The sequence below is a fragment of the Candidatus Microthrix subdominans genome (assembly GCA_016719385.1).
In the GTDB taxonomy this organism is placed as follows: Bacteria; Actinomycetota; Acidimicrobiia; order Acidimicrobiales; family Microtrichaceae; genus Microthrix; species Microthrix subdominans.
This window is the reverse complement of record JADJZA010000010.1, coordinates 57,672-115,342: the sequence shown is the minus strand read 5'-3', so window position 1 is coordinate 115,342 and position 57,671 is coordinate 57,672. Positions and strand designations below refer to the sequence as shown.

The following is a 57,671-nucleotide window of genomic DNA, read 5'->3' as shown; positions in this document are numbered from 1 at the left end:
ACACCGACACGATGTGCAGCATCGCGTTGCGAAGCACCGCTTCGCTGGCCGCGTGGCGCAACGGGCCGGGCGCCGGGGCGCCACTGTCCAACCCAACCACGACGCGGCCCCGCTGCCCGGACGCGGTCACTGGGCGGGGACGACGGTCGTCGGGCAGAAGATGTGATTGAGGGTGTGGCTGGTCACCGAGCCGAGCAGCAGGCCCATGAAGCCGCCGCGACCGCGTGATCCCAACACCAGCATCGAGGCGCCATCGGCGGCTTCGCGCAGCACCGAGGCCGGCGCTCCTTCGCCGAGTACCAGTTCTGGCTCCAGGCCTTCGGGGAGGCCCGCCTCATCGATCACCTCGCCCAGCATCTCTCTCGCCTGTTGTTCCAGGTCCTCGAACGAGGGCCACGAGGTCTGCACTTCGGTTCCGGCCAGCCAACCTGCGGCCTCACCACGCCAGGCCATGACCACCCGAAGGCCCAAGCCGGTGCGGGCGGCGCGCTCAGCCGCCCAGCGCAGGGCGGTCTGGGCGTTCGATGAGCCATCGACCCCGACGACGATGGGCCCGTCAGCGGCGCCGGCGGCACCGTTGCTCGCCGGCACCACGGTGAGAGGGCATGGCGTGTGGTTGGCCAGCTGGTGGCTGACCGACCCCATGATCACACCGGCCAAGCCGCCGTGGCCTCGGGTGCCGACGATCAGCGTGTCGGCGTCCTCGGCCTCCTCCAACAGCGCTGCCGCCGCCGACCCGGAAGCTGGGGCCCGCTTCACCGCTGACCCGTCCTCGCCGAGCACCTCAGCGATGAATCCTTCCATCCAGGGATCCATTGCGCCGTCGACCTCCTCGGTGGTGATGTAGGCCGCCGCCATGACGGGGACCTCCCACACGGTGACGGCCACCAGCTCGGCGCCCGAGGACACCGCCTCGCCATGGGCGTAGCGCAGGGCGTCTGATGACGCCTCCGACCCGTCGATGCCGACCACAATTTTCATCGCTCACTCCTCATGTTCCGTTTGGTCCCGTTGGTACGTTTTTCGGGTTCACCGGCGCCGCCACAGCGGCCCACTCCGACCTTGAACCTAGGCCCCCGGCGCTCCGGATGCGCGACCGTGGCGTCGGCCCCACCTGGGGCCGACGGTAGTTCGGTCAACGTGATCAGGGGCGTTCATCGGACAGCACCACTCCACAGGCCTGGCCCAACACCGTCGCCTTCGTCCCGCCGGTATCGACCCCGGTGGCGCTGACCCATGGGTCCCTCAGCGCACCCAGGTGGTCGACGGTCTCGGCGGTGGCATCGGAGTTGGTCGTCGCCTCCTCGCGGCGGCGGGCGATCCGCTCCTTGGCGACCGATGGGTCGAGGCGACACTCGATCTCCACCAGCTCGGCGTAGGTCTCCTCGGCCAGGTCGGTGCCCAGACGCCGATGGTGTGCACCCGTCCAGGACGCATCGAGCACCACGCTCTCGCCGCCGGACAACAAGATCCTGGCCTGGCGAATCAGCTCGTCGTAGACCGCATCGCGGTGCGCATCGTCGTAGATGCCCTCGCCCGGCGCTGCGGCGCCGACTTCCTCGCCGGCCGATGCGGCGACGCCCCGGCGGATGTCGTCGGTGTGCAGCACCGCCCACCCCAGCGAGTCCCCCAGCCCGTTGGACAGCACGGTCTTGCCCGTCCCGGGGCCGCCGCCGACCAGGACCAGCCGCACCCGGCCGTGCTCGAGGTGATGAAGTGCCAGGTCGTGGTACTCCTTGGCCAGCGCTGCGCTGGGGGCGTCGCCCTGCTGCCAGCGCAGACAGGCGACCTTGGCCCGCACGTGGGCCCGATAGGCCACGTAGTGGTGGGCGAGCGACGAGGGGTGGCATTCGCCGGAGAACCCCTGGTACCACCCGAGCAGCCTCAGGGCCGCAGCCGGCCCGGCCACCCGGTGGACATCCATCACCAGGAACGCGATATCCAGCAGTACGTCGCCGATGCGCCAGTCATCGTTGAAGGCAAGGCAGTCGATGATCTGGGGGCCGTCGTCGACGAGGCAGAACACGTCGTCGGCGATCAGGTCGCCGTGACCGTCCCGGACGAAGCCGTCGGCGATCCGTTCGTCGAACAACGGGCGCCGGCCCCGCAGATAGGTCTGCGTCAGCGTCTTCACCCGGTCCAGGTCGACAGCATCCACCCCGGCATCGACCAAGGCGTCGGTGACGGCGAAGTTGTCGGCCCAGTTCTCGCCGAGTGCGTCCGCCCCCGCCGCTCGCGGGTTGATCACCGGTTCCTCGGCCGCATGAAAGCTGGCGACCACCCGGGCCACCTCGCGCAGGCACCCGTCGAACTCGGGCGAACCGGCCAGCTGCGACAGTCGCCGCTCGGCGGGCAGGCGCCGCATGACGATCATCTTGTCGACGAGCGCGCCGCGCTCGTGCACGTCTGCCAGGCCCAGGTAGACGTCGGGCGCGATGCGGGCATTCAGCACGACCTCCCGCTCGGCCGCAGCAATACGGGCTGCGGACTCGGAGTGGTCGAGAAAGGGCAGGCTGACCGGCTTGGGCAGCTTGTAGGCCCGGTCCCCGGCCATGAACACCCACGACATGTGGGTCTCGACCACCTGTGGCCCCTCGGTGAGCGGTGGCGTCTCGGAGGCCGGAACCTCACGCATCTGCGGTCCTCTCGTCGGCTCGTCGGCTCGTCGGCTCGTCGGCTCGTCGGCACAGTGGCCAGAACGGCTCGGCCAACACGTGTTCTTGAAATGTAGGCCACGAAGCGATCGACGACGGCAGATGGCCACGCTGCCCGGCACACACCTGGTTAACTCGGAGCATGCTGGGCCATGCGCTTCCTTCGCCGTACCCACTCGGCGTAGCGTGAACGCTTCCCTGGAGGCAGCTGCAGCACGTCGCACCCTGATCCTTGGCAGCGGCGGCCCCGCACCTGCATTCGACCCCGACACGCTGGCCGGCCTCCCGGCCCCCGCCGAGCGCATGCTGCGACGAGCGCTCCCGGCCGGCACGCCCCTCGGATCGGCCGTCGAGCTGACGATGCGCGGACGGCTGAGGCTCGGCCCGCGTTGGCTGTCGTTCCGCGCCGACCAGATCCTCGTAGCCGGTCGAGGCTTCGTGTGGCGGGCGATCGTCGGGCAACGCCTCGTGAGGTTTTCGGGAGCAGACGTGATGACACCAGAGGGCGCCAGCATGCACTTCCGGCTGCACGGGTTGATCCCGGTGGTGCATTCCAGCGGCCCGGACATCGCCCGTAGCGGCGCCGGGCGCCTGGCCGCCGAGACGGTTGCGTGGCTCCCCCAGGCGCTCGTTCCCCAGTCCGGGGCGCAGTGGACCCCCATCGATCAGCACCGCGCCATCGTCACCCTTGCCCACCCCGGGGGTACGTCGAACGTCGAGGTCACCGTCGACGATCAAGGTCGCCTGAGGTCAGCCGGCCTCGATCGCTGGAACGGCTCGACCAAGCCGCCCCGGCTGGAGCCGTTCGGCGGCGAGTTCGACGACGAGTTCGTGACCCCCGACGGTGTTCGGCTCGCCGACCGATGCCGGGTGGGCTGGGGATGGAACACCGACGGCTGGGCCACCGGGCAGTTCTTCACCGCCCGATTGGACTCGGCGCTCTCACCTTGAGCGCGCCCAGCACCCTCCTCGTCCGCGGCGCCCCAGCGCTGTGAGCACCCCGGGCGCCGGGCGACCGTCCCTCCGGTCAGGAACTCCAGCCGAAGTCGGCCAGCGTGGCCGCCACCTGCTCGTGCACCCCCGGATGGCAGATCAGCAGGTCGGGCAGCCACGGGTCGGGGCGGTTGTAGCGCAGCGGTGAACCGTCGAGCCGGGAACACCACAGGCCGGCCGCCCGGGCGACCGCAACCGGAGCGCAGCTGTCCCACTCGTACTGACCGCCGGCGTGTGGGTAGCAGTCGACCAGGCCGGTGGCGACCGCCATCGACTTGGCCCCAGCCGATCCCATCGGCATCAGGTCGGCGTCGAGTTCATCGGCCAACGCCATCGCTTCGAGCAACGGACGGCTGCGCGACACGGCCAGACGGGGTGGCCGATTGGGTTCGGCCAGGATCTGTGGGGGTTGAGCGGTCGAGTGGGTCACGCCGACGGCGGGCAGCGCCACCGCCCCAGCGGTCGGCTGGCCGTCCTCTACCAGCGCCACATGAACAGCCCAGTCAATCCTCGGCACCTCGGAGAACTCGCGGGTGCCGTCGAGCGGGTCGATGATCCACACTCGGTCGGCGTCCAATCGGCCCAGGTTGTCCCGACCCTCCTCGGACAGCACGGCGTCGTCGGGCCGCGCTTCGGCGAGGGCCTCCATCAGCATCAGATGGGCGGAGCGGTCCCCGGCGGCCTTCAGGCCGGCCGGCGTCGCCCCCTCCTCGGTGAGCTGGCATCGAAGGTCAACCAGCATGGCACCGGCCTCGGTCGCCAGCCGGTGGGCCAGCTCATGATCATCGCTCTCGGCCATCGGTTCCTCCTGAGGAACGCACTGTAGAGGCCCGCCTCGCCACCCACCCCCGGCGCGGGGGATCATGGGTCATGGTCAGCCCCGCCCACGCGCCCCAAAACTCCGATGTGACGCCCCATGACGGCAACGAGCCCCTCACCCCCGAGCTGGCCCGCTACGCCTTCACCGAGTCCGGACCATGGGTGATCGACCGGGACGAGCTCGACTGGGACGTCGGCCTCGGCGTCATCCGCACCGCGCTCGCCCGCGAGGTGCCCCGCCTCACCACGCCCAAACGCATCCCCCCGCTCGGGCGGCTCGTCACGGTGGGCAGCCGCATCGCCTGGGCGCTGGCCGGCTGGGTGGTGCACGAACGCCGTGCCAAGGACCGCGGGCCGCGGATGGAGGGCCTGTCCCGCCGTCTGCGCCAGGCCGCCGAGGACCTCGGCCCCACCTACATCAAGCTCGGGCAGATCATCTCCTCGGGGGCCGGCATCTTCCCCGACGAGCTCGTCGCCCAGTTCGCCCTGCTGCGCGACAAGGTGCCCGCCGAAGACTTCGACGTCGTGCGCCAGGTGGTCGAGACCGACCTGGGCCGTCCCCTCGAGGAGGTGTTCGCCCGCTTCGAGCGCACCCCGTTGGCGGCGGCGTCGATCGCCCAGGTGCACGTGGCCACCCTGCTCACCGGTGAGGAGGTGGTGGTCAAGGTGCAGCGGCCCACCATCCGCACCGCGGTGTACCGCGACCTCGAGGTCATGGCCTGGCTGGCGCCATTCCTCATCGGCCGGATCCCCGTGTCGGCGCTGGCCAACCCCCCGGCTCTGGTCGAGCTGTTCACCGAGACGATCACCGAGGAACTCGACTTTCGTCTTGAGGCCGAGAACATGCTGGACGTGGCCGAGGTGTTCGCCCACCTCGACCAGCGGGGCTTCGTCGTCGCCCGGCCCCATCCGACCCTCGTCACCCGTCGGGTGCTGGTGATGGAACGCCTTCAGGGCTACGGCTGGGAGGACATCGAGGGCATGATCGCCGCCGGCATCAGCGGCCGCGACGTGATCCGCACCGGCATGGTCGGCTTTACCGAGGGCGCCATGGTGCACGGCATCTTCCACGGCGACCTGCACGGCGGCAACCTGTTCGTGCTCGCCGACGGGCGCATCGCGCTGCTCGACTTCGGCATCACCGCCCGGATGACCGAGAAGGAGCGCATGGCGTTCCTCCGCCTGATGATCACTGGCGCCACCGGCGACATCAAGGGTCAGCTCGGGGCGTTCCGCGACCTGGGCGCGCTGCCCGATGACGTCGACCTCGACTGGGTGATCGAGGAGCTGCGCCTTGACGGCGAGGTGTTCGACCCCACCCAGATGTCTCAGGAAGAGATGATGGCGGAGCTGCAGCGGATCACCAAGGCGCTGCTGGGCATGGGTGCCCGGCTGCCGAAGATCCTCATGCTGTACGTCAAGAACCTGGTGTTCCTCGACGGAGCCATCGCCACCCTGGCCCCCGACCTGGACATCATGGCCGAGGTGATGAACCTGTTTGCTTCGATGGCCGGTCGCCACGGCGACGTGCTCGCCGCGCAGATGGGCCTGCTTGCGGGCGAGGAGATCGCAGTTGACGAGACCGCGGTGCGGGCTGCGTTTGGCATGACCGAGGAGGACCCCAACCCGCTCACCCACGAGGAGCTGCGCCGCCGCCGGGACATGATCCGCAGCCGTATGGGCAAGCGGTAGGGCCTTCCATGCCGCTCGACAGCGAGCCCCTTGGCCCCTACCCGCTACAGCCCGAGCACCGCTCCTAACGCCCCGTCAACTGCTCGCATCTCCACGCTCGACAGCTGCCCGATGTGTTCGACGAGCTGCGATCGGGCGACCAGTTGCGTATCCAGCGTCGACACGTAGCTCGAGGACGCAACCCCAACGAGTCGAATCGGCACGCTTGCCGGGAAGTCGTCGTGCCAAGCGGCAGAAGTGATCGGTGCAACATGGATCTGCCAGAACTCCAGATCACAGACATCATCGGACGAGACGATGACCGCAGGGCGAACCTTGTCGAGCCGGGTCCACTCAGCGTCCGGCCTCGAGCCATCATCGAAGACGCTCCGGTGCTTCGATGTCGTCGTCGATGGGCGGTGTTGCTGGGCTCGCCCGAAGCGCTTCGAGCGACCGCTCCTGGTAGCGGCGAAACTCCGGGTCCTCCATGGTGGCGAGCGCACGCTCGTAGAAGACAGAGCGAGACCCGCTCTGCTCCAACACCGATTTGGCTCCCTCGACCCACAGGCCCGACCTGGTGGTCCGACGACGGAGCACCTCGGCCTCCATGCGTCGATGAATATCGTCCGGGACGTGAATCGTTACCTTGGCCACGCCAAGAGTATAACCCGGTTACACCATCAAACCAACGGTTGCCTGAATGGTCTCACGCCGAGCCTGAGGCCTCATGCGGCTCGCCGACTCCTCAGCCGAGCAGTTGGCCGACGCCGTAGATCACCACACCGGCCAGCGCCCCGACCACCGTGCCGTTGATGCGGACGAACTGCAGGTCCCGCCCCACCTGCAGCTCGATGCGTTCGGCCGTCTCGGCGGTGTCCCAACGCTGCACGGTCGTGGCGATGTAGGCCCCAACCTGGTCGCGCGACTGCTCGGCCAGCGACACCGCAGTCGTGGTCACCCATGCGTCGGTCTTGGCGCTCAGCGCCGGGTCGTCGCTCAGCCGCCTGCCCACCCGGGCGATCGTGTCCGACACACGCTCGAGCGTCGCATCGTCGGGGTCGGCGGCGGCTTCCTTGATCCGCTCCTTCAGGTCGAGCCAGATCGAGTTGGTCCACTCCCGCAGCTGGGGGTGATCGAGCAGTTCGTCGCGCAGCTCGTCGGCCCGACGCACCGTCGCCGGATCGTTGGCCAGGTCGATCACCAGTTGCTCAACTTGGTCGTCGATCGAGAGCCGAAGCTGGTGGTTGGGGTCGGTGGCCAAATCGAACAGGTAGCGGGTGGCTACGGCGTGCAGGCGATCGAACACGACGTCGTCCACCGTGTTGGGCACCCACCACGGCGACTCGGTGTACAGACGGGTGCGCAGCGTCTCCCGGTTGACCTCGAGCACCTCACCCAGGCGCCGCAGGATCACCGACAGCACGTCCTGGTGACGGCCCTCGGCGACGATCAGCTCGAGCACCCGGGACGCCGCCGGGCCGGTGGAGGTCGTGCGTAGGCGCCGCACCACGGCGTCCTCGATCACGTCGCGCACCTCGTCGTCGCGCACGGCGTCGAGGACGCTGGATCCGACGGTCAGCACCTGGCGGGCCATCCGTTCGGCGTTGACCGGCTCGGCCATCCAGGCGCCCACCCGGGCCGACACCTGAGCCTCGCCCAGGCGATCGGAGATGCCCTCGGCGGTGAGGAAGTAGTCGGAGACGAACGACCCCAGCCCGGCACCGATGTCGTCCTTGCGTTTTTGGATGATCGCCGTGTGCGGGATCGGGATACCCATCGGGTGCTTGAAGAGCGCGGTGACGGCAAACCAGTCGGCCAGACCGCCCACCATGCCCGCCTCGGCGGCGGCTCGCACGTAGGCCACCCACCCGGGAGCGTCGTCGCCGGCGATCGCCGTGGCGACGAACACGGCGGTGGCGACGAGGAGCAGACCGACCGCAACCGTCTTCATCCGGCGCAGTTCGGACCGCCGTCTCACCTCATCGCTGGCGAGCGGGAGTGAGGGCATTGGCGGCGGTGTCACGATCGCAAATCGTATAGGCGGTGGCGCTCCGGATCGCCGCTCCAGATCACTTGACCGCGCGGTCTAGTCCGCGCTCGGGCTCGTCGTTATTATCTGATCCATGAGCGACGCCAGCACCGAGAGCACCGACACGCCCACCAAGTCCTCACGCCGGGACCACCCCGAGCTTCGCGACGAGGTGTCCTCGTGGGTCACCTCCAATTGGGATCCGGAGCTGTCGGTCGGCGAGTGGTGGACCAAGCTCCGCAATGCCCGGTGGTCCGTGCCCGCATGGCCCTCCGAGTGGTACGGACGCGACCTGTCGCGAGGTGAGGCGGTCGTCGTCGCCGAGGAGATCGCCAAGGCCGGGGCGATCGGACCTCCGGGCGGCCTGGGGCTGCTGTTGGCCGGGCCGACGATCATCGCTCAGGGCACCGACGAGCAGAAGCAGCGCTACATCCCGACAATCGTCGACGGTTCCGAGGCCTGGTGCCAGCTGTTCTCCGAGCCCGAGGCCGGATCCGACCTGGCGGCGATCCGTACCTCGGCGGTGCGCGACGGCGACGAGTGGATCATCAACGGCCAGAAGGTGTGGACCTCGGCCGGACAGATCGCCGACCTGGGCATGCTGATGGCCCGCACCGACCCGACGGTCCCCAAGCACAGCGGCATCTCCTACTTCGCCATCGACATGCACCAGCCAGGCATCGAGGTTCGTCCGCTCAAGGAGATGACCGGGCGGGCGTTGTTCAACGAGGTGTTCATTTCCGATGCCCGCGTAGCCGACGAAGCGCTGATCGGCGGCGAGGGACGCGGCTGGGCGGTGGCCAACACCACGCTGATGTTCGAGCGGGCCGGTCTGGGTGCCGGCGGCACCGGCGCCGTCAGCTCGGCGGTACCGGGCACGGTGCACGGCCACCTTGAGAAGCGGGTCGGCGACTTCGTGCGGGGCGACACGTCCGGCTCCGGCTCGGCGATGGCCGGCGGAGGGCCCAGCGCCATCCTGAAGATGGCAGCGACCACCGGGGCGGCGCTGCACGACCCCGTACTGCGCGACGATCTGATGCGCCTCCACACGCTGGTCGAGCTGGCCAAGATGACCAACCGGCGAGCCAAGGCGGCCAAGGCGATCGGCATCGAGATTCCCGGACTCCCCAACCTGTCCAAGCTGATGATGAGCGACATGATGAGGGCCACCATCGACCTCGGCCCCCGCATCCTCGGGCCCGCCGGCCAGTTGGCCGGCGACTCGGCCCCCTACGACGGCGCAATCACCGAGATGGTGCTGTTCGCCCCAGGGCCGGCCATCTACGGCGGTACCGACCAGATCCAGCGCAACATCATCGGCGAGCGGGTGCTCGGCCTGCCGTCGGAACCGCGCAACGATAAGACCCTGCCGTTCAACGAGCTGCGCACCTCCAAGGGCGCCGAGTAGCCGACAGATCGGCGGGCTCGGCCGAGCCGTCGTACCCTCCGAAGTTGCTTGACGAGTGCCCGCTCGAGGCGGATAATCGAACACATGTACGAGCCACTCGTACCGGGCGAAATCTCGGCGGTCACTTCTACACCCAAGGCGAACACGCCACCACCCGCCGCTCCGACGCACCTCCGGACGGGGCCGGCAGCGTCCGGTCCCACGGCGAACGCGACCGGCGGGGCGGATGCGCTCATCGAGGCTGCCGCCCCGCCGAGCGGAATGGTCGCCTCGGTCGAAGCCCGCCTGCGCGCCGACGAGGCGCTGGCGCTCGCCGGCCCCGAGGGCATCATCGACGAACTGGAGGGCAGCCGGCTCGACGACGCCGTTCGAAGCCTGGGTGGCATCATCAACGCCACACACGGCCGCATGGTGTTGTCGGTGTGTCGGGTGCTCGACACCGGCTGGTGGAAGGGCGGCGGCGTCCTGTCGGCCCGCCAGTGGCTGGCGATCCATTGGGCCACCAATACCGCGACGATCAGCCGGGTGGTCTCGGTGGCCAAAAAGGCAGAGACCTACCCCGAGGTCATCGACGCGTTGGTGGCCGGCATGATCAGCCTTGAGGCCGCCCACCTGATCTGCGGACGTATCCCGTCGGAGTACCAGACCACGTACGTCGCCTACGCCATCAACATGACCTTCGACCAGCTCCGCACGTGCACCCATGCGGTCCGTCCCCCGCCCAACAGCGGGCCCAACAAGCAGGCCGACAAGGCCGGGGAGGACGACGCCTCCGGCGATGACAAGGCCGGCCAGACGACCGCCGACGAGCCGACCAGCGCCAACCCGCCACCCCGTCTCGGGTTTACGCAGCGAGACGACGGCCGCTGGTCGCTGAACGCCAACCTGAGCCCCGAGGACGGCGCACTCATCGAGACCGCCCTCCAAGAGGCACGCGACCGGGCATTCAAGGCAGCCGAGGATCCAGACGAACGCCTTCGCCTCACCTGGGCCGACGCGCTGGTCGACGTGGCACGGCGTGCCCTCGATCACGCCGACGCCGACACCGCAGGCGGGCAGCCGACCGACCGCACCCTGGTGCACTACCACTACGAACTTGGTCACCTCTACACCGAAGGATCCACCCAGCCCCTTCCAGATGCACTCCGCCGCCAGATCCTGTGCGACACCAACCTGGTCGGCATCGGGTTTCGCGATGGCCGCCCAGTGGACGTCGGACGCCGAACGAGGGTGATCTCCCGGCGGTTGCGACGCCTGATCCTGCGTCGGGATCGATGCTGTGTCATCCCCGGCTGCGGGGCCACCCGAGGCTTGGAGATTCACCACCTGATCCACTGGGAAGACGGCGGCCGGACCGACGCCGGCAACCTCGCCGCCCTGTGCAAGGCCCATCACCGCGCACACCATCACGGGCTCGTCCACATCACCGGCGATCCGTACAGCGGCCTGGGCTTCACCAACGCCGACGGAACCCCGCTCTGCGCCCGGCCGGCGAAGGCCCCGTCCAGCACCGACACCGGCGCGTTGACCGACACGGCCCGCAACGCGGGTATGGGCGATCCCGCCACCCACCGCTTCGGGGCAACGGGCGAACGCTTGCAACGGTGGTCGATCATCCCGGGTCCCAGCCCAGTACCGGCCAGGCCGCCGGACCTCTCCCCCATTCTCGGCGGCATCCCGAACCACTCGGACGACGGCGCCACCCCCACTGGCACTAGCACTGCCGATTCGGCCACGCAGCCCGCAGCCGAATCGCGGCGACCCCATGACCTACCGCGACCCTGGTGGGTACTCGACCCACCAACGTTCGACACCCGACCTCTGATTCTCAGGGAGTAGCCGCAACGGCGTTGTCTGGGCGATCAAACCGCCGGCCCCCCCCCCCCCCCCCCCCCCGCAGCCCTGGCCCATCAACCTCAGCGATGCGCGATGTCTCGGTTGCACCAAGCGAAGCGTGTTGCGATCCAACCCCGGTGACGAACGACCATCACCACACCGACCGGAGCACTTGGCGATCAGCGGGTAGAATGGACACCCCCCAAATCTCACGTCGTGCGCGCCGCAGTCCACCATCGGTTTCACCGCCCCGCAACGCGCAGCCAACCGGCCGGCGACGTCTCTCCACAGTCGAGGCCCCGTGTCTATTTCACCGTCCCCTGCCCTCTCCCGCACCGACGAAGGCTCCGTGCCCGTCGAGGGTTTCAGAAACGTCGCCATCATCGCCCACGTCGACCACGGCAAGACCACACTGGTCGACGCCCTGCTCGGCCAGGCCGGCGCCATGTCAGCGCACCACAAGCCCGATGAGAGCGACGCCGCCGACGGCCACGCCACCCGGGTGATGGATTCGATGGACCAGGAGCGCGAGCGCGGCATCACCATCCTGGCCAAGAACACCGCTGTGCGCTGGCCGCTGTCAGCGGAGCACGGCGGCGGCAAGGCGGGCGAGGTCAAGCTCAACATCGTCGACACCCCCGGCCACGCCGACTTCGGCGGCGAGGTGGAGCGTGCGCTGACGATGGTGGACGGCGTCCTCCTGCTCGTCGATTCCTCCGAGGGTCCACTGCCCCAGACCCGCTTCGTGTTGCGCAAGGCGCTGGAGCTCGACCTGCCCGCCGTCGTGGTCGTCAACAAGGTCGACCGCCCCGACGCCCGGGTGTCCGAGGTGGTCTCCGAGGTCGAGGAGCTGTTCTTGGACCTCGAGGCCGAAATGCACCACCTCGAGTTCCCGATCGTCTACACCAACGCCAAGGCTGGCACCGCCTCGCTCGATCCCACCACCCAGGAGGCCAACCTGGAGCCGCTGGTGCGCACGCTGGTCGATCACCTGCCGCCACCCAGCCACGACCCGGACGCCCCGCTGCGGGCCTGGGTGACCAACCTGGACTCCAACCCGTTCGTCGGTCGCCTGGCGCTGTGCCGGGTGGTGTCGGGCACGATCAAGAAGAACCAGCCGGTCGCCTGGTGCAAGGCCGACGGCACGATCGTCTCGGCTCGCACCGGTTCGGTGTTCGTCACCGAGAACCACGAGCGCGTCGAGGTGGATTCGGCCGGGCCGGGCGAGTTGGTGGCCGTCTCGGGCATCGAGAACATCAACCTGGGCGAGACGATCGCCGACCCGGACGACCCCCGTCCGCTTCCGGTGATCACGGTTGACGAGCCCAGCCTGTCGATGACCATCGGCATCAACACCTCGCCGATGGCGGGCAAGGAAGGCTCGAAGCTGACCGCCCGCCTGGTGAAGAACCGCCTCGACACCGAGCTGTTGGGCAACGTCAGCTTGCGGGTGCTGCCCACCGAGGCGCCCAATGCCTGGGAGGTTCAGGCCCGCGGCGAACTCCAGCTGGCCGTGCTGATCGAGGCGATGCGCCGTGAGGGCTTCGAGCTCACCGTCGGCAAGCCGCAGGTGCTGATCAAGGAGATCGACGGCGTCCGCCAGGAGCCCTTCGAACGGCTGACCGTCGACGTGCCCGAAGAGTTCTCCGGCACCGTCACCCAGCTGCTGTCCGAGCGCCGAGGGCGCATGAACGAGGTGAGCCACGGCGACAGCGGGTGGGTGCGCCAGGAATGGATCGTGCCGGCACGCGGCTTGATCGGCTTCCGCACCAAGTTCCTCACCGAGACCCGGGGCACCGGCGTTCTCAACCACGTGTTCGAGGGCTACGAGAAGTGGGCCGGCAAGATCCGCAGCCGGGGCACCGGCTCGATCGTGGCCGACCGGCGCGGCCCGACGACGATGAACGCCATCGTGGCCATCCAGGAGCGTTCAGCCCTGATCGTGCCACCCGGCGTTGAGGTGTACGAGGGCATGGTGGTCGGCGAGAACAGCCGCCCCGACGACATGGACGTCAACATCTGCAAGGAAAAAAAGCAGACCAACATGCGCGCTTCAGGCTCGGACAACACCGAGAAGGTCACGCCGCCCATGCCGATGGGCCTCGACCGGGCACTCGAGTTCATCGCCACCGACGAATGCGTCGAGGTGACCCCGGAGTCGATCCGCTTGCGCAAGGTCGAACTCGACCCCAACATCCGGGCCCGTGCCGCCAAGAAGGCGAAAGCGGACGCCTGAGGAGCACAGCGGACGCCAGACCCGACCCGCTCCCCACGGTACGGTTGACCCATGAGGTCAGGGCACCCATGAGGGTGGTCATCGCACGCTGTTCGGTCGATTATGAAGGGCGCCTCAGCGCGCACCTTCCCAGCGCTGTCCGGCTGATCATGGTGAAGGCCGACGGCTGCGTGGCGATCCACGCCGACGGCGGCGCCTACAAGCCACTCAACTGGATGAACGCCCCCAACCGCCTGATCGAGGAACCCGGCGAGTGGCGGGTGACCAACCCCAAGGGCGACACGCTGCGCATCACGGTCGATGAGGTGATCGACGACTCCTCATGGGAGTTCGGGGTGGACCCCGGGCTGCAAAAGGACGGGGTCGAGGCCCACCTCCAAGAACTCTTGGCAGCAGACCCGACCCGCATTGAGGACGGCCTGACGTTGGTACGTCGGGAGCACTCCACCGACATCGGTCCGGTCGACCTGCTGTGTCGGGACCCCGAGGGGGTGGCGGTGGTCATCGAGGTGAAGCGTCGCGGCGAGATCGACGGCGTGGAGCAGCTGACCCGGTATCTGTCCCGCATGGAGCGTGACCCGACGCTGCGCCCGCTGCGGGGCATCTTCGTCGCCCAGAGCATCAAGCCGCAGGCCAAGGTGCTGGCAGCCTCGCGTGACATCGGCTGCGTCGAGGTGGACTACGACGCGCTGCGAGGCATCGAATCGCCCCAGCAGGCGCTGTTCTAGCAGCAGGCGCTGTTCTCACGGCAGGCGCTGTTCTCACGGCCGATGACCTCCTGAACGCAGCCGAACACGGCGTTGGAACCGTGAGGCTCGCTGCATGGGCCAGTAGGGTCGGCCGCTCGCAACTGAGGTCACCATGCAAACGTGCCGTCACTGCCAGAGCGCCAACCTGGACCAAGCGAGCGCCTGCTCGGTATGCGGCGCCCAGTTGGACGACTTCACCATCGCTCCCCTACCCCAAACCGCGCAGCCTGGAACGACGCCGCCGTCTGGGATGCAACCTCCCGGAGCACCGCTACCGGGAACCCAGCATCCGGGACCGATGCCACCCCAGGCCGACCGGTCGGGCTACGCCAGCCCGCAGGGCCTCATTGGCCCACCGCCCTCGGGACCTCCACTCTCGGGGCCGGGTCAGGCACCGCCGCCCCACTACCCGCCACCGCCCCACTACCCGCCGCCGCCCCAATACCCGGGTGCCTCAACACAGCCCGGGTTTCAAGGCGCCACCATCTACGCCCCGCCGGGGACGCCGGGTGGGTACGTGCAGACATCCCCGACCAACAACCTGGCGATCACCTCGCTGGTGCTGTCGATCGTCGGCACGCTGAGCATCTTCCTGTGCTTCTTCCTGGCCGTGCTCGCGCCCGCCGGTGCCATCACCGGCCACGTGGCGCTGAAGCGCATCAAAACCTCGGGCCAATCGGGCCGAGGGTTGGCCCTGGCCGGCGTCATCGTCGGGTGGATCGGCACGCTGGGCGCCGCAGCGATGGCGGTGCTCTTCGCCGTCCTGATCGGCTACTCCGGCACATCCGGATACTAACGACGGCCGTCGGCTCAGAACTCCCAAACGGCGATCGTGGCCTCCTGAGCCGGTTGCGCCCCGGCGGCACGATAGGTCGCCGCCGCCGCCTCGTTGGTCGTGCTCATCGGCACCCACATGCCGTAACACCCAACCGCTCGCGCCCGCTCGGCCAGCGCCTCGCACAGCGCCCGACCCACCCCACGACGCCGCGCCGCGCCATCGACCCCGAGTTCGTACAACAACATCTCGGTGCCTTTGTCGGGATGGGTGATCTCCATGCCGCTGACGAACCCCAACGCCCGCCCGTCCTCCTCGGCGAGCACCAAGTGGTGCCCGTCTCGCTCGAGGAACCGGCGGGTCCACTCCCGGGTGGGAGGGGCGTCGAAGAGATGCCCGGCGGCGAGGACGGCGTCGACGTCGTCGATGGTCAGAGGGCGGAGCTCCATGGGCGTCGAGCGTACGACGTTGGCCGGGCCGCTCGGCGCGATCCATCAGCCGGCTGAGCTCGGTGTGTCGACGGGGACCCGGGCAGGTTGACGGTGTGCGCCCGGGCGAGCAGCCTGAGGCGATGACGAGGGAGGTGTTCGCCGACTGCGCAACGGCCACCCGCGCCCAGGCCAGGGCGGCCGCCTGGCTGGCCGATGCCGGAACGACGACGGGCGACCGGGTGGCGATGATCGCGCCGAGCAGCCTCGACTACCTGGCCGTCGCCATCGGTGCGCTGCGCACGGGAATCATCCCGGTGCTGATCAACACGTCGTTGCTCGAGCACGAGCGTGCCTACATCCTCGACGACTGCCGACCGACGCTGGTGATGGGCGAGGCCGAAGTGGGCGAGGCGGCGCACCACCATCGGGAATCGTCACTGGCCCGCTGGCCGCTCGGCCGCCCGATGGCCTACACCTCCGGCACGACCGGACGTCCCAAGGGTGTCTACTCCGGGGTGCTCTCCGAGCCCGATGCCGAAGCGCTGTGGACCGAGGAGATCGACCTGTGGGGCTTCGGGCCAACCGACACCTACGTGCAGATCGGGCCGCTCTACCACTCCGCACCGCTGCGCTTCGCCGCCTGTGCGCTGCTGACCGGCGGCTCGGTGGTCGTCCCCGGCCCGTTCGACGCCGAGCGGACGCTGGCGGCGATCCTCGAGCACGCCCCGACGGCAACGTTCGCCGCTCCGATCCACCTCAAGCGCCTCTTCACCGCCGACGCCGACGGCCGCTGGACCCGCATGCGCCTCGTCGCCCACGCAGGCGCCCCGTGCCCACCCGAGGTGTCCGCCGAGGCGCGTCGCCGCTTCGGCGACGATCGGGTGTGGGAGTTCTACGGCTCGACCGAGGGGCAGTTCACCGTCCAGTCACCCGAGGATCGTCGCGTCGCCCCCGGCTCGGTGGGACGGGCCCGGCCCAACCGATCGCTGAGCGTCGATGACGAGGGTCATATCTGGTGCGAAACGCCGCGATGGGCGCACTTCACCTACTGGGACGACCCCGAGCGCACCGCCGAAGCCTGGCGGCCGACGCCGACGGGCTGGGAGTTCACCGTCGGCGACCTCGGCCGGATGGTCGACGGCCACCTGTACCTCGACGGACGCCGTGACGACCTGATCATCTCGGGCGGGGTCAACGTCTACCCGGCCGAGGTGGAACGGGAGCTGCGAGGGGTGCCCGGCGTCGACCAGGTGGTGGTCTTCGGCACGCCCGACGACGAGTGGGGGCAGGCGGTGACCGCCGTCATCGTTCCCGAGGACCCCCAGGGCAATCCCGAGGCGCTGGCGGCAGCGGTCATCGACCGGGCGACCCAGGCCCTGGCCGCCTACAAGCGCCCAAAGCGAGTGCTGGTGGCCGATGCGCTGCCGGTCAGCTCGACCGGCAAGCTGCGCCGATCGACCCTGGCCGACGACCTGCCGTCGGCGCCCTGAGCCACCACCTCGATCGGCGCCAGAACTCAGGCGGGGTCAACGCTCACGCAGGATCACAGCTCACCCGGCCGGCATCGAGCACAACGCGGTCGTCTCCGCCGTGGGTGGTGAACAGTGCTGCGTCGGCGCCACTTCGCCACATCCGAATGGTCAGCGGCTCGCCGGGGAACACCGGCGAGGTGAAGCGGCCTTCCATCGACCGAAAGCGGGAAGGGTCGCCGTCGCAGAGGCGATCGAGCAGGGCACGGCCAGTGAAACCGTAAGTGCACAGGCCGTGCAGGATCGGCCGATCGAAGCCTGCCAGTTGGGCGAAGCCCGGGTCGGAGTGCAGCGGGTTGCGGTCGCCGGAGAGACGGTAGATCAGTGCCTGATCCTCCCGGGTCGCCAGCGTCACCTCCTCGTCGGGAGCGACACCCTCAGGGGCGGCGTTGCGGGGACCCGACGGGCCGCGCTCACCACCAAAGCCCCCCTCGCCGCGGATGAACACCGACATCACCTTGTCAAACAACGCCTCGCCGTCAGCCGTCGACGATCGGGACGTGACCTCGACGACCGCACCGGACCCCTTGTCCCAGACGGCGGTCACCTCGCCGACGGTGACAACCGTCCCCTCGACCGGCAACTCCCGGTGCAGGACGATCGCCTGCTCGCCGTGGACGAGCATCGCCGGATTGAAACTGCCGATGTTGGCGAAGGCCCCGGAGGCGTCGCCCAACACCACCGCCTGGGTGGGGTACGCCCGCTGGTCGACGTTCATCGAGTTCTCGGTCGTGAATGCCAAGTCGTTGGTGCCGCCCCCGATCCCCACCGCGTACAGCAGCGAGTCCTTCGTCGTCCACGACGACTCGGTCGGCGCGCTGGTCGATCCCACTGCGTTCGGATTGATGGCCATCAGGCCCCCCTGATCCACTCGACCTCCGAGATGCCCTCGGAGGAGTGCTCAATGAACCGCCATCCTCTCAGGTCAGGGCGCCCATTGACGCCACTTTTGTCCCCCCATCCGCGATAGTGGTGCAGTGGGTCTTTCTCGACGAGCGGTGTTAATCGCCAGCATCATTCCGCTCATCGCCATGGCGCTGTTGTCGGCGGCCTACTTGGTCGACGGAGCGGCGCAAAACGGTCGCGTGGCACGAAACGTCTCGGTCGCCGGCGAATCCGTTGGCGGGCTGAACCGGACCGAACTTGAAGTGAAGGTCAACGAACTCGCCGCCGACTTCCCGGACACACCCGTGACGATCAGCGCCGAGGACCTGTCGATCGAGACCACCGCCGGAGACCTGGGCTACGAAATCGACGTCGACGCCACCGTCGACCGTGCCCTCGCCCAGGGCCACGCCGGCTACAGCCCGGCCAAGGCGGTCCGCTGGCTGTCGAAGCTGTTCGACTCCTACGAGCTGCCGGTGGCGCTGACGACCGACGTCGACAAGCTGAACTCCACCGTGGTCGCCCTCGAAGGCGACCGCCGGACCGATCCGGTCAACCCGCGCATTGAGTTCACCGATGCGACCGCCCAGATGATCCCCGGCATCCCGGGACGGAAGATTGATACCTCGTCGATCACCAGCCAACTGTCCGGATCCCTCGACAGCCTGAGCGAGACGATCGAGCTCACCGCCGACCGCGAGACGATCCCCACCCCGATCAGCGACCAGGTCGTCGCCTTCCTCAAGGGACACCTGGACAACGTGCTCGGCACTCCGTTCACGCTGAAAGCAGGAGACCAAAGCGCCGAGCTGAACGCCGAGGACATCGTGCCGATGCTCTCGGTCAAGGAAGTCAAAAACGTCCCGACGCTCACCGTCGACGCCAAGGTCGCAGGGCTGGTGGTCGCCGACCAACTGCCGACGCCGTCCAACCCGACCGGGGTGAAGTTCACGCTGGGCCCCAACGGACCCACGCCGGTGGCCGGCACCGACGCCGTGGTTTGCTGCGACAAGACGGCCGGCACCGTACTTGCCCAGGCCATCGAGAAGGCCGAACACGAAGTGAAGCTGCCAACGACCAAGTTCAGCGCCGCCCAGGGCGTGGACGAGGCATCCAAGGCCGGCGTCAAGGAGGTGGTGTCCTCCTTCACCACCGAGCACCCCGGCGGGCAGCCCCGCGTGCAGAACATCCACCGCATCGCCGACCTGACCCGCGGCGTCTACATCCCGCCGGGCGGATCGTTCTCGATCAACGACTTCGTCGGCGAACGCACCGAGGCGAAGGGCTTCGTGTCAGCCCCGGTGATCTCGGACGGAGTGTTTACCAAGGACACGGGCGGAGGCGTCAGCCAGTTCGCGACCACCCTGTTCAACGCCTCATTCTTCGCGGGCATGGACATCCCGAAGTACAAGGCCCACTCGGTCTTCATCTCGCGGTACCCGTTCGGCCGCGAGGCAACCTTGTCGTACCCCGGCGTCGACCTGAAGATCACCAACCCCAGTCCCTACGGCGTGATGATCTGGCCGTCCTACACCGACACGTCGATCACGGTCGACCTGTACTCCACCAAGTGGGTGCAGGCCGACCAGACCGGTCAGACCGGCGAGAAGCCGGGCGAGGGTGGGCTGCGCTGCGGCAATATCACGACGACGCGCACCAAGACGGTCATCGCAACCGGTGCGAAGTCGAACGACACGTTCAACGCCAGCTACGTGTGCAAGGAGCCCGAGACGGCCGCCGACTGACTCGGCTGCCCGCCTCGCATGTGACACCGGTCCCACATTCCGACAGGATGAGCGCACTCCCGCGCTGTTCAACCCAGGTTTGTGAGGTGCCGTGCTTCAGCTGAACGAGATCGAGTCCTTCGAGTTCGACGACCGGATGAGCGACAGCGACGCGCTCATGTGGAGCATAGAAAAGGATCCACTGCTGCGCTCAACGATCGTCACCGTCAGCACGTTCGAGGGTCGACTGGACCACGATCGGGTGCGCCACCAGATCGACTACCTCAGCCGTGTGATCCCCCGGTTCCGCCAACGCGTGCGGGCCAACCCCCTGTCGATCGCCCCGCCCCGCTGGGAGTTCGACCCGTACTTCGACCTCTCCTACCACCTGCGCTTCGTCACCGTGTCCGAGGGAGCGACCCTGGCCGACGTGCTGACGATGGCCGAGCCGATCGGCATGCAGGGCTTCGATCGGGCACGGCCACTGTGGGAGGCCACCATCGTCGACGGTTTGGCCGACGGCACCACCGCGCTGATTCTCAAAATCCACCACTCGATCACCGACGGCGTCGGCGGGATGAAGCTGCAGCTGGCGCTGTTCGACCTCGCACCCGACGACCCCAAGCCGGAGCTGCCCGACGCTCCGGACATCCATGTGCTCAGCCAGCCGGAGCGGGTGGCCGATGCGGTCACCTACGAAACCCAGCGCAGTGCCTCGCTGTTCGCTTCCTGGGCCAAGCGCGGCCTGGGAGGGGCGATGGGGGTCATCACCGACCCGGTCGGAGCCTTGGCCGGGGCCGAGGAGCTCACCGAATCGGTGTTTCGCCTGGTCAAGCCGGCGTCGCCGCTCAGCCCGCTGATCACCGAGCGGTCGCTCTCGGTTCGCTTCGCCACCCTGCAGTTTCCGCTGCCGATCGCCAAGGCGGCGGCAAAGGCGGCCCACGGCCGCCTCAACGACGCGTTCATCGGCGGACTGGCGCTGGGGCTGCGCCGCTACCACGAGGCCCACGCCCGCAACGTCGAGTCGTTGCGCATGAACATGCCGATCAACGTCCGCAACCAGACGGTTGGAAACACCGCCGGCAACGCCTTCATCCCGGCCCGGGTCGAGGTGCCAATGCACCCCGACGAGCCGATCGAGATGATGAAGCAATTGCGATCCGTGGTGCTCCACGCCCGCGACGAGCCGGCCAACGACCTGATGGAGCTGCTGTCCAACGGGCTCAACCGGCTGCCGACCTCGATGACGTCGGCGCTGTTCGGCGCCATGTTGAAGGGCAACGACTTCACGGCCTCCAACGTCCCGGGTGCGCCGATCCCGCTCTACCTCGTCGGCCAACGGATGCTGTCCCAGTACGCATTCGGCCCCAACGCCGGCTCGGCGATGAACTTCACGCTGGTCAGCTATGCGGACGACTGCTTCATCGGCGTCAACATCGACCCGGTGGCCGTGCCCGACCCCGACGTCCTGATGCAGTGCATCGAGCTGGGCTTCGAGGAGATCTTTTCCGTCGTCCCCTCAGCGGCGGCGGAGTGAGGCCACCAGGTCGGGGCGGGGATGTTGCCGACCCAGGCGCTTGTAGCCTGGGCGGGTGCAAACCGAGCCCACCGTCATCATCGGCGCCGGCCCCGCCGGGTGTTCAGCCGCCATCACCCTGGCCCGGTCCGGCGCTCGGGTCGCCCTCGTCGACAAGGCGACCTTTCCCCGCGACAAGATCTGCGGCGACGGCCTGACGACCAGTGCCCTGCGGGAGTTGGAGGCCTTAGGCTTTCGCCCCGACGGAGTGCCCAGCTGGACGCCGGTCGACGACGTTGTCGTTCGATCCCCCAGCGGTAACAGCGTGCGCTTTCCGCTGCCGCGGGACCGCAGCCTTCATGCGGTCGTCGCCCGGCGCGAACAGCTCGATGCCGCTCTGCTCGACCACGCGCGCACCTTCGACATCGAAGTGATCGAGGGCGAGGGCATCGCCGAGCTGGAGCGCACCTCCCACGGCGTGGCCGTGACGACGAGCACCGGACGCCGGATCGACGCCGGCTACGTCGTCGCCGCCGATGGCATGTGGTCCCCCACCCGCAAGCTGGCCGGCGACGTGCTGCCCAAGTACCGGGGCGACTGGCATGCGTTTCGCCAGTACTTCACCGGCGTGACCGGGCCGGCCGCCACCGAGCTGTGGGTCAGCTTCGAAGCGGACATCCTGCCCGGCTACTTCTGGTCGTTCCCGCTGGGCGACGGCCGGGCCAACGTGGGCTTCGGCATCATGCGCCATGATGGCGTCGCCCCGGGCAACAAGCTGTCGAGGGTCCCCGACATGGCCCGAACGTGGCCCGCGCTGTTGGAGCGCCCCCACATCCGGGAGCTGCTCGGCCCCGACGCCACGCCCGAGTCACCGCACCGGGCCTGGCCGATCCCGGCCCGCATCGGCGGCCCGGCCCTCACCGGCGACCGGGTGTTGTACGTCGGCGACGCCGCCGCTGTGGGCGATCCGCTGACCGGGGAGGGCATCGGCCAGGCGCTGATCACCGGCCGCCTTGCCGCCGAATCGATCCTCGGAACCGCTCACCACCCGGCGGGCAGAGGGGCCGAGGCGGCCTATGAGGCCGCTGCCCGGGCCTCGCTGGTCGCCGACCACCGCATGTCGGTCACCCTCTCGCGGGCGCTCACCCACCGCAAGGGCGCTCGGGCCGCCATCGCCTTGGCCGGCCTCTCCGGGTGGACCCGCCGCAACTTCGCCCGCTGGCTGTTCGAGGACTACCCCCGTGCGCTGCTGGCCACCCCCCGCCGCTGGCGACGGGGCATGTTCACCCCCGACGGGGCCTACGACCGTCATCCGGAAACAGACCCGAAGGAACCGGCGGGCCAGCGCAGCTAAATTCAGGCGATGATCTCCACTCGACTGACCGAACTGCTCGACATCGAGGCACCCGTCATGCTTGCCGGCATGGGTGGGGTGAGCTACCACGAGTTGGCCGCGGCCGTGTCCAACGCCGGCGGTTTCGGCTGTCTCGGCGCCTCGACGATGTCCGACGAGGTGATGGTCGAGGAGATCGCCCGCACCGCCGCCGCCACCGATAAACCCTTCGGCGTCGATCTGCTCACCGCCGCAGGGGACATGACCGACAAGGTGCGGGCGATCATCGCCGGTGGTGCCAGCGTGTTTGTCGCCGGATTGGGTGTGCCCCGCGACGTGGTCGAGCAGTGCCACGACGCCGGCCTGCTCGTCGTCAACATGTGCGGCAAGGTGCACCACGCTGTCGACGCGGTCGCCGCCGGTTGCGACCTGGTCGTCGCCCAGGGCACCGAGGCCGGCGGCCACACCGGCCGGGTGGCCACGATGGCGCTGGTGCCACAGGTGGTCGACGCGGTGGGCGATCAGGTGCCGGTCGTCGCCGCCGGCGGCATCGTCGACGGACGGGGGCTCGCCGCCGCCCTGGCGCTGGGGGCGGACGGGGTGTGGGTCGGCACCCGGTTCATCGCCACGCCCGAGGCGCGGGCGGTCAGCGGCTACAAGGACACGCTGCTGAATACCGGCGAGGATGGCACGACGGTCACCCGGGCCTACACCGGCAAGACCTGCCGGGTGGTGCGCAACCGCTACACCGAGGGCTTCGAGGAGCAGGGAGGGGTGGCCGAACCCTTCCCCGGCCAGTTCCTCAAGTCGCTCGAGGACGGCGCCAACCACCTGGGCGGCGGCCCCGAGACCGAGGGCGTCGACCCCGAGCGCGAGTTCTTCCCCTGCGGCCAGGGCGTCGGATCGCTCACCGAGTTGGTGCCCGCCGCCGACCTGGTCACCGGAATGGTCGCCGATGCCGAGGAGATCCTCGGGCGAGCGTCGAGGCTGCTTGCCTAACGACTCGGACGACTCAGCGCCCCAACCGGCTCAACCGGGCCACCAACACCTGGATGACCGTCTGCGGCTCCAGGCCGGAGGCCCCCCGGAGGTCCACGTCGGCGCGAGCGAGCAGTGCGATGGCGCGGGCCACACCATCGGGCCCCAACCGCCGGCTCTGGGTGAGCGCTTTCTTCGCGGGAAAGGTCGACCCCTTGATCCCGAGCAGGTCGGCGGCGTCGCGTTCGGTGCGCACATCGGCGCCCGACAGGGCTGCGATGCGCTGATAGTGCGTGGTCAGCGAGGCCATGATCTGCAGCGGGTGCCGATCTCCGCCCTGGATCATCCGGTTGAGATTCTCGACTGCGACGTTGGACTTACGGGCGTCGATGGCATCGGTGAGGTCCCACGGCGGCACCGACCCGGCCTCGCCCAGGTAGGGCACCAGATCGGCCTCGTCGACCAGCGCTCCCTCACCGAAGACGCCACGGAGGGTTTGGCCTAGGCCGACCAGCCGGCCAAGGTCCTCACCGAAGGTGGACTGCACGAGCGACTTCGCCTTGGGGGTGAGGCGGACCGGCAGATCGGCCAGGCGCTCCCCCACCCACTGGGAGCGGGCCTTGCCGCCCCCAGGCGCCTTGGTCTCGAGCAGGCCGCCGGCGGCCTTGACCGCGCTGAGCAGCTTGCGGGGCGTGGTGGCCAGACGTGACCCCGCAACCGCAGGGCGTTCCCAGGCGATCACGATGACCGACTGATCCGACGGCGAGTCGAGGTAGCGCAACAGCTCGGCAACGTCCTCGTTGGTGCCGAAGCGACCGGCCTCCCGGGCCACCAGGACGCGACGGCCAAACATCGAGGGCGTCTCGGCGGCCATGACCACCGCCCCCAGCTCGTAATCGGTCCCGGAAAACACGTCGAGGGTCTCGGAACGGTTGTCGTCGCCGATCAGCCGGTCGACCAGCTTGGTGACGGCATCCTCGACCAGCACGGTGTCGTCGCCGCGTACCAGCCACACCGGTGGGGGCGTCGTGGTCATCGCAGCTCTCCTTCGTCGTCGGGCCGGGCACGGTCGCCGGGCCTATCGGTGTGTCGGTGCTGCTCGATGGCCAGCAACACCTCGATCACCCTGCCGGCGGCGCGCACATCGTCGGTCGCCACCGCCGCCCCGGCCATCACCGCTGCGGCGACCAGCCCTGCGCTGGTGGCCGGGGGGGTCGCCGTCGGGATGACGACGATCAGGGGGTGGCGTCGCAGGTGGGGGTCGGCCCGCCACGACGCCAACGCGGCGGGAAGGTCGACACGGGGCTGGGCGCGGACCGCCGGAACCAGCCGGCCGGGTGCCAGGCCCTGCGCCGCCGCCAGGCGTGCCAGACCGGCCAACTCCTCCTCGACGCTGACGCCGGGACCGTTGTCACTGTCGTTGCCGTTGTCGTGGACCCCCACCTCGAGGATCAGCTGGGTGGTGCTCGGGTACTGCGCACCGAGCGCACCGGGTGGGCCCAATGCGTCTATCGCTGCGGTGGGGCCGACGTCGTGCCCCACCCACACCGCGGCAACCCCGCAGCCAAGCGCCGCTGCGAGCGACCCGACGTCGCTCACCTGGGCGATGACCGCCGGGTCGGATCCGGTCGGATGATCATTCCAGACGATCACCCGAGCGTCGGCGGCGGCGCTCCACGGTGGGCGCGCCAGCGGTGTGGCGATCAGCGTGTTCGTGCCCACGACGGGTGCCTTCTCGCCTGCTGCCACGGTGCTGCACCGTAGCCCGAAGGAACGCCACCACCCGCAGGCGGTTCACCCGTCGACGGCGTCCGGGCACGCCGGTTCGGACAACCCCTCGTCGAGGGCCCGCACCTCACCCACCGGCACAGCGTCGCGCACCGCGACGGCCGTCTCGGCCAGGCGCAGCCCTCCCGGTGCGACGAGCATCACGTCGAGATGGCGCACCTCGGCCTCGGCCAGCGCCTGAAGCAGGCGACGCGTGGGCGGCGCTTGACGCAGCACGAGGACGGTCGCTGCCTCGTCGGCCAGCAGGCAGCCGCCCGGTACTGCGCCACCGGTCACCGTCCGTGGCCAGCCGGCCCAGCACACCAGTGCGACCAACGGGGCCAGGACCAGCCGGCGATGCCGGAGCCGGCCGACCGAGAGCCACGTCGCCCAGCTGAGCGCCGCCACGACGAAGACGGCCAGGATCTCACCCGGGGTGAAGCGGCCCAGCGGCAGCCGGGCCGACCAGCGTGCCACGCTGTCCACCCACCACGCCGCCACGACGACGGGGAGTCGTGCCACCCAGCCCCACGGCCCCGGTAGCGAGCCGGCGACCAACCCGACGGTCATACCCCACCCGGTGAGCAACCCGGCCGGGGCGCCGGCAGCGACGTTGGCGGGAAACGAGGCCACCGGCACGGCCAGGCCCGCCACCGCCAGCACCGGCGCCACCCCCACCTGAGCCGCCAGGGTGGCCCGGCCGACCGCCGCAGGATTCCAGTCGCTGCCCCGATGACTCCCGAGGCCGACGACCAACCCCATCGTGGCGGCGGCCGACAGCCAGAATCCCAGCGACCCGACGACCAGCGGGTCGACGAGCACCACTGCGGTGAGCGCCCCGGCCAGGACGGTGGGTGCGCTCAACCGTTGGCCCCGGCCTGTCGCCATGGCGACGACCAGCGCCGCCGCCGCGGCCCGCAGCACCGACGGGTCGGGCCGCACGATGAGCACGAACCAGCCGACGGCGGCCGCGGTGGCCCATGGCCGACGGGACACCGGCACCCGGGCCAGCAACGGGGCGCACAGCACCAGCATCAGTGCCACGTTCTGTCCGGAGACGACGAGCAGGTGGGTCAAGCCGGAGCGCAGAAATCGATCGCGCTGAGCATCGGACTGGGACCGGTCATCACCCAGTGCAGCACCGAGCACCAGCGCCTGGGCGTCGGGGTCGAGCGGTTCCACCGACGCACGGATGCGTTCACGCACGCCCGATGCCAGCGCAAAGCCGCCTCGCCCCGGTTCGATGTCGGACACCGAATCGACGTGGAGCTCGCCGGCCAGGTGTCGGGAGCGGTGCCACCCGGTCGGATGCTCGAAGCGGCTGGTCCGTCCGCTGACCCGCAGGGTGTCGCCAACCTGCAACCCGGCCACCTCGCCGGCGGAGGGGCTCTCGATGCTGGCGAGCAGTCGGCGGCCCCGGAGGGCAACCACCACCTCGACGCTTCCGAAGAATGGGCTGGGATCGCTGCGCAGCACCGCCGGGCCCTCCACCCTCCCCGGCCGCAGGTCGTCGAGCGGGTTGAGCGCACGAATCGATAGGCCCACCGTGCACAACGCCGCCGCCACCGCCACACCCGCCGCCACCCGGCGCCGCCAGGCCCACAGCAACACGAGGGCGGCCACGATCAGCAGGACGATCGCCGCCGACCGGGATGCCGCCCCAAGGGTTCGGCGGGCAAACGGGCCCAACGCAGCCCCGCCGAGCGCAGCGGTCGCCACCGCCAGCGGCGCGCGGGCGTCGGCGAGCCGCTCGCCCACCGACGAACGACCGGCGGACCCGGGCTCCACCCCGGCGGGCTCCGGCGTCACACGGTCACCAGATCGATCAACGCCTCCAGCTTGGCGTCACCGATGCCCCGCACCTCGAGCAGGTCCTCCACCTGGGAGAAGCTGCCCACCTGGTTGCGGTACTCGACGATGGCTTCGGCGGTCACCGGTCCGACGCCGGGCAACTCGTCGAGCACCGCCTCGTCGGCGGTGTTGATGTTGACCAGGGCACCCTCGCCCGGTGCGCCGGCCGATCCCTCGCCCGACGCTCCCGGCGTCCCCGACGGGCTTCCGGGCCCGCCCTCTCCCTCCTGAGGACGCTGTGCTCCCGGAGGATGCTGCCCTCCCTGGGGGATGGTGGCGGGGGCATCGATCTGGCCCACCGCCGGGATGTAGGTGCGCGCTCCGTCGATCAGCGGCTCGGCCAGGTTGACCCGGTCGAGGTCGGCCTGGGCGGTGACACCGCCGGCGGCGCTGATCGCGTCGGCCAGCCGACCGCCGGCGTTCACCGTGTACAAGCCGGGGTGGTGCACCTGGCCGGCCACGTGCACGACCACCTCCTGGGGCGTCAGGGAGTTGGCGGTGTCCGCACCCTCGGCTGTCGAGGAGACCGGGGCCGCCGAGTTGCCGGGGGTTGCCGGACCGGGCGGGGTGGCCGAGCCGCCGGCGGGCACCGCACCACCTGAGCCCCCAGCGGGAAGCGAGCTGACGGGTGCGGAGCCAGCGGCCTCGGCCGAAGCGGCCGCCGACGGTGCCCTGGGCAGCTCGACCGGCGGAGCCCGACCCTGAGACAGCCACCACGCCCCGACCGCCAGCACCCCGACGATGCCGAGCGCCGCCAGCATCCTCATCACCAGGGCATGTGCCAACAGTGGGTTGGTCCGCACTGGGTTGGTCTGCACTGGGTTGGCCCCGGGATCATGTGCCGACGCGCCGCCCACGGCCCCCGAGCGTTGGCGCACGCGGTCCCACCAGGCGGCGAAGCGGTCGGCCGCACCGCTTCCCTGCCGCCGGTTGCGCCCTGTCGGGGGCGCCAACGCGTCGAAGGGATCGTCCATGGCGCCCAACCTAGAAAAACCGACCGCCGCTGACACTGGGGATCTCGCCCCGGGCCGCGCTCCCCGAAGGCGGCCCCGGCAGCCCGGTCGATCAGCGGATGGGCAGGCCCCGCACCAGGCGCTGTGCCTCCCATTCCGCCTCACACTCGGCGCTGAGGTGCAGGTAGGCGTCGTGATGACGTCGGCCGATCAGGCGACCCCGCAGGTACTCGCCGAGGTACCCGACGAGAAACCCGAGCCATCCCCGTACCCGCCACTGGCGAACGTGCACGGCCTCGTGGGCCTCCAGCCGCTCGTGGCCCACGACCTCGCTGCGCATCGACACGACCGGACCGATCGTGATGGCGGCGGAGCCCGGGGGCACCGGGCCGCCCTCCAGCGCGTAGTACCCGGGGCGGCGCACCAGCTTCACGGTGAGACCCGCTCCGTCGTTAGAACAACCGGGCGGACAGCTTGCGTCGCCACTCTCCGGTGGCGGGGCTGTCGGGATCCAACAACTCGAGCAGTTCGAGGAACCGCGAGCGGGCGTCATCGTCGGCCTTCACCCGGTCGAGGAGGGATCCGAGCTCGGCCTCGATGCCGGCGACCGACACCGATCCCCCCTCCGACGCCAACGCCCGCACGTGGCGTACCTCCAGGTTGGCATCCGACATGCCATCGATCAGGGCCAGGCCCTCCTCGGCTCGCCCGTCGGCGACGAGCAGCTTGGCCAGCGCCAACCGGGCGCCCTCGTGGACTGCATCCATCCTCAGCGCGGTGCGCAGCGACGCCTCGTCGCCCAGCTCGACCAGCGCGTTCACCGCCTCGGCCTCATCCGGCGGCAACAGGCTGCGGACAAACTCGGCCACCTTGGCCTCCGGCTGGGCGCCGGTGAAACTGTTGGCCACCTGGCGATCGACCAGGCCGAACACCGCTGGGATCGACTGCACCCGAAACACCTGCGAGGCCTGCGGGTTCTCGTCGACGTTGATCTTGGCCAGCGCCACCTTGTCGCCCAGCTCGCCGACGACCTTTTCGAGGATCGGGCCGAGCGATTTGCACGGCCCGCACCAGGGCGCCCACAGGTCGACGACGACCGGAACCTGCTCGGAACGTGCCAGCACCTCGGTCTCGAAGGTGGCATCGGTGACGTCGACCATGGGGACAGCTCGCTTTGTTTGCCGGACGGGCTCACCAGCATATGAGCGCATCGGTGGGCTCGGGTCCCAGGCGGTAGCGTGGCCGGGGAACATCGAAATTCGGAAAGGTCACCGTGAGCGACGAGAACCGTGCACCGACAGACCGCTCTGCAGCGGAAAGCACCGTGCCCGAGGGCATCGATGCGGCTGCGGTGGAGGCCTGGATGGCTGAGCACATCGAGGGGCTCACCCCGCCGCTCGCCTTCTCGCTGATCACCGGCGGTCATTCCAACCTGACCTACTCGGTCACCGATGCTGCCGACGGGCACTGGGTGTTGCGCCGACCGCCCCTGGGCCAGGTGCTGGCCACCGCCCACGACATGGGACGCGAGCACCGGATCATCTCGGCGCTCGCCCCGACCGACGTGCCCGTCCCCGGCATCGTCGGCCTCAGCGCTGACGACTCGGTCAACGGCGCTCCCTTCTACGTCATGGACTACGTCGACGGCGTCGTCGCCCGCGACGAGGCGACCGCCACGAACCTGACACCCGATCAGCGCGCCCGGGCGGGCGCCTCCCTGGTCGAGGTGCTGCACCGCATCCACTCGGTCGACATCGACGCCGTGGGCCTCGGGGACCTCGGCCGTCGGGAGGGCTACCTCGAACGTCAGCTGAAGCGGTGGAACGGCCAGTTCGAACAGAGCCGCACCCAGGTCGCCGAGGGTGCGCTGCCCGACCTGGGTGCCCTGCACGACCGGCTGGCCCTGGCGGTGCCGCCCCAGCAACAGGACTCGATCGTCCACGGCGACTACCGCCTGGACAACTGCATGCTCGGCCCCGACGGTTCGGTGATCGCCGTGCTCGACTGGGAGATCTGCACGTTGGGCGACCCCCTCGCCGACGTCGGCCTGCTGATGTGTTACTGGCCCGACCCGGGGGATGCGGCCGCGCTTCCCCCAGGTGTCGACGGTGTCCCTGCCCGGGTTTCCCCGACGGGCGGATCTGCTGGCGGCCTACGCCAAGCGGTCCAGCCTCGACCTGTCGGGCATCGACTACTACATCGCCTTCGGCTATTGGAAGCTCGCCTGCATCATCGCCGGCGTGTACGCCAGGTACGCCGGCGGCGCCATGGGCGACGCCGGCCGGGAAGGGGCCGAAGGGTTCCGAACCATGATCGAAGGCATCGAGAAGCTGGCGTATCAATCCCTGGAATCCTCATCGCTGGAGGCGTCATCATGAGTGAACTGGTGGAAATCCTCCTTCGACCGGAGTTGAACGACCCGACCCTGATCATCGCGCTCGATGGTTGGATCGATGCCGGGGGTGCGGCCGACACCGCCGCCGAGGTCATGTCCGACCAGGCAAGCGTGTCAACGCTCGCCACCTTCTCCTCCGATGAACTGCTCGATTACCGGGCCCGCCGCCCCACGATGCACCTGCTCGCCGGGGTGGTCACCGACCTGGACTGGCCCAAGCTGGAGCTGCGCGGCGGCACCGACGCCGCCGGCAACGACGTGCTGTTCCTCACCGGGGCCGAGCCCGACCGCCTGTGGCGCTCGTTCATCGCCACGACGGTCGAGCTGGCGCTCAGCTTCGACGTCAAGCGCGTGATCGGCTTGGGTGCCTACCCGGCACCGGTGCCCCACACCCGTGCCAGCCGGCTCAGCATCACCACCTCCTCGCAGGACGTCTCCGACACGCTCCCCGGGCTTCAGCGCGGCACCCTCGAGGTGCCCGCCGGCGTGTTCGCCGCACTCGACGAGGAGTTCAACGCGTCGGGTATCCCGTCGTTCGGGCTGTGGGCCCAGGTACCCCACTACGCCTCCAACCTGCCCTCACCGGCGGCGGCGAGGGCACTGGTCGAGGGTGTGATGGAGTACGCGGGTCTCAGCTTCACGCTCGAGGGCCTCGGGGGCGAGGTGAAGGCCAGCCGTCTGCGCTTGGATGCCCTGCTGGAGTCGAACCCCGAGCATCAGCCCCTGGTCGAGCAGTTGGAACAGGCGTGGGACGAGGGTCAAAGCGCCGATGCCGCGTTCACGTCGCTCGACGGTCCGCTGCCCTCCGGCGAGGAACTGGCCGCCGAGTTTCAGGAGTTTCTGCGCGACCGCGACCCCGAGGACCCCCCCCCCCGGCCCCCCCCCCCCCCCCCCCCCCCCCCCCCCCCGCCCCCCCCCCCCCCCCCCCCCCCCCCCCCCCCCCCCCCCCCCCCCCCCCCCCCCCCCCCCCCCCCCCCCCCCCCCCCCCCCCCCCCCCCCCCCCCCCCCCCCCTGAGCCCCCCAGGCAAGGGCGGGTGACCGGATCGTCCCGAACCGCAGCGTCGGAGCGCTTGGCGTCGATCAGGCCTGTCAGGAGGGACGCCGCGCCGATCGATAACACCGGCAGAGCCGTCACATTGAACCTCGGGTTGCCGTAACTCGCCGCAGCGCTCACGCAGACCATCACCAACGGTGCCGCCACGATGAGCCACTCCCAACCCCACGACCGGCGCCTGCCCAGTCGCACCAGGCCGATGGCCCCGACCACGGCCAGCACGGCGTCGAGCGGGCGGCTCACCACCTGCCACCCGTAGCGACGGGTCTCGTCCGCGTCACGGCGGGCGAGATCCCGCGGATCCCAGGCTGCCCACACCCGGGACGTTCGCGCCGCCAACACGAGCGGCACGCCGGACAGGTGAGTCCTGACGTAGTCGGTGGCTCGCGTGCGTTGGGCGTCGGCCACCTCCACCTCCGGCTCCCCTCCGGTGGGTGTGGCGTCCACGACGCACGGGAAGCTCCAGCTGCCCAGATCGGGTCCGCCGAAGGTGGCGTCGCAGTTCGACCCCGCCAACGCACTGCTCGGCGAAATGGTCGACACGGCGTAGGTGCCGACCGCCCGATGGTTGCGCCACATCCATGGCCCCACGACAGCCACCACCACCAGCACCACCAGCGCAGCCGCAGACAGCCTGGCTCCCATCCCCGTGCCGGCGCTCGCCAACACCGCTGGAAGGGCGACGAGCACCACGATCAGCGCAAGATCCTGGCGGGTCAGAACGGCCACACCGCACACCGCACCGAGGGCGATCACCGATGTCCAGCCGATCCCCTTGGTCAGCACCCGGTGCGCCAGCACCAGCGCCGCCAACACCAAGGGCACCGTGAGGTTCTCGCTCATCGTCGAGGAGTCGGCGGCAACGAGCGTCGGGCTCAGCGCCACCGCTCCGGCTGCGAGCAGCCCAACCCGTGCGTCAGCGAGTGCGCGACCCAGGATGGCGACCAGCACCACCGTGACGACCCCGGGTACCACCCCGGCCATGCGAACCGCCGTTGCGCCCGGGCCGAACATCCACTGCCAGAGCGCCTGATACGCCGGGTACACGGGCGGAAAAGCGGCCGTCGGGGTCAGCTCGCCCTCGAACAGCGACGTCGGCACCACATATCCCGTCCCCGCCAGGATCGAGCCGCCCTGCAACTGGTACCAGATGGCGTCCAGGCCCGAGCGGACCGGACCGAGCACCCACAGCACATAGGCCACCCGGGCGGCAACCGCCACGGTCGAGATGAGGGCGAGGCTCAGCGCCCACCCACGCGGGCTCTCCCACGCACGCGCGTTCGGCGTGACCGACGGGCGCTCGGGCGAATGCGATTCTCGGTTCACGGCTGTTCGACCAACGCTCACGACTCGCCGCTGACGACCTGAAGGCCGACGACCGAAACGACCAGCGTCGACAGAAAAAACATCCGCCAGAACGTGACCGGTTCGTTGAACAACACGATCCCGGCGATGACCGTGCCGATGGCGCCGATCGCTCCCCACACCGCATAGGCGCCAGGCTCGCCCCCCCCGCCAGCCCCCTCGCCCCCATCGCCTGGAACAGCAAGGCCGGTCTCGAACACCCGCCGTTGAAAAGTTGCCCATGGTGAGGCTTAAGGGTAGGTCTTGCCCTTGCGGGGTCCGGAGACCGGCGCCCAGTCGGCGGGCGGCTCCTCGGCGGTTGTGGGGAATTCCTCGAAGTTGGTCACCCCGGTTTCGGCATCGAACACGTGGGGCTCGTCGTCGGGCCACTCACCAGGCAGATAGCGCTTGCCGCCGTCGGAGTAGCGCCAACCACCCTTGCCTTCCTTGCCCCCCTCGTCGGGTGCGATCACGTCGGGGTCCCACGAGATCTCGGTCATGTCGTCGAGGGCCACGTAGTCGGTGTTGGGGAAGAAGCCCCGGTTGCCGAAGCTGATCTGCGGGGCGATCGGCGATCCGGCCAGGATCGGTGCCGTGAAGAGCGCGTCGCGGAAGTGTTCGGCGGTCAGGTCGGGCCCGGCGCCCTGGAGCCCACCGAACAACACCTGCAGGTTGGGCACGGTCAGCAGGGCGGCGGCGCCGCCCGGCGGCTCGGTGCCGAAGTACCACTTGTGCAGGCCGATCGGGGTGCCGATTCCGCCGTCGACCCGGGGGAACAGGCTGGTGGGGCCGAAGGCGCGGGCCCACTGGTCCTGGTCGTAGGTGCGGCTGAACACGTTGTTCTCCACCAGCGAGGACCCGCTGGTGATCCACTCCGGGTGGTAATCCTGCTCGGACGCGATGCGGGTCAGCGTCTGGGGGGCGATCGGGTCGCCCACGAACACGATCGAGGTGATGCCCTCGCTCTTGAACTGGCTGAGCATGGCCCGGCCGGTGGTGCCGAGCGCGAGCGGGTCGTCGTAGCGCTGAATGTTGGCCAGCTCGGCGCCGTAGTCCTCGGCCAGGATGCTGGTGAACATCTCGATGGGGGCGTCGTTCTGCTCGGTCCCCTCGGCGGCGATCATGGCTATCTTGCGGGGCTTGTCCTTCAGCGGGCCGCCCGCCCACTTGGCCGGGCGGTCGATGAGCCGCTTGCCCAGGTACTCGGCGACGAGCACCAGGTTCTGGGTCGGCGTCTTCTGCACGCCCCACTGGTACGGGTCACGCTCTCCGTAGAACTCGTCGTCGCCGGTGGAGGTGCAGCCCATACACACGATGCCGTTGGCCGAGATCGTGTCTGCGAAGGCGTTGGACAGCTGGGGCCCGTTGATCACGGCGAACGGTTTGATGTCGCGGGCGATCGTCTCGGCATCGGCGGTGGCGGCCACCGAGTCCTGGATGTTGCCGGTGGCGATGTAGGGGATGATCTCCACCTCGCGACCATAGAACTCGTAGTAGGAGGCAAAGATCTCGTTGAAGTTGTCGTAGGCCTTCTCGGCCTCGCCCGGCTTGGTCTCCAGGCCGATCTGCCCGTAGATGAACTCGAGGATCGGGTCGTTGGGCTGGTTGAGGTAGGCGACCACCTTGATCTTCTCTGCGGTCACCCCGGTTGCGGTGGCGCCGCCGTTGTCGCCCGAGAACTTGGCGAAGCAGTTCTGCTGCGGAGCGAGCGGCAGGGCGAGCGTGCCGGTGGCCGGATCGCAGCGATCACCGAAGTCGTAGTCGTCCAGGGTGCCCTTGGCCTTGGCCTGCTCAAAGGTCATCACCCCCGGCGGCAGCTCGATCTCGGTCGTGTCGCCGGCCCCGCGTTCGGGCGCACTCGACGGTCCGGTCGCCCGGGCGTCGGCGATCGGCTCGGCGACCAACACGACGCCGACGAGGAGCGCGATCGCCCCCAGGATGGCAACCATGGGGCCCCAGCGGGCGATCGGGCCGGGCCCCTCCGTACGATCTCCACTCACGACAACCCTCCTGCATCGGTCGCTTGCACGCGGGGCCCCGACCGGGCCACCAACTCGGCGCTGCTTCCCAGGTAGCTGGCCACGACCATGGGATGGCCGAGCACCTCGGCCGGTCGGCCCTCGGCGATCACCCGGCCGGTTTCCAGGGCGACCAGGCGGTCGGCAACCTGGGCCAACAGGCCCATGTCGTGCTCGACGATCACCATGGCGCAGCCCAGCTCGTTTCGCAGCCGGAGGAGCAATGGGCCCAGTGCCTCGGTCTCTCGCTGCGCGATGCCCGACGAGGGCTCGTCCAACAGGACCACCTTGGGCCGCTGGGCGACGACGGCGGCCAGGTCGACGATGCGGCGGGAGCCGGTCGACAGCTCGCCGACGAACTTGTTGCGATAGTCGCCCAGACCGAAGCGCTCGATCAACACGTCGGTATCCCGGCGCACCTTCCACTCCGACATCACCAACGGCGGAGTTCGCAGCACCGCGTCGGCGGTCGAACGGACCTCCACCCAGCGCTCGTGGGCCAGCGCCAGCGCCTCGGCGACGGTGAGGCCCGGGAACAGTCGGGCGTCCTGAAAGGACCGCCCCAGGCCGGCCCAGGCCCGGCGGGCGACCGGGGCGCCGGTCAGCTCGACCTCGCCGAGCGTGATCGTGCCCGCTTCGGTGGGGACGAAGCCCGAGATCGCATCGAGCACGGTCGTTTTGCCTGCGCCGTTGGGGCCGATCAGCCCAACGATCTCGCCCGGTACGACGCTGAGCGACACGCCGTCGACCGCGCGGACCCCCCCGAAGCGACACACCAGATCGGTCGCCCGAAGCGCCGGGCTCTGCGGTGAGCGGGGCGGGGACGAGACACGGGGTACGGCGGGCTCGGTGTGCTCGGTGTGCTCGGTGTGCTCGGCGGGTTCGGCACCGAGAAACACCGAGCGCAACAGGTCGGGGCGCTTCAACAGCTCGGCGGTCGGCCCGGTGAAGCGCAGCTGGCCCTTCTCCATGAACAGTGCCCGGTCGGCCAGGGTCAACGCCACGTTGACCGACTGCTCGACCAGGATGACCGTCGTGCCGGACGCAGCGACGTCGCGTACCAGAGCGACCAGCTCCTCGACGACGACCGGTGCCAGGCCGAGGGACAGTTCGTCGATCATCAACAGCCGAGGTCGGGCCAACAGTGCCATCGCCAGGGCGAGCTGTTGTTGTTGCCCACCGGACAGGTTGGCGGCCGGCTCGCCCATCCGCTCGCCGAGCACGGGGAACGGTGCGCACACCTCTTCGATGCGCCGGGCCGACTCGCCCGGCTTCCGGCGCAACATCCAGCCGGCGGTGCGCAGGTTGTCGGCAACGCTCAGTGACGGGAACGTTCCCTTGCCCCCCGGCATTTCGCCCAGGCCCAGCTGCGCAATCTCCTGGGGTGGGGCGTGGGTGATGTCGCGCCCATCGAAGACGACCGCGCCACGATGGGCGTGCACCGAGCCGGCGATCGCCCCGAGCAGGGTGGACTTGCCGGCGCCGTTGGTGCCGAGCAGCGCCACCACCTCGCCCTCGGCCACCTCCATCGACAGGCCGGTCAGCACCCGCAGGTTGTCGTAGCTGACGTGCAGGTCGCGCACGACGAGCAACTTGGCCCGTCCAGACGCCCGTTCGCTGGCGTCCTCGGCCCGGGCCAGCGACCCGACCCACACATCGGCTATGTCGCCCTGGATCGTGGCGGACACGGTCGACACGATCAGCCCGCCGATGACGAGCACCGGCGCCATCACCAACATGCCCACCCGGGCGTCGAACCGGTCGGTCACCCAGCCGATCAGCGGCAGCACCAACAGCCCAGGTATTGCCCAATAGCTGGCGATGGCGAAGCCGACCGCCCGCGCCCTGGCCGGGATGGCCACCGACAGGCTGGCCAACAGCCCGGGGAGGATGATCGCCAAACATGAGGTAAGCGCAATGTTGGCGACGACGGTCAGCCACACGGTGGGCGCCAGTGCAAACGCCGCCGCAAACACGCCGGCGGCGATGGCGACCACCCGCAGAAACTTGAACACGAGGGCCGGGTCCCGCAGGAACAACTTGGTGCCCATCGCTGCGCCCATCGCCAGGCCGATGAACTGGAACGGTTCGACCGAGGCCGCCAGATAGCCCCGCTGCAGCTCGTCGAGGTTGTAGGTCTGCTCGTACATGATGCCTGCCAGGCTGACGAAGCCGATCAGCGACACCGACAGGAACGGCACCGAGTACCACAGCCGCCGCAGCGACGGAATCTCGTTGCACAGCCGGAAGGCCTCCTCGAAGGACGCCTTGGGTTCGGCGAGCGCGATCATCTCGGCGTCGCCGCCCGCAGCCTTGCGCTCCTGGCCGCCACGCACCGGCTCGCGCAACCGAAACGCTGCGATGGCGAAGATCACCGTCGGGATGAAGAACACGAAAAACGGGGTGCGCCAGCTGCCGGTGGCGGCGGCCAGCCCGCCGGCGAGGAGGGGCCCGGCAAACTGTCCGAGCACGTTGGCGCCGCGGTGGATCGAGAACACCGACGACCGCCGGTCGACCGCGTAGTAGTCGGCGAGCAGCGAGTTGTGGGTCGGGTCGACCGTCGCCCGGCCAATGCCGGCGCCCGAGCGGGCGATCACCAGCATCACAGCACCGACCGCCAGGCCGGTGAACAGCGAGAACACGCCCCAACACAGCGCACCGGCGATGACGATCGGCACCCTCGGGTAGCGGTCGGCCGCCACGGCGATCGGCAGTTGCAACAGAAATGCCACCAGCAGGCTGAGGGCCACCACCGACAGGATGCCGGCGTTGGACATGTGAAGGTCGTCGCGAATGTTGGGGATGAGGATGCCAAAGCCGGTGCGGTCCAGTTCATCGACCGCGTTGAGGCCAAACAGGATGACGAGCGCGTTGAGCGGTCCGTCGCCGACCGCCCGGCGCAGGCCCTGAATGGGGTGGCGCAGCGACGGCCCCCAGCGCGACGGCTGGACGACCGTGCTGACCGACTCGCCGAGCAGCGATGCCCACCCCACATCCTCGGCGCCAGCGTTGGCGGTCGCGGCTTCGGGCTGACCGCTCATGGGGACACCTCGGCGGGCTCGGGCTCAGGCTCGGGCTCGGCCTCAGGTTCCGGGGCTGATTCGGTTTCGACGGGGTGCTCAAGGGCGTCGGGGTCGCCCAGCTCGGACAACGACGGCACGATGATGCCCCGCCGGCGGGCCAGGTTGGCCAACAACAGGTCGCGCCAGCGCACCAGCGCCCCGCCCACCCCATCGGGCATCACCAGCAGCACGATCAGCGCGCCCGTCGCGGTGGCAAACAGGTTCCACGGCGGCGGGAGCAGCCAACCGGTGCCCCGCAGAATGAAGGCCCCGATCACCGCACCCGGAAGGCTGGCCAGGCCACCGACGACGACGCCGATGAAGGTGGCCACGCTCTCCTCGGGCAAGAACAGCGCCTGCTTGAACGCCCCCTGATGCAACGTGTACACCGCACCGGCGGCGCCGGCGATCGCCCCGGACAGGCCGAAGGCCGCCAGCTTGGCCTGGGTCACCCCCACCCCGTAAGCCCGGGTGGCATCCTCGTTCTCCCGGATGGCGATCAGCACGCGGCCCGAGCGGGAGCGCCGCAACGCGGACGCCGCCAGCAGGGAGAGCACCAACAAGCCGAGCGCCAGCAGGTACAGCTGGGCGGGGGTCTCCATCGGGATCCGCCCCAACAACGGTGGCCGGTTGCCGGCGAAGGAGGCGGTCGGGATCCAGTCGACGTAGCCGTTGTCGAACACACCGTTGGAAAAGGCGAGCGCCAGGGCCAGCGTGGTGACCGCCAGGTACACCCCTCGGATCCGCAGCGCCGGAAGGCCGACGACGACCGCAGCGGCGGCGCCCCCGAGCGCTCCCAGGCCGATGGCGAGCAGCGGATCGACGGCGTGGTTCTGGGTGGCCCAGGCGAACACGGCCCCGCCCATACCGGCAAAGGCCATCTGCCCCAGGCTGAGCTGACCGGCCCAGCCGGACAGGATCACCAGCGATACGCCGATGCTGGCGACGACGAGCACCGCTCCCAGCTTCAACATGGCGCCGGTCGACAACACGAGTGGAAACGCGGTGAGCGCCGCCAACCCGGCGACGATCAGCCCCAGCCGCACCGCAGCGACCTCCCACCGGCCGGCCAGCTCGGCCGGGATCGGGCGAACGTCGGAGGCCAGCTTCCACGACGACGTGTCGTCGCGGGCCGCCCGTGTGATGCCCCGGCGCTGCAGCAACAGGGCGCCGATGATGATCGCCGCCAACAGCGGTGCCACCAAGGCCCCGTCGCCGGTTTGAAACCGCACCGCCAACTCGAGGACGCCAAGCACGATCGAGGACGACACGATCACACCCAGGTGCGTCATGCGGCCCAGCACCAGCGCGGCGATCGCCCGCAGCAACAGGCCCAGGCTGGTGCCGTAGCCGACGCCCAGCCCCCCGGTGCCGGCGGTGAAGAACAACGCAGCGAAGGCCCCGACGGTGACGATCGTCCAGATGAGGCTGTGCAGCCGCTTCACCGGAACACCCAGCGTGAGCGCACGAGCGGTCCGGTCGGCCGACGCCCGCACCGCCACCCCGAGGGCAGTTCGGTTGAGGCAGAGCACGAGGACGACGAGCATCACCGGCACGAGCACCAACGCCATCAGGTCGAAACCGTCGAAGATCGTGCCGCCGATCTCGATCGATGCTTCGAATGGCACAGGCAGCGTCCGCACCGACGGCGACGCCCCCCAGGCCCGGGGCAGGATCAGCGCGCCGAAGCCCAACAGCTGGGCCAGGCCGATCGTCGCCACCGTGAGCAACACGCGGGGCGCCTCGAAGAACCGTCGGATGATCAGCCCCTCGACCACCACGCCCAACACGACCGCTGCGGCCAGTCCGGCGGCGCCGCAGGCCCAGTAGTTCCAGCCCCATTGATCGGCGAGCAACACCGCCAGGGTGGCCGGGACGATGCCCAGGTCGCCGGTGGCGAAGTTGATCACCCGGTTGGCCCGCCACACGAGCGCCAAGCCCACCGCGGCGAGCGACGCGATCAACCCGGCCAGCGCCCCGGCAGCGAACGTTCCCAAAGGGACGGGCAGCAACACCAATTGGGCGACGAGCAGGGCCGCAGGGGCGGCGTAGGGGGTCAGGCAACGGCGCCACTCAGCCCCGTCGTACCCTCCGGCTGAGGCGATTCGCGGCCCCCCGCCAGCAGCGCTCTGCCCCCCGGCTACCACCTCGCCCAGCCCCCATCGTCGAGTGTTGTGGCACTGTACACAAACGCCTCACAGCGCCGGGCGACGATGTCTCGCCGGTCGACGACGGCCCGGACACGCTACGCCGGGTCGACCAGCTCGAGCTCGTCGTTCTCCCAGCGGGACTGGGCCAGGGAACGCTGCAACTTGCCCGAGCTGGTCTTGGGCACCGACCCTTTGGCCACCATGACCACCTGGCGCGGCGGCACTCCGATGTCGCGGGTGACCGTGTCGGCGAGTTCGCTGCGGACCGCCTCGGCATCAGCGTCGCCCAGCTCGGCGACGATGACAATCGATTGGGCACCGGCCCGCCCGTCCACCCCGAAGGCGATCACGTTGCCCGGCCGAACGCCGGCGACGGCCGATGCCGAACGCTCGATGTCCTGGGGATAGATGTTGCGACCACCGACGATGATCACGTCCTTGATGCGCCCGCAGATGACCAGGTCGCCATCGAGCAGGTAGGCCAGGTCACCGGTGCGCAACCAACCGTCGCGAAGCAGCTCGGCGGTCGCCTCCGGGTTCTTGTAGTAGCCGGGCGTCACCGAAGTACCCCGGATCAACAGCTCGCCGACCTCGCGGTCGCTCCGTGGGGCCCCGGTCTTCGGATCGACGACGCGCATCTCGAGGCCGGGCACCGGTTGGCCGAGCAGGGCCAGCTCCCGGGTGTCGGGTACATCATCAACAAGCTGGGGGTCGACCGGGACGGCGAGGTGGTCGTGCTCGAGCGCCCGGGCGTCGACGACGTCGGTGCGGAACCCGTCCCAGCGCTGGGAGAAGGACCCGCCGATGCCAAGCTCGGCCATGCCGAAGGCGGGGAAGGCCGCGCCCGGTCGAAGCCCGAAGCGCTCGCCGGCGGTCATGAACCGGCGGAAGACCTCGGCGTCGATCGGCTCGGCGCCGTTGAGCAACACCTCGAGCGAAGACAGGTCGAGGTCCTCGGCCCGGCGCAGCGCACGGGCGGCGAGCGCATAGGCAAAGTTGGGGCCGGCGGTCATCGTGCCGCCATGATCGGAAATCCACTGCATCCAGCGGGACGGTCGGGACAAGAAGTCTTGCGGGGCGGCCTGCACCAGGTTGCGCCCGGTGGTCATCGGGATCGTCAACAGGCCGACCAGGCCCATGTCGTGGTACAGCGGCAGCCACGAGACGAAGGTCTCGTCGTCGATCAGGCCGCCCGCCTCGCAGCAGGCGTCGAGGTTGGCGCAGATCGTCCGGTGGGGCAGCATCACGCCCTTGGGCTCGGCGGTCGATCCGGAGGTGAACTGCAGCACCGCCAGGGCGTCGGGGTCCTCCGGGGGTCGGATCCAGTCTGCGGGATCGACCTCGGCCGACTCGGTGACCAGCTCCTGCAGCACAGCGAAGGGCGGGTCGTCGTCGGTGCGTTCGACAAAGGGGGCGAGCTGGTCGTCGATCAGCACCAGGGAGCAGTCGGCGGCGGCGATGCGACTGCGGGTCTGGTCGACGAACGCTTCGATCGATCCGAGGCGCATCGGCAGGGGCAGCATCACCAGGCATCCACCGGTCAGCCAGGTGGCCTGGATGGCGGTGATCAGGGGCCGGGTGGTGGGCCCCAGGATGGCCACGTGGGTTCCGGGCGTCACACCACGTGCCTGCAGCACCGCCGCCAGCGAGCGGGCGGCGGCGTGGGTCTCCCCCCAGGTCGTCGTGTCGTATCCCTCGGGGGTGGCCAGGGTCAGCGTCGCCCCGCTGCGGGCGGCTCGCTCGATTCTTCCGATCAGGGTGTGCACGCCGATGAGACCCGACCGAGCGGCCACCGGTTACACCGGCCGGGCGGCAGGTCCGGCCGCCGCCCCGTTGGACGCCGCCGGGGGAAACACTGCTAATGTGGAACCTTCCCCAACGGGGCTGTAGCTCAATTGGTAGAGCGCATCCATGGCATGGATGAGGTCGTCGGTTCGATTCCGATCAGCTCCACTTCACACCACGCTCGGGCGGCGGAGACGTTCCTTCTGAGGAGCGCTCAGGACCGAGCGAGGTCGACCCGGGGCACGTCCCCATAGAGTCGCTCCAGGCGGTAATAGCCGCGGTCCTCCTCGATCAGGATGTGGATGACGACGTCGCCGTAGTCGATCAACACCCACCGGAGGGTGTCGCGCCCCTCGACCGACCTGGGGGTTCGCCCGGTCTCTTCGCGAACCTGGTACTCGATCTCATCGGCGAGCGCCTTGACCTGCCGTTCGGTGCGACCGGTCACCAGCACGAACGCATCGCAGATGACGAAGACGCCCGACACGTCGAGCACCTCGATCGCTTCGCCATCCTTGCTCTCGGCTGCCCGAGCCGCAACGGCGGCCAACGAAGCGGTCTCGACGTCCAGGCCAGGGTTCATGCCTGATCCTGGCCCACGACGACCACCGCGCGCACTTCCTCACCCAGGTTGTCGGTCTCGGTGAGCTCGGCGTTCAATGCCTCGGCCACCCGCTGAGCCTGAGCGCGTTCGTCCTCGGTGGCATCCCGCGAAACCGCCACCGTCGTCCGGGCCTGGTCGAGCTTCTTCGCGTTGCCCACCACCCGCACCTCGCCGCCGGCACCCACGACCTGGCCGGCCAGCCGCAGCTCCAGCTGCGGCTCGGTCGTGCCGTTCAACAACTTGACGCCCAGGCGTTGCCCGGGGAAGCCCGAGACCGGGAAGGGGATGATGTCGCCCAGCGTGGCATCGATCGCCTCGGTGTCCGGGGCGGTAAACGAGGCGCCCTGGCCCTCGCCGCCATCCTCGCGGCCACCGATGCGACCCTCGGTGACCGGTAGCTGGGTCACGGACGACTCCCCAGCGCCAACTGCGGTCAGCAATTCGGCGAGAGCGGTGACGTTCTCGTCGTTGCTCGAGGGCTCAAAGCCCTGCTCGCTCAGCGCCAGCAACTGCTCGAACACCAGTTGCTGCCGGTTGAGGCGGTTGTATTCGGACTCCTCGGGCCCCAGATAGTTGACATACGACATCAGCCCATCGGGATCGAGGGCCAGGTCGCCTGATTCGAACTGCGGCACGAGCGTTCCCTGGAAGTCGATGAGCAGTTGTTCCGGGTTGCGGACCTTCAGAGGCTCGCCCCCCAGCAGATCCTCGATCTCGGACTGCGTGACGATCAACTGCTTGGTCATGCCGAACCCGAGGGCCTTCTCGAGCTCCGTCTGTAGCTCGTCCATGCCGTCCTCGGCCTCGATGTAGTTCGGGATTCGCATGGCTCCGTCATCGTTCGCGAGCAGGAGGCTGAGGGGAACGGTGATGATCGTGCCGCCCGCCTCGCCCGAGCCCTGGGTGACGAACGACAGCGCCCGCAGGTCTCCGTCGTCGTTGACGACCGCCAGGAAGGTCACCGGCGTCGGCTTGACGGCCGCCTCGTAGCCGGGCTCGCTCGGCGAGCGCTGTTGTGGGCTGATCGACGCCCCGCCCGTCATACGCAGCGAGCTGCGGTACCCGGTGAACACCAACACGACGAGCAATGCGGCGAAGGTGGCGCTGAGGGCGAGAAAGCGCCGTGTGGAACCGATCTGGCGTCGGGCTTTGGGCACCCACGACTCAGCGTCAGCGTCACGGCTGACAGCGTGCCGGCCTGCACCCACCGCCGGGGCGCCAGCGGTGGACACGAAATCCTCCGGCTCCTCGAGCGCAGGGTCATAGTCGTCGGCGGCATAGTCACCGGCGTCATAGTCGTCGGCGTCATAGTCACCGGCGTCATAGTCACCGGCGTCATAGTCACCGGCGTCATAGTCACCGGCGTCATAGTCACCGGCGTCATAGTCACCGGCGTCGTAACGCTCGACGCGACCGTCATCGAGGTCGAAGACGGCGGCAGGGCCATCGATGGCACGTGGGCCATCGATGACGGGGAGATCGTCGATGAGAGCAAACTCGTCGCTGTCATCGGGGGCCGGGACATACACGGCGGTCGGCGCCTCGGGAAGTTCGCGTTCGTTCAGCGCTGTACCCCCAGCGGCTCAGCACTCACGCGGGGTTGATCTGCCCGTTCGGGGGCGGCCTCAACTGGCATTGGCACCATCGTAGAGCCCCCAGCCGGCGACGAGTGAAACCACGCCGGGTGGACACAACACGTCGATGGGGCGGCCGTCGGCCACCCGACGCCGGATGCCGGTCGAGCTGACGTCGAGCTGTGGCACGCTCAATCGCCTCCTCACGCCCTCGACGGCCCAGCCCGGCCGGTCCACCACTGCCAGCTCGGCCAGAGAGGCGAGCTCCTCGCTGCGATGCCATGTCTCGATTCCGGCGGCGGCGTCCGCCCCCATGATCAGCGTCGGGGCCAGCTCACTGCGGCAGCGGGCGAGACGCTCGAGCGTCTCGACGGTGTAACTCGGCCCCGGCGGCTCAAACTCGATCGCCGACGCCACGACGCCCTCGAGCCCCTCGGTCGCCGAACGAACCATGGCCAGACGCCGTTCGGGCGCCGAGATCACCCGGCCGGCCTTTTGCCAGGGCGTGTGGGCGACGACCAGCCACACCTCATCCAACTCGAGTTGGTCCCGCGCCTCCACCGCCACGATCAGATGGCCGATGTGCGGGGGGTCGAAGGTGCCGCCCAACAACCCGATGCGACGTTGAGTCATCATGTCCACACTACGGGCCATCACGGCAATTTTCTTGGCGGTGGAAACCTGGACGGCCGTCAGGGTCGCCGCAGCTACCGAACGCCGGGTTGGATCGGTAGCTTGGATGGACTCCCCGCCTCCCCTCTCCCTCTCCCTCTCCCCCCCTCTCCGCCGTCCCTTCCCCCGCCCCATCTCCCCCAAACGGGATCCAGATCCCCGAGGAGCACCGTGACGCCCCCAATTGCGACCGACGAATCCCCAGCCGAGGCCGCCTCGCTCCCTGCATGGAGCCCGTCGAGCTGGCGGGACCGCCCGGCCGGCCAGCAGCCGGAATGGGAGAGCGAAGCTGCGCTGAGCGCCGTGAACGACAAGCTCGCCGCTGCGCCGCCGCTGGTGATCCCGGGCGAGACCCGGCAGCTGTCCGCCTCGCTGGCCGAAGTGGCGCAGGGCCGAGCCTTTCTGCTCCAGGCCGGCGACTGCGCCGAGAGCTTCGATTCGGCCAACCCGCAGAGCATCGAGCGGCGGTTGCGGGTCATCTTGCAGATGGCGATCGTCCTCACCCACTCCGCCGGGGTCCCGGTGGTCAAGCTCGGCCGCATTGCCGGGCAGTACGCCAAGCCCCGATCGTCGAGCCACGAGACCAAGGACGACCTCAGCCTGCCCAGCTTTCGCGGCCACATCGTCAACCTGCCTGAATTCGAAACGGAGGCCCGCCGGTCCGACCCGCGCCGCATCGACGAGGCCTACCAGCACGCCGCCACCACCTTGAACCTGCTACGGGCGATGACCCAGGGCGGCTACGCCGACCTGGCCAAGGTGCACCAGTGGAACGAGGCGTTCGTTGCGGCCACCGGGGTGGGCCGGCGCTACGAGTCACTCGCCGACGAGATCGACCGAGCCCTGCGCTTCATGGAGGCGTGCGGTCTGGACACCGACGATGTGCCCCAGTTGCACGAGGCCACGCTGTACACCAGCCACGAGGGGTTGATCCTCGACTACGAGGAGGCGATGACCCGGCTCGACCCCGAGACCGGCGACTACTACAACACCTCCGCCCACTCGGTCTGGATCGGCGAGCGCACCCGCGAGCTCGCCGGTGCCCACGTCGAGTTCTTCTCGGGCATCGCCAACCCGATCGGCACCAAAGTGGGCCCGACGGCCACACCGGGCGAGGTGGTGGAGCTTTGCCAAGCCCTCGACCCACACCGGGTGCCCGGCCGGTTGACCCTCATCGCCCGCATGGGTGCGGATCTCGTCACCGAGCGCCTCGGCCCGCTCGTCGAGGCGGTGGCCGAATCGGGTCACCAGGTGATCTGGGCCACCGACCCGATGCACGGCAACACCTTCACCGCTCCCTCCGGACGCAAGACCCGGCACTTCGACGCTGTCGAGGCCGAGATTCGCGGGTTCTTCGAGGTGCACCGACGCCTGGGCACCTGGCCCGGCGGCATCCACGTCGAGCTGACCGGCGACGATGTCACCGAGTGCCTGGGCGGCTCCGAGGAGCTGTCCGACGAACAGCTGGGGCTGCGGTACGAGACGATGTGCGACCCTCGGCTGAACGCCCGCCAGAGCGTCGACCTGGCCTTTCGAGTCGCCGAGCTGTTGCGCGAACAGCAGGGCTGACCCACCGGGACACGCAGGGTCCGGATCACCCGACGGCCGGCTTACCCCTGCGCGTCGTCGGGAACGACCGCACGGTCGCAGACCGGCCCGGCGCACTGGCGAAGGTCGGTCACCAACTGGGCCATCTCGCTCACCAGGGGGGTGCGCTCCGGGTCGAGCACCAGGTTTGTCAGCTGCTCGGGATCCGTCTTCAGGTCATAGAGCTCGGTGCCCTGCAACCCGCCGCCGGTGTACTCGATGTAGCTGTAGCGGTTGGTGCGGATGCCCTGATACTGCGGCCGGAACGGCGCCGGGGGCTGAAAGCCCTCCAGAAGAATCGGCCGATCCCAGGCGACGGCGGGGTTGGCCATCAGCGGTGCCAGGCTGCGCCCGTCCATCTGCCGCAGCTGCGTTGCGTCGGCGACGTCGAGGATCGTCGGGCCCAGGTCGACGTTGGCGACCACCGAATCGACCTCGACCCCCTTGGCGACGCCGGGGCCGCGCATCAGCAGCGGAACGGCCAGGCTCTCCTCCCAGGGGTAGTACTTGCCCTGGTACTCGCGATGCTCACCGTGGAAGTACCCGTTGTCCGAGGTGAACACCACCAGGGTGTCGTCGGCCACGCCCAGCTGGTCGAGCCGGTCGAGCAACCGGCTGACGCCCTCGTCCACCGCCAGCAGCGACTCCAGCTCGGCCTGATAGTTGCGGGTGATGTCCTCGGTGCGGGCGGCATCGATCTCAGGCCGCCACGGGGGAACGACCTGTCCGGCGGTCGACGACCCGAAGTTGGCCTTCTCGGGGAGCGGCTCATCGGCGAACTTGCCCTCGTCGCGCGGTGCGGGGGTGGGCGAGATGATGTTGAACGCAGTGTTGGCCTGCTCGATGTCGTCGCGGACGATGCTCGGGTTCTCGCGATACTTCTTGAGGGTGTAGCCGAACTTGGCGTGCGGGGCGAGGTAGCTGACGTTGACCAGCCAGGGCGCGTCGCTCGCCTCACCCTCATCGATCTGCTCGAGGGCGAGGTCGGTCAACACGTCGGTCTGGTACAGGGTCTTGTCGTCCTCGTCGTAGGTGTCGATCACCCCGTTGTCGTTGATCGAAAACCCGAAGTAGCGGCCGGTCGACGGGTCGATCAGCGCCCGGAAGTCGTCCCAGCCGGCGGGTATCTCGGTCGGATTCCCCACGCCATAACCGTTGAGGTACTTGCCGACATGGGCGGTGTGGTAGCCCGCCTTCTGCAGTGCGGCGGGGAACGCGGTGTCCCAGTCCTCAAACCGGGTGAACCCACCGGTGGGCAGCGCATTCCACAGCACTCCGTTGTTGTGGGCGTACTGACCGGAGTAGTAGGTGGCTCGGCTCGGGCAACACAGCGGATAGCTGGTGACGCTGTTGGTGAACGTCGTGCCCTCGCCGCCGATGCGGGCGTTGACCGCCGTGAGCACCCGCATGGCCTCAACCGTCTGGTCGTCGGTCATGATCATCAGCAGGTTGGGCTGGTCGACCGACTCGGCGACCTCCACCCCGTCGGGCAACGGCGGAGGCTTGGCCGTGCTCGTCGGTGCCACCGTGGTACTGGTTGCACCCGTACTCACGCCATCTTGACCATCGCCACGCGAGGTGGGCGCCGCCTCGACGTCCTGGCGGGCGGCCGCCCCTGGGGGCCCTGGGGTGATCACGGGAACGCCGCCCTCGCTGCCACAGGCGACGACGACCACCATGGCCAGCGCAAGAACCCCCACCGTCATCAGGGTGGCCGTGCGTCCGGACCTGACACCGGTGGGCGGGGAGGCCAGGTGACGGGGGGACCGTGTCCTTGAGTGGTCTGGAGTGCTCATGCAGTGGGGCAGGCTAGCGCCCTGGCGGCGGGGTGGGGATCGCCTCCAAGCCGCCGGGCATCCGCCCGGCCGAGCAACGCTGAGGCCTCAGACCTGCTTGCGGCGGCGAGCGCCGAGCACCAGCGCACTGCCGACGAGCACCACGGCGGCGGCGACGATCGCAATCGTGCTCGCCGAGGTACCGGTGTTGCCCAGTTGGCCGGCGTACGGTGCCTGAGCGGTGCCGGAGACCACCGGGTAGGCCGCCGGGGCGACACCGGTCGTGCCTCCGCCGGTCGTGCCCGGAGCAGCGATGGGGGTGACGCCGCTCGGGGCACCTCCGGTGCTGGATGAGCCCGAGGTCCCGCCGGGTTCATCACCTTCACAGGCAATGCCGTCCTTGGCCGTCAAGGGACCATGGATTCGGGATGTTGATTCTGCCCGTCTGTTCTTTGATCTCGGTGCAATTCCGGGTGTCTCCACCCGGAGGGGAACCACCGTCCGCTCCGGCATCGGCGCCGCCGGAGTCGTACCCTTGGGCCCCGGCCGTACCTGCGACGACCAGCCCGCCGAGGGCCAATGCCGCCACGGCGACAAGCCGAGCAATCGATGAACTCATACGACGCTTGCTCGGGCTGACAGTCATGTTCCCCTACCGGTGTGATTGGTAGGTCGACGGCGACTCGCCCCCGACCGCTTACAACTGAACGTGAGTGTATTCATTATTCCGGTGGCGATTCAAGCACGATGGACGCTCGGGTTGGCTCGGCGCGGCTGCGCCGCCACGCCCAGAGCGCAGCGAGGAGCAACACGACCTGATTCATTGCGGTGATCGGGGCCGGGGGGAACCACGCCCAACCGGCCCGAGCGGGGATCACGAGCCGTCCGGCCGGGCCGGACGGGACGGGGCCGGCCCCGTTTCCGGTCAGCGCCGTTCTCCACCCCGGCGATGCGGCGTCGACGACGACCCTCTGTTGTCCCGGCGACGTCCGCCGCCACCATCCGGGCCACGGCGAGGTCGCCCGCGCCGGGTCCGACCCGCCGGTCACCCGGTAGAGCGCGACCGACCGATCGATCACGACCGGCTCCAGGCCCGGCTGCGAGGCGAGGTCCGGGTACGACGGCCCGCCCGCGACCGCCGGCACGACCAGCCAGCGGACCCCGGCCCGGCGCAGCTGGCGCACCAGGGCGCCCCGCCGGCCGCCGGCGTAGGCGTCCAACGCCGGTCCGATGACGTCCATCCTGGGGTCCACCTCCACGGTGGGGCCCTTTTTGGCGTCGGAGGAGATCACGGTGTCCACCCCGAGGTAGTCCGGCCACGGGTTGTAGGCGCGACGCACGTCGCCCACCGCCCAAAATGCGTAGTTGGAAGCCGGCGCCGTCGTCGCCGTTCCCGGTTCGGCCCGGACCGCCGAGCGCACCTCGGCCCAAGCTTCGGGTAGATCCACCCCTCGCAGTTGGCCCTCCATGCCCCAGGCCTGGGGTGCGACGAGCACCAAGGCGAGCGCCAGCGGCGTCACCGTCGCCAGTGGTTGGAACACCGACCAACGATCGCCGATCCAACGGGCACCCCAGGCCACCCCGGGCACGATGACCAGCCAGGCGATCAGGAACAGTCGATGCGGCTCGCGGGCCAGGTTGAACGGCTGCACCTCGGAGATGGCCGCCCACAGGCGGGCGGTCACGTCGAAGAGCCCGCTCAGCGGAAGGAGCACGCCGATCGCCAGGGCGAGGGCGACGCTCCAGCCCCGGGCGACCCGCTCGATCGCATCCGTCCCGCCGGTCCGCCGGTTGACGACCAGGCCGATCACCGCCAGCGCGCCGACGACCAGCCCCAACACCGACCCCCAGGTGCCGGGCAGCGGCACCGAGCCCGCCTCGGTGTGGAAGTAGCCCTCGCCGATCACCAACCGTGCCGGCGCCGCCCACCCGGACAGCGCCAGCCGAAAACCGCCGCCACCGGGCTGATCAAAGCCGACCGCAGCCGCCACCGCCACCCCGGGCACCAGCCACAACGACTGGGCCGCCACGATCGCAGCCGCCCCCCGGAGGCGAGCCGCCCACCCGCCCGGCGTTCCCGTCGTCACGCCGATCACCGCCAGGACGGGCACCAGCGCCAACACGATCGTGCCCGACAGGTAGCCGCCGCACGCGGCGAGGAGCGACCACAGGAACGCCCGCGCCGGGGAGCGAGCGTTGCCCGCCATGGCGGGCAACGCCCAGGGGATCACCGCAGCCGCCCACAACAACCCGAGGTGTCCAACCGCCAAGCGGCCCATCAGGAACGGGCCGAAGGCGTACAGCAGGCCGGCGCCCAGCGCCGTCACCGTTCCGAGCGAGGCCACGCGACGGGCCATGCCGGCGGTCGCCGCCGCCAACAACACGATCACCAGGACCTTCATCACGAGTGCGGAGGCACCCCAGGGCGAGCCGAGTGCCCCCAACAGGGTGAAGGCACCGCGCCGCGGGACGTCGGGACCGATCCCCAACAACACGGTGGGGATGGGGAGGTGGGGCAACACGGACTGATCGAGGTTGAGCCAGGCGCCCCGGTTGAGCCCCGGGCCGATGACGACGACTGCGCCGACCGCACCGGCCGCCCACGGCAACCATCGTTGAGGGGTCGGCACCTGCACGGGTAGTGACCGTAACCGCCGCCGGTCCCGCCGACCGTCGCGTCGATCAGAAGGGGAACCGCCGACCTTGACTACGGTTGCCACCCGGTGACCGCCCTAGCCGAGGTGACGAATCGAGCCCCCTCCGCGAGCGCCGTGAGCATGCTGCGACGCTTCTTCTCGGAACGGGATGACCCCGAACCGTTCTACGACGAGCTGGCGCGGCGCGCGCTCGATCGGTTTCCGGTACCGGTCGACGGCCTACGGATCGCCGACGTGGCCTGCGGAACCGGGCAGTTCACCGCCGCCCTCGAGGAGCGGGGAGCCCGCTGCGTGGCGATCGACCTCGACCGCGCCGACATCGGGGCGGCGGCGGCGCGAGGCCTGGGCGCCGCCTGGGCCGACGCCCGCTGGCTGCCGCTGGGCGATGCGTCGGTCGATGGCGTCGTGTGTTCCAACCTGCTCGAGCACACCCCCGATCCGGGCTCGGCCCTGGCCGAGATTGCCCGGGTGCTCAAGCCCGGCGGCTGGGCGTGGGTGAGCTGGACCCTGTGGTGGTCACCGTGGGGCGGCCATGCGATCGCCCCGTTCCACCTGCTGGGTCCCCGCTTGGGTGCCAGCGTTCGGGCCCGTCTGCTCGGGCCGCCGACCGGCAAGAACCTGCCCTTCGAGCGGCTCTGGCCCACCCACGCCGGATCGGTGCTCCGCCTGACCGGTCAGGTCGACGAGCTCGTCCTCACCGACTGCTACCCCCGCTACTGGCCGTCCCAACGTTGGCTGATGTCGGTGCCGCTGCTGCGTGAGGTCGCCGGGTGGAACGCCGTCCTGCTGCTCAACAAGACCCGCCACGGCCGTCCGGGAACGCCCAGCAGCCCCGAGCGATGAGCCCACCCGAGGCGCCCGAACACCGCACATCGACGGCGACGTCGATCGGCGGCCGCGTCCCGCTGCGATTCCCCCGTCTGCCGCTGCTCGCGTGGGTCGCCCTGGCCACCTTCGCACTCGCCTTCGTCGCTGCGGCCATCAGCTCCCCCGGCCGTTACGTCGCCGACGCCCGCTTCGAGATCTACTGGGGCACCGGGCGCTACCTACGCAGCCAACTCTCCCTCTGGGACGGCGTTCGCAACCTGGGTCGCCCCAACCCCTACTTCAGCCCGGTCATCGGCGCGTTCGTCGGTGGGTTGCGACTGATGGGCTTGTCGCCGGCGTGGGCCGAGCGCGTGCTGCACGCGTCGATGATCTCCCTCGGCGCCACCGGTGCTGCCGCTGTGGTGGCCCAGCACCGCCCGAAGGACCGCACCGCCATCGTGCTCGCTGCGCTCGTGTTCGGGTTCAACCCGGTCGTCGCGGAGTTTCTCGTCCCGTCGGGCATCTTCTTTCACTACGCGCTGGCCCCCTGGCTGGTGTGGTGCGTCCGGGGCGCGCTGGTCAGCGACCCCCTCGAAACCAACCCCAGCCCATGGCGCTGGCCGGCCCGCACGGCGCTGATCGTCTTTGCCATGGGAGCCGTCAACTCGGCCAGCCTGATCTACGCCTTCCTGCCGGCGGCGGTCGTCGCCGCCGCCATGGTGATGATCGAGCCGACCGGGGCGGCCGAACGCCGGGCTCGGCTGGGTGCACTGTGGGCGTTCATGTGGCGGGCGGCGCTCGCCAGCGCGGCGTGTGCCAGCGCGGCACTCATCGTGCTGGCGGTCAACGGGCCCGTCGTCGGCGCCAACCTGAGCGTGACCGAGTTGCCCGAGACGGTCAGCGCTCACTCGAGTTGGGCCGAGTCGCTTCGGGGCCTGGGCTATTGGCTGACCTACTTCGGCGGCGGCGGCACGACCCAGCCCCACCCATCGCCCTACGTCCTCCACCCGCTGGCGGCCGGCCTCAGCCTGCTGGTGCCCATCGTGTCGGTCGTCGCGCTGGTGCGCACCCGGTGGTACGGCGCCAGAACCTACGGGTGGATGCTGTTGATCGCACTGGTGGCGATGGTGGGGCTCTACCCGACCGACGGGCAGTACCCGCTCAGCCAGGCGCTGGCGTGGCTCTACGAGCAGGTGCCCACCTCCCGCCTCCTGCGCAACGGCTACAAGGCCGGGGCGGGGTGGGCACTGGCGAGCGCCGTGCTCGTCGCCATCGGCGTCAGCGACGCCGGCACGGCCTGGGCGCGGCGTCGCGCCGAAGGCAGGCGGGGCCGTGCCGCCGCCGGGCGGAGCCGGGCCGCACGGTGGCCCGGAGTGCTCGCTCCCCGCCCGATGTTGGCTGCGGGGGCGGCGGCGCTCGTGCTGCTCGCCGCCGTGCCGTTCTGGAGCGCCGACCTGTACCCCCCGGCTGAAACCGCCGAGGCCTTGCCCGCCTACTGGAACGAGGCCGCCGAGTATCTCAACGCCCTGCCCGACGACGGACGGGTGTTGATCCTCCCGGGAGCAAACCGCACCCGCTACCGGTGGGGCTACATCGGCGACGATCTGTTCGACGCGTTGTTGTCCCAGCCCCACGTGTCGCGCTCGACCCTTCCCCAGGGCACTCCAGAGGCGGCCGACCTGCTCGACGCCGTCGACCGCTACATCTCGAGCGCCCGCTTCGAACCCGGCGTGATCGGCCCGATCCTGGCCCGCATGGGCATCCGGTGGGTCGTGCTGCGCAACGATCTCGACTGGCAGGAGATGGGCGCCCCCAGGCCGGTGTCGTTCAACGGGCTCCGCGCCGACCCCGACCTGCGACCGGTGGCCACCTTCGGAGCCGCCGGCGAGAACGTCGCCGACCCCGACCGACCCGCGGCCGCCGAACCCACGCCGGAGGAGGCCCAGGGGCTCACGCCGGTCGAGGTGTTCGAGGTGATCGACTCGCCGGGCATGGTTCGCGTCGATCCCCGCCCCCCCCTGCTCGTCGCCGGTTCGGGCGAGAGCTGGCCGGGGCTGGCCTCCCAGGGCAGCCTGGATGCCGACGGACCGGTCCGTTACCTGCCGACGATGTCGACGGCAACCACGGCCGACCTGCTCGAGAAGGGTTCGTCGTTGGTGATCACCGACGGCAACCGTCGGCGGGTGCAGCGCGGCACCGCCGAACAGAACTTCCTGTCGCCGGTGCTGCCCGAGGGTGCCGACGGTGTCGACCGACCCGCCAGACCCCTCTTCGGCGGCGCCGGCGAGCAGACCGTCGCCGACTACGGCGACGCCTCGGCGATCACGGCCACCACCTACGGGGCCCCCAATCAGACCTTCCCCCTGACCTATCGGCCCTCGAACGCCACCGACGACAACCCGCGCACCGCCTGGGCGGTGGCCGGCATTCGTGATCCGAGGGGCGAATCGCTGACGATCGACTTGAAGAAGCCGACCAAGCTCGACCGAGCATCGATCTCCCAGGTGCGGAACCCGGCCGACACCCCGACGATCGTGCGGATGAGCGTCACCGACGACCAGGGGCGCTCGGTCGCCTACGACCTCGGACCGGCGACGACGAGCATCAACCTGCCCGGCCGCGAGGTCAGCTCGCTGACCTTCCGCATCGACGCGGTCAACGCCCAGAGCCCCCTGGCGGTCGGTTTCAGCGAGCTCGCCCTGTTCGACGCCAACTCCCAGCGACTCGACCTGGCCGAGCGCCTGGTGATGCCCTCGCTGCCCGAGGTCGCCGGCGCCGGCGCTGCCGCCCGCTACCTGATCGACCGGTCGGCGATCGGCGCCCCCCTCGTCGAGGAGCCCGGCCTGCGGCGGCGCTTCGAGACGGCCGACGGCGCCCGAACCTACGCGGCGCGCGTCTGGGCCCGGGCCGGCGCCGACACCCCCGACGTGGTGATCGACAACCTCGACAACCGCGAGGTGGGTGCCTACGGGTCGTCGCGGTTCCGCGACCAGATGTCGGCCAGCGGTTCAGGGGCGGTCGACGCCAGCGGGGACGATCTGGGCAGCTCGTGGCGAGCACCGCCGATCAGCGGCGAGACCCTCTCGCTTCGGCTGCCCGGCCAGCAGGTGTCCTCGCTGTCGCTGATCACCCCGGGCGAGGAGGATCTGGCGACGTCGTCGATCGACAGCGTGAGCGTCTCGGGCTACCTGGACGACGCCCCGGTCTACGCCAATGTGACGGCATCTCTCGAGCGACGCTGCGCACCCGAGCTGTCGACGCTGGCCGGTCGCTGCCTGGCCCGCTCCGACATCGAGCTGCCGGCCCAAGGGGTCGACCGGGTCGTGATCAGGGTCGGGAAGGTGACTGCGGCGGCCGACGCCTCAGGGACGCTCCCGATCGAGATCAACGAGGTGGGCATCAACGGCCGGATCGGATTTGGCAAGCTGGGCGAGCGCCGCGACGCCGGCGCCTGCACGCCCGTGCTGAGCATTGACGGCGTCGAGGTGGCTGTGCGTCTGAAGGCCACCCGGGCCGAGCTGTTGGCTCAGCCGAAGGAGCTGGAGGTGTGCGACGAGGTCGGGCTGAAGCCCGGCACCCACGAGCTGGAGACCACGCTGGGCGGTCTCGGCCTCGTCGACCAGGTGGCGCTCGTGCCAAGCGAACTGACACGGGCCGACGCCGACACCACACCGACCAATTCGACGACGAACGATCGCGCGAAGCTCACCAACCTGGGCCGCACCACGGTGGGGGCCGACCTGGACCTGGACGGCCCGGCCCAGGTGATCATCGGCCAGGCGGCCGGGGCCGGGTGGTCGGCCAGCTTCGACGGTGCCAGCTCGCAGCGCTCGGAAATCCTCGACACGATGGCCGGCTGGACCATCGTCGACCCGCCCGACGCCGAGCTGCCGGCAACGATGGTGGCGGTCTATACCCCCCAACGCACCTATTCGATCGCGCTCGGGATCAGCCTGCTTGCGGTCACCGTCGCCGCAGTGACCGCCGTGCGTCGCAACGCAGCCCGACCACCACGGCCGGCCCGCCGTCGTCTGCCCGGACGAAATCGATGAGCGCCGCCAACCGGAGCGGGCGCGCTGCGACCGCCGTCGGCCACGCCGTGCGTTCGGGTGTTCCGACGATCGCCAGGATGTTCCTTTCGGCGCTGGGAGGCTGGCTGATCGCCGGGTGGCTCGGTGCCTTGTTCGGGGCGCTCGGTGCGCTGGTGGCGATGCTCTCGGGCGAGCTTGCCGGCGCCTATGTGGTCGCCGGGGTGGTCCTCACCGGCGCCGCCACCCTCTTCGAGGCCCGCTACGGCGGCGCATTCGCCTCCGCCCGCTTCGTGCGGGAGCGGCCCCTGGCCGGCGACGTCGGACGCTTCACCGGCGTGTTGTTGCTGGCCTGGCTCATCGCAGCCCGACCCCGTTGGCGCTCGGCCGAGCGAAGCGAAGGGCGAACCGTCAACGGGGGACCCCGGCCGACCGTCGTCGGCTCTCCGCGACGCTGTGGTGCCCGGCCGGAGCAAGGGGGCCAAACAGCGGGCCCACCTCGTCTTCGGCTCGGCCTGGGTGATGCTGGGGTTTCTGGCCCAAGCGGTCACCGGGGTCGGGTTCTGGGTGCTGGCCGCTCGGCTGTACGACCAGGTCGACGTCGGCGTGGCCTCGGGCCTGTTCACCTCGCTCCAGTTCGTCAACTACGCCTCCGCGCTCGGGCTGCAGGAGCTTCTGAGCCGCTATCGGCCCGAAACCCGGGGTGACCCGTTGCTGGGCTGGTCGACGCTGGCGACCGTCGCCAGCTCGATCGTCGGAACCGTCGCCTATCTGGCGATCGTCACCGCCCAGTCCGGTTCCAACTCCGCCCTGTCCGCCCTGACCACCGCCGGCCCCACCGCAGTCGCCGGTTTCGCTGCGGTCGCGGCGGCCAACTCGATCGCCGCCCTCGCCGACGCCCGCTTGATGTGGGCGCGGCGCTGGAGTTGGGTGTTCTGGCGTCTCACCCTGGCGGGAGCGGTACGCCTTCCGCTCGTGCTCGTGCCCAGCATGGTCCTGGGTGACGACGCGTCGCTCCACCACGTCGGCGTGTGGCTGTTCTTCGTCATGGCTGCCCCGATTGCGTTCTCCGGCCTGATCACGCTGGGGCTGCTGGGCCGGGCGGGCAATCCCCGCCCGTCGCTCGCCGTCCCCGACGGCGGATGGTCCCAGCCGCTGCACTACGCCGGGGTGAACTACCTGTCGCACCTGGCGATCCTCGCGCCGCAGTTCATCTTGCCGGTGATCGTGTTCATCAACGTTCGACCGGTCACCTACGCCAACTTCTTTCTCGCCTGGTCGATCGCAGCGGTGGCCTTCATCCTGCCGGTGACGATCGGCCGCGTGCTGCTCGTCGAGGGCAGCCGGGAGCGTGCCGAGGCCGGCACCACCCGGAAGGCCACCCTGCTGGCGGTCGGGGCCATGATCGTCGCCACCATCGGAGCCGGTCTGCTCGCACTCCTGCTGCCGAGCATCTACGGAGCCAGCTACACCGAGGCCGGCCGCATCCTTCCCTGGTTGGTTGCCGGGGGGATCCCGTGGTCGGTCACCTCGATCGCCCTCGCCCGGGCCCGGGTGCTCGCCGACTCGATCTCGATCGTCGTGATGACGGCGTTCGCTGCGGTGAGCGTGTTGGGCCTGGCGATGGCCCTGGTGCCCAGCCGGGAGCTGGACGGGGCGGTCGCCGCCTGGTGTCTCGGCAACGCCGTCGCATCGGCGGTGGCGGTGGTGTTGGTGTCGGTCCGCACCCGAACCGCTGAGGTGAGCGCCGACGCACCGGTCGAGGTGGATGTGGGAGTCGGGGTGGGTCAGTAGCCGTATCGACGGGCGACAGGGCCGGCGAGCAACCGGGTCCAGGTCCGCAACGAGCGGGATGCCTGACGGGTCCACTCGTCATCGTCGCGTAGCGTGATCGGCCCGGAATCGAACCGGTTGGGGTTACCCCAGGCCGCATGCCCGGATGCGGCCCACGTCGACGCCGAGCGTCCCATCGCCACGGCGGGGTCGATGTCGATGCCCGCAAACTCGCCGATCGTCGTCAGG

44 protein-coding genes and 1 tRNA gene (2 of these 45 cut by a window edge) are annotated in these 57,671 nt (G+C 69.8%); 19 read left to right on the top strand and 26 right to left on the bottom strand.

Annotated elements, in window-relative coordinates; genetic code table 11:
• The 3 genes from IPN02_17970 to IPN02_17960 all read right to left on the bottom strand — a co-directional run.
• Positions 1–100, bottom strand: partial view of a universal stress protein gene (locus tag IPN02_17970; GenBank protein MBK9298673.1) — the 5' portion only. Its footprint begins 764 nt before the window's first position; 100 of the gene's 864 nt are visible here — the first part of the coding sequence; the start codon lies at positions 98–100; the stop codon falls past the left edge of the window.
• 26 nt (positions 101–126) lie between these two features.
• The gene (locus tag IPN02_17965; GenBank protein MBK9298672.1) at positions 127–981 is read right to left on the bottom strand and encodes a universal stress protein; all 855 of its coding nucleotides are present in this window, start codon (positions 979–981) and stop codon (positions 127–129) included.
• 163 nt (positions 982–1,144) lie between these two features.
• The gene (locus IPN02_17960; GenBank protein ID MBK9298671.1) at positions 1,145–2,635 is read right to left on the bottom strand and encodes an AAA family ATPase; all 1,491 of its coding nucleotides are present in this window, start codon (positions 2,633–2,635) and stop codon (positions 1,145–1,147) included.
• A 205-nt stretch (positions 2,636–2,840) separates the two neighbouring features.
• On the opposite strand from IPN02_17960, the gene IPN02_17955 reads away from it, so the two are divergent.
• A complete protein-coding gene (locus tag IPN02_17955; GenBank protein ID MBK9298670.1) occupies positions 2,841–3,605 on the top strand; it encodes a hypothetical protein in 765 nt (254 codons plus the stop codon).
• A gap of 76 nt (positions 3,606–3,681) precedes the next feature.
• Here the strand turns inward: IPN02_17955 and IPN02_17950 are convergent, their stop codons facing one another.
• Complete coding sequence (locus IPN02_17950; GenBank protein ID MBK9298669.1) at positions 3,682–4,512, bottom strand: 3'(2'),5'-bisphosphate nucleotidase CysQ; 831 nt, start codon at positions 4,510–4,512, stop codon at positions 3,682–3,684.
• 5 nt (positions 4,513–4,517) lie between these two features.
• Between IPN02_17950 and IPN02_17945 the strand changes: the two genes are divergently transcribed.
• The gene (locus tag IPN02_17945; GenBank protein MBK9298668.1) at positions 4,518–6,158 is read left to right on the top strand and encodes an AarF/ABC1/UbiB kinase family protein; all 1,641 of its coding nucleotides are present in this window, start codon (positions 4,518–4,520) and stop codon (positions 6,156–6,158) included.
• 44 nt (positions 6,159–6,202) lie between these two features.
• On the opposite strand, the gene IPN02_17940 is transcribed toward IPN02_17945, so the two are convergent.
• Together IPN02_17940 and IPN02_17935 are read right to left on the bottom strand one after the other, a co-directional pair.
• Positions 6,203–6,640 (bottom strand): type II toxin-antitoxin system PemK/MazF family toxin, encoded by a 438-nt coding sequence (locus tag IPN02_17940; GenBank protein MBK9298667.1) that lies wholly within the window; start codon positions 6,638–6,640, stop codon positions 6,203–6,205.
• Between the two features lie 242 nt (positions 6,641–6,882).
• A complete protein-coding gene (locus tag IPN02_17935) occupies positions 6,883–8,160 on the bottom strand; it encodes a DUF445 family protein (GenBank protein MBK9298666.1) in 1,278 nt (425 codons plus the stop codon).
• Between the two features lie 100 nt (positions 8,161–8,260).
• Here IPN02_17935 and IPN02_17930 point away from each other — a divergent pair, with 100 nt between their 5' ends.
• From IPN02_17930 to IPN02_17910, 5 genes are all read left to right on the top strand, one after another.
• On the top strand, positions 8,261–9,574 hold the full coding sequence (locus IPN02_17930; GenBank protein MBK9298665.1) for an acyl-CoA dehydrogenase family protein: 1,314 nt from the start codon (positions 8,261–8,263) through the stop codon (positions 9,572–9,574).
• 84 nt (positions 9,575–9,658) lie between these two features.
• Complete coding sequence (locus tag IPN02_17925; protein MBK9298664.1) at positions 9,659–11,413, top strand: DUF222 domain-containing protein; 1,755 nt, start codon at positions 9,659–9,661, stop codon at positions 11,411–11,413.
• A 346-nt stretch (positions 11,414–11,759) separates the two neighbouring features.
• Complete coding sequence (gene typA, locus IPN02_17920) at positions 11,760–13,646, top strand: translational GTPase TypA (GenBank protein ID MBK9298663.1); 1,887 nt, start codon at positions 11,760–11,762, stop codon at positions 13,644–13,646.
• 68 nt (positions 13,647–13,714) lie between these two features.
• On the top strand, positions 13,715–14,374 hold the full coding sequence (gene nucS, locus IPN02_17915; protein ID MBK9298662.1) for an endonuclease NucS: 660 nt from the start codon (positions 13,715–13,717) through the stop codon (positions 14,372–14,374).
• A gap of 538 nt (positions 14,375–14,912) precedes the next feature.
• Positions 14,913–15,191, top strand: a complete 279-nt coding sequence (locus IPN02_17910; protein ID MBK9298661.1) for a DUF4190 domain-containing protein — start codon at positions 14,913–14,915, stop codon at positions 15,189–15,191.
• Between the two features lie 14 nt (positions 15,192–15,205).
• On the opposite strand, the gene IPN02_17905 is transcribed toward IPN02_17910, so the two are convergent.
• Positions 15,206–15,619 carry a GNAT family N-acetyltransferase gene (locus IPN02_17905; protein MBK9298660.1) on the bottom strand — a complete coding sequence of 138 codons (414 nt, stop codon included), beginning with the start codon at positions 15,617–15,619 and terminating at the stop codon, positions 15,206–15,208.
• A gap of 122 nt (positions 15,620–15,741) precedes the next feature.
• Between IPN02_17905 and IPN02_17900 the strand changes: the two genes are divergently transcribed.
• Positions 15,742–17,091, top strand: a complete 1,350-nt coding sequence (locus IPN02_17900; GenBank protein MBK9298659.1) for an acyl--CoA ligase — start codon at positions 15,742–15,744, stop codon at positions 17,089–17,091.
• Positions 17,092–17,134: 43 nt separating this feature from the next.
• Here the strand turns inward: IPN02_17900 and IPN02_17895 are convergent, their stop codons facing one another.
• Positions 17,135–17,983 (bottom strand): MaoC family dehydratase N-terminal domain-containing protein, encoded by an 849-nt coding sequence (locus IPN02_17895; GenBank protein MBK9298658.1) that lies wholly within the window; start codon positions 17,981–17,983, stop codon positions 17,135–17,137.
• A gap of 145 nt (positions 17,984–18,128) precedes the next feature.
• Here IPN02_17895 and IPN02_17890 point away from each other — a divergent pair, with 145 nt between their 5' ends.
• The 4 genes from IPN02_17890 to IPN02_17875 all read left to right on the top strand — a co-directional run bounded on the left by IPN02_17890 (position 18,129) and on the right by IPN02_17875 (position 23,587).
• Positions 18,129–19,760: a VanW family protein gene (locus IPN02_17890; protein MBK9298657.1), complete on the top strand. Its 1,632-nt coding sequence runs from the start codon at positions 18,129–18,131 to the stop codon at positions 19,758–19,760.
• A 91-nt stretch (positions 19,761–19,851) separates the two neighbouring features.
• On the top strand, positions 19,852–21,276 hold the full coding sequence (locus IPN02_17885; GenBank protein MBK9298656.1) for a DUF1298 domain-containing protein: 1,425 nt from the start codon (positions 19,852–19,854) through the stop codon (positions 21,274–21,276).
• A gap of 55 nt (positions 21,277–21,331) precedes the next feature.
• The gene (locus IPN02_17880) at positions 21,332–22,609 is read left to right on the top strand and encodes an NAD(P)/FAD-dependent oxidoreductase (protein MBK9298655.1); all 1,278 of its coding nucleotides are present in this window, start codon (positions 21,332–21,334) and stop codon (positions 22,607–22,609) included.
• Positions 22,610–22,618: 9 nt separating this feature from the next.
• On the top strand, positions 22,619–23,587 hold the full coding sequence (locus IPN02_17875) for a nitronate monooxygenase (GenBank protein ID MBK9298654.1): 969 nt from the start codon (positions 22,619–22,621) through the stop codon (positions 23,585–23,587).
• A gap of 13 nt (positions 23,588–23,600) precedes the next feature.
• On the opposite strand, the gene holA is transcribed toward IPN02_17875, so the two are convergent.
• The 6 genes from holA to IPN02_17845 all read right to left on the bottom strand — a co-directional run bounded on the left by holA (position 23,601) and on the right by IPN02_17845 (position 29,348).
• Positions 23,601–24,602 carry a DNA polymerase III subunit delta gene (gene holA / locus IPN02_17870; protein ID MBK9298653.1) on the bottom strand — a complete coding sequence of 334 codons (1,002 nt, stop codon included), beginning with the start codon at positions 24,600–24,602 and terminating at the stop codon, positions 23,601–23,603.
• The gene (locus IPN02_17865) at positions 24,599–25,315 is read right to left on the bottom strand and encodes a hypothetical protein (GenBank protein ID MBK9298652.1); all 717 of its coding nucleotides are present in this window, start codon (positions 25,313–25,315) and stop codon (positions 24,599–24,601) included. Before IPN02_17865 ends, holA begins: the two co-directional genes overlap by 4 nt.
• A 45-nt stretch (positions 25,316–25,360) precedes the next feature.
• Positions 25,361–27,142, bottom strand: coding sequence for a ComEC/Rec2 family competence protein (locus IPN02_17860; protein ID MBK9298651.1), 1,782 nt, complete (start codon positions 27,140–27,142; stop codon positions 25,361–25,363).
• Complete coding sequence (locus IPN02_17855; GenBank protein ID MBK9298650.1) at positions 27,139–28,158, bottom strand: helix-hairpin-helix domain-containing protein; 1,020 nt, start codon at positions 28,156–28,158, stop codon at positions 27,139–27,141. The genes IPN02_17860 and IPN02_17855 overlap by 4 nt, the downstream gene beginning before the upstream one ends.
• 91 nt (positions 28,159–28,249) lie before the next feature.
• Positions 28,250–28,570, bottom strand: a complete 321-nt coding sequence (locus IPN02_17850) for a hypothetical protein (protein ID MBK9298649.1) — start codon at positions 28,568–28,570, stop codon at positions 28,250–28,252.
• Positions 28,571–28,589: 19 nt separating this feature from the next.
• The gene (locus IPN02_17845) at positions 28,590–29,348 is read right to left on the bottom strand and encodes a tetratricopeptide repeat protein (GenBank protein ID MBK9298648.1); all 759 of its coding nucleotides are present in this window, start codon (positions 29,346–29,348) and stop codon (positions 28,590–28,592) included.
• Positions 29,349–29,410: 62 nt separating this feature from the next.
• On the opposite strand from IPN02_17845, the gene IPN02_17840 reads away from it, so the two are divergent.
• Positions 29,411–31,570, top strand: a complete 2,160-nt coding sequence (locus IPN02_17840) for a phosphotransferase (protein ID MBK9298647.1) — start codon at positions 29,411–29,413, stop codon at positions 31,568–31,570.
• 1,359 nt (positions 31,571–32,929) lie between these two features.
• Here the strand turns inward: IPN02_17840 and IPN02_17835 are convergent.
• The 5 genes from IPN02_17835 to IPN02_17815 form a co-directional block, all read right to left on the bottom strand.
• On the bottom strand, positions 32,930–33,151 hold the full coding sequence (locus IPN02_17835; GenBank protein ID MBK9298646.1) for a hypothetical protein: 222 nt from the start codon (positions 33,149–33,151) through the stop codon (positions 32,930–32,932).
• Positions 33,152–33,181: 30 nt separating this feature from the next.
• Positions 33,182–34,930 carry a hypothetical protein gene (locus IPN02_17830; GenBank protein ID MBK9298645.1) on the bottom strand — a complete coding sequence of 583 codons (1,749 nt, stop codon included), beginning with the start codon at positions 34,928–34,930 and terminating at the stop codon, positions 33,182–33,184.
• Positions 34,927–37,989 carry an MFS transporter gene (locus tag IPN02_17825; protein ID MBK9298644.1) on the bottom strand — a complete coding sequence of 1,021 codons (3,063 nt, stop codon included), beginning with the start codon at positions 37,987–37,989 and terminating at the stop codon, positions 34,927–34,929. The genes IPN02_17830 and IPN02_17825 overlap by 4 nt, the downstream gene beginning before the upstream one ends.
• Positions 37,986–40,022: a hypothetical protein gene (locus IPN02_17820; protein MBK9298643.1), complete on the bottom strand. Its 2,037-nt coding sequence runs from the start codon at positions 40,020–40,022 to the stop codon at positions 37,986–37,988. Before IPN02_17820 ends, IPN02_17825 begins: the two co-directional genes overlap by 4 nt.
• A gap of 233 nt (positions 40,023–40,255) precedes the next feature.
• Positions 40,256–41,926: an AMP-binding protein gene (locus IPN02_17815; protein MBK9298642.1), complete on the bottom strand. Its 1,671-nt coding sequence runs from the start codon at positions 41,924–41,926 to the stop codon at positions 40,256–40,258.
• Positions 41,927–42,040: 114 nt separating this feature from the next.
• On the opposite strand from IPN02_17815, the gene IPN02_17810 reads away from it, so the two are divergent.
• Positions 42,041–42,113: transfer RNA gene (locus IPN02_17810), tRNA-Ala, on the top strand.
• Positions 42,114–42,159: 46 nt separating this feature from the next.
• On the opposite strand, the gene rsfS is transcribed toward IPN02_17810, so the two are convergent.
• Entirely contained in the window at positions 42,160–42,528 is a 369-nt protein-coding gene (gene rsfS / locus IPN02_17805; protein MBK9298641.1) for a ribosome silencing factor, read from the bottom strand.
• Positions 42,525–43,706: a LytR C-terminal domain-containing protein gene (locus tag IPN02_17800; protein MBK9298640.1), complete on the bottom strand. Its 1,182-nt coding sequence runs from the start codon at positions 43,704–43,706 to the stop codon at positions 42,525–42,527. Before IPN02_17800 ends, rsfS begins: the two co-directional genes overlap by 4 nt.
• 33 nt (positions 43,707–43,739) lie before the next feature.
• Here IPN02_17800 and IPN02_17795 point away from each other — a divergent pair, with 33 nt between their 5' ends.
• Complete coding sequence (locus tag IPN02_17795) at positions 43,740–44,153, top strand: hypothetical protein (protein MBK9298639.1); 414 nt, start codon at positions 43,740–43,742, stop codon at positions 44,151–44,153.
• A gap of 21 nt (positions 44,154–44,174) precedes the next feature.
• Here the strand turns inward: IPN02_17795 and nadD are convergent, their stop codons facing one another.
• Entirely contained in the window at positions 44,175–44,756 is a 582-nt protein-coding gene (nadD, locus tag IPN02_17790; GenBank protein ID MBK9298638.1) for a nicotinate (nicotinamide) nucleotide adenylyltransferase, read from the bottom strand.
• Between the two features lie 222 nt (positions 44,757–44,978).
• Between nadD and IPN02_17785 the strand changes: the two genes are divergently transcribed.
• On the top strand, positions 44,979–46,364 hold the full coding sequence (locus tag IPN02_17785) for a 3-deoxy-7-phosphoheptulonate synthase class II (protein ID MBK9298637.1): 1,386 nt from the start codon (positions 44,979–44,981) through the stop codon (positions 46,362–46,364).
• Between the two features lie 41 nt (positions 46,365–46,405).
• On the opposite strand, the gene IPN02_17780 is transcribed toward IPN02_17785, so the two are convergent.
• The 3 genes from IPN02_17780 to IPN02_17770 all read right to left on the bottom strand — a co-directional run bounded on the left by IPN02_17780 (position 46,406) and on the right by IPN02_17770 (position 50,793).
• Positions 46,406–48,178, bottom strand: a complete 1,773-nt coding sequence (locus tag IPN02_17780) for a sulfatase (GenBank protein MBK9298636.1) — start codon at positions 48,176–48,178, stop codon at positions 46,406–46,408.
• Between the two features lie 87 nt (positions 48,179–48,265).
• Positions 48,266–48,568 carry an LPXTG cell wall anchor domain-containing protein gene (locus tag IPN02_17775; GenBank protein MBK9298635.1) on the bottom strand — a complete coding sequence of 101 codons (303 nt, stop codon included), beginning with the start codon at positions 48,566–48,568 and terminating at the stop codon, positions 48,266–48,268.
• A gap of 311 nt (positions 48,569–48,879) precedes the next feature.
• Positions 48,880–50,793, bottom strand: a complete 1,914-nt coding sequence (locus IPN02_17770) for a hypothetical protein (GenBank protein ID MBK9298634.1) — start codon at positions 50,791–50,793, stop codon at positions 48,880–48,882.
• Between the two features lie 135 nt (positions 50,794–50,928).
• On the opposite strand from IPN02_17770, the gene IPN02_17765 reads away from it, so the two are divergent.
• From IPN02_17765 to IPN02_17755, 3 genes are all read left to right on the top strand, one after another.
• Positions 50,929–51,657 (top strand): class I SAM-dependent methyltransferase, encoded by a 729-nt coding sequence (locus IPN02_17765; protein MBK9298633.1) that lies wholly within the window; start codon positions 50,929–50,931, stop codon positions 51,655–51,657.
• The gene (locus tag IPN02_17760; GenBank protein ID MBK9298632.1) at positions 51,654–55,673 is read left to right on the top strand and encodes a DUF3367 domain-containing protein; all 4,020 of its coding nucleotides are present in this window, start codon (positions 51,654–51,656) and stop codon (positions 55,671–55,673) included. The genes IPN02_17765 and IPN02_17760 overlap by 4 nt, the downstream gene beginning before the upstream one ends.
• 435 nt (positions 55,674–56,108) lie before the next feature.
• Complete coding sequence (locus IPN02_17755; GenBank protein MBK9298631.1) at positions 56,109–57,443, top strand: hypothetical protein; 1,335 nt, start codon at positions 56,109–56,111, stop codon at positions 57,441–57,443.
• Here the strand turns inward: IPN02_17755 and IPN02_17750 are convergent.
• A protein-coding gene (locus IPN02_17750; protein MBK9298630.1) for a sulfotransferase crosses the window boundary here: on the bottom strand, positions 57,437–57,671 show its end. The gene runs 701 nt beyond the window's last position; the window shows 235 of its 936 coding nt (coding positions 702–936); its start codon lies off the right edge, out of view — the gene reads right to left on this strand; it ends in the stop codon at positions 57,437–57,439. The two genes, IPN02_17755 and IPN02_17750, sit on opposite strands and share 7 nt — an antisense overlap.

Coding starts and splice junctions, on each gene's coding strand:
- IPN02_17760 (MBK9298632.1), top strand. CDS start 51,654: ATGAGCCCACCCGAGGCGCCCGAACACCGCACATCGACGGCGACGTCG.
- nadD (MBK9298638.1), bottom strand. CDS start 44,756: ATGACTCAACGTCGCATCGGGTTGTTGGGCGGCACCTTCGACCCCCCG.
- holA (MBK9298653.1), bottom strand. CDS start 24,602: ATGACCACGACGCCCCCACCGGTGTGGCTGGTACGCGGCGACGACACC.
- rsfS (MBK9298641.1), bottom strand. CDS start 42,528: ATGAACCCTGGCCTGGACGTCGAGACCGCTTCGTTGGCCGCCGTTGCG.
- IPN02_17855 (MBK9298650.1), bottom strand. CDS start 28,158: ATGGACGATCCCTTCGACGCGTTGGCGCCCCCGACAGGGCGCAACCGG.
- IPN02_17945 (MBK9298668.1), top strand. CDS start 4,518: ATGGTCAGCCCCGCCCACGCGCCCCAAAACTCCGATGTGACGCCCCAT.
- IPN02_17925 (MBK9298664.1), top strand. CDS start 9,659: ATGTACGAGCCACTCGTACCGGGCGAAATCTCGGCGGTCACTTCTACA.
- IPN02_17780 (MBK9298636.1), bottom strand. CDS start 48,178: ATGAGCACTCCAGACCACTCAAGGACACGGTCCCCCCGTCACCTGGCC.
- IPN02_17960 (MBK9298671.1), bottom strand. CDS start 2,635: ATGCGTGAGGTTCCGGCCTCCGAGACGCCACCGCTCACCGAGGGGCCA.
- IPN02_17905 (MBK9298660.1), bottom strand. CDS start 15,619: ATGGAGCTCCGCCCTCTGACCATCGACGACGTCGACGCCGTCCTCGCC.
- IPN02_17930 (MBK9298665.1), top strand. CDS start 8,261: ATGAGCGACGCCAGCACCGAGAGCACCGACACGCCCACCAAGTCCTCA.
- IPN02_17845 (MBK9298648.1), bottom strand. CDS start 29,348: ATGCGCTCATATGCTGGTGAGCCCGTCCGGCAAACAAAGCGAGCTGTC.
- IPN02_17875 (MBK9298654.1), top strand. CDS start 22,619: ATGATCTCCACTCGACTGACCGAACTGCTCGACATCGAGGCACCCGTC.
- nucS (MBK9298662.1), top strand. CDS start 13,715: ATGAGGGTGGTCATCGCACGCTGTTCGGTCGATTATGAAGGGCGCCTC.
- IPN02_17900 (MBK9298659.1), top strand. CDS start 15,742: ATGACGAGGGAGGTGTTCGCCGACTGCGCAACGGCCACCCGCGCCCAG.
- IPN02_17965 (MBK9298672.1), bottom strand. CDS start 981: ATGAAAATTGTGGTCGGCATCGACGGGTCGGAGGCGTCATCAGACGCC.
- IPN02_17895 (MBK9298658.1), bottom strand. CDS start 17,983: ATGGCCATCAATCCGAACGCAGTGGGATCGACCAGCGCGCCGACCGAG.
- IPN02_17825 (MBK9298644.1), bottom strand. CDS start 37,989: ATGAGCGGTCAGCCCGAAGCCGCGACCGCCAACGCTGGCGCCGAGGAT.
- IPN02_17950 (MBK9298669.1), bottom strand. CDS start 4,512: ATGATCCCCCGCGCCGGGGGTGGGTGGCGAGGCGGGCCTCTACAGTGC.